We start from the raw sequence: 56,420 nt of genomic DNA, 5'->3' as shown, positions 1-56,420 counted from the left end.
GCGGGCGAACCGCGGCCGTCGCTGTCGGTGAGGGCCAGGAGCAGGGCGACCGCGATACCCGCACCGGCGAGCAGCCCGAGGACCGGCAGCAGCACCATCGCGACGCGGTTGCGGCGGCGCGGAGCCGGCCGTCGGGCGACCGAGGGCGGGGCCAGCGCGACGGCGACGGTCTCCGGGGCCGGGGCCGGCGGGCGGCCCTCGAGGATGTCGTCGATCGCGGCGGCGAACGCGTCGCCGTCCTGATGCCGGCCGGCGGGGTCCTTGACCAGCGACCGGCTGATCAGCTGCCGGACGTCGGGGGGAAGCTGGCCGGGCAGCGGCTCGGGATCCTGGCGCACCTGCTTGAGGGCGATGGTGACCGCGTTGTCGCCGTCGAAGGCCGGGTGGCCGGTCAGGCACTCGTACCCGATCAGGCCGAGCGCGTAGACGTCACTGGCCGGGGTGGCGAGCCGCCCCTCGGCCTGCTCGGGGGAGAGGTACTGGGGTGTGCCGATGACCTGCCCGGTCTGGGTGAGCGCGACGCTCCGGGCCGAGTGGGCGATGCCGAAGTCGGTGATCTTCACGCTGCCGTCGGGGCGGACCAGGATGTTCCCGGGCTTGACGTCGCGGTGCACCATACCGGCCCGGTGGGCCTCACCCAGGCCGAAGGCGGTCTGGCGCAGGAGCGAGAGCGTGGTCGCCGTGTCCAGCGGGCCCTCGCGAGCCACCAGCGCCGACAGCGGCTCGCCCTCGACGAGCTCCATCACGAGGTAGGCCAGCGTCTCGCCGGTGCCGTCCTGGGCGATCTCTTCGCCGTAGTCGAAGACCGCGGCGATGTTGGGGTGGCTGAGCGAGGCCGCGTGCTGCGCCTCCGCGCGGAACCGGGCCAGGAAGCTCGGGTCGCCGGTGTACTCGCTGCGCAGGACCTTCACCGCGACCGATCGGTGGAGGGCGATGTCGGTGGCCCGCCAGACCTGACCCATGCCGCCCGCAGCGATCAGCTGGTGCAGTTCGTAGCGGTCGCCCAGGCACCGTCGTCCTGGTTCGACCAACGGAGGTCACTCCTCGCCCTGTCCGGCCCTGCTGGATGAAGGCCGCCACGATGCTGCCCGGGGTCCGAACGGTGTCGTCCCCCGGGTCACTCTCTGTCCATTTTCGGACCCGACTACACATGTTGAACGAGCGCCGCGGGCGAACCGATCAGTACGTCGGTGCGGTGCTGGTCACACCGTGTCGTCGGCGGCGTGCCGACAGCGGTGCGTGTCCGCCCCACCACGCCTGCTCAGTGCTGGAAGAGCGTCCGACCCCACCAGTCGTCGCGGTCCCGCAGGCCGGGCGGGCAGGCGAAGACGCCCGACGACGTATGCCGGATGTACTCGTTCATGGCGTCGAGCCGCAGGTTGCGCTGCACCTGGACGAAGCCGGTCCCCGGGTCGCGCTGGTAGGCGATGAAGAACAGGCCCGCGTCGAGCCGGCCCAGGCCGTCGGAGCCGTCGACGAAGCTGTAGCCACGGCGCAGGATCGCCGTCTTGGAGTGCGTCGGGTTCGCCAGGAACACGTGCGAGGTCGGGGGGACGACGGGTGCGCCGTCGGTCTGCTTCTCGAAGTCGACGGGGTCGAACTCCGCGCGCTGACCCATGGGGGCGCCGGCGCCCTTGGTGCGGCCGATCGTCTGCTCCTGCTCGGCGAGGGTGGAGGTGTCCCACGGCTCGATGAGCATCCGGATCCGCCGGGTGACCAGGTAGGACCCGCCGGCCAGCCAGTCCGCGCCGTCGTCCCCGTCGCCGACCCAGACGAAGCGGTCCAGCGCCTGGTCGTTCTCGGCCTTGAGGTTGTTCGTGCCGTCCTTGAAGCCGAAGAGATTCCGGGGCGTCGTCTGGCCGGTGCTGGTGGAGGAGGTGCGACCGAAGCCCAGCTGCGACCAGCGGACGCTGACCACACCGGCGCCCAGCCGGACGAGGTTCCGGACGGCGTGCACCGCGACCTGCGGGTCGTTGGCGCAGGCCTGGATGCAGAGGTCGCCGCCGCTGATGGCGGGGTCGATCTGGTCGCCGGGGAACGACGGCAGCTCGACCAACGGTGCGGGACGGCGGGCGGCCAGGCCGAACCGGTCGGCGCCGTCGGCGCCCGTGAACAGCGTGGGCCCGAACCCGATGGTCAGCGTCAGCCCGGACGCGGGGAGCCCGATCGCCTCCCCCGTGTCGTCCGGAGGTGCGTACTGCCCGCCGTCCACGGCACCGACGGGGCCGGCGTCCCGCCCGGCCGTCATGCGCCGGGCGGCGGCGGTCCACGCCTGGAGCATCTCCACCAGGTCCGCGCGGCGGTCGGTGGTGACGTCGAAGGCGACGAAGTGCAGCCGGTCCTGGGCCGGGGTGACGATCCCTGCCTGGTGTCGGCCGGTGAAGGGGACGGCGTCGTCCGGGCCGGGGCCCGATGCCTCGTCCCCGGCGGTCGCGTGCCCGATGACCCCGCCGGTCGCGCCCGCCGCGAGCACGCCGGCCGTCCCGGCACCCACGAGCCCGAACAGTCGCCGGCGGGACAGCCCGCCGGGCCGCTGCGCCTCCTGCTCGCTCATCGGATCCGGCTCATCGACCCGCGACGACCGCCGCGACCTTGCTGACCGATTCGGTCAGTGCGGTGATGCTGTCGCTGAGGCCGCGCAGGTCGGTCTGGTCCAGCTGGTCGTAGAACAGCCAGCCGTCGCCGGAACGGTGCGTCTCGAGCTCGGCCTCGGTCGCGGCGAACCGCTCGTCGATCTCCGTGACGAGCTCGGGGTCGTTCTCCTCCAGGTAGGGCCGGAGCGCCTGGACGGCGGCCTGCGAACCCTCGAGGTTCCCGGCGAAGTCCCACAGGTCGGTGTGCGAGTAGCGGTCCTCCTCGCCGGTGATCTTGCCGGTCGCGATCTCGTCCAGGAGCGCCTTGGCCCCGTTGGCGAGCTGGAGCGGGTCGAGGGTGACCTCGTTCGACCGGGAGACGATCTCCTCGACGTTCGAGAGGAGGTCGTCGGCGTAGAAGCCCATGTCGCTGACGTCGCCGGTCTCCCAGAGCGCCTTCTCGATGCGGTGGAAACCGGTGAAGTCCTGGCCTTCCTCCTGGTCGCCCTCGCGGCCGTCGATCAGCGGGTCGAGGTCGCCGAAGCTCTCGGCGACCGGCTCGATGCGCTCCCAGTAGGTGCGGGCGACGGGGAAGAGCGCCTTGGCGCCCTCGATGTCGCCGGCCTCGACGGCGGCGACGAACGCGGTCGTCTGCTCCAGCAGCGCGCCGGTCTGGCTCTGCACGTAGCGCTGGTAGTCGGTGCCGGCCTGCGCCAGGGACTCGTCCTCGGAGAGCTCGGCCGCCTCCCCGGTGACGGTCAGCGCCTGGCGGATCCCGTCACCGACCATGCCGGGCTTGCAGACCGCCTCGTAGTCGCCGGCCGGGAGCTCGGCCAGCAGCTCGCGACTGAGGCCGGGGGCGATGTTCTCGACCTCCGCCATGACCCGGTCGCCCTCGGCGTAGACGTGGAACTCGGTGACCTTGCTGCCGGTGTTGGCCACCTCGAACCGGTGCGTGCCGGCGGGCAGCTCGGTGGCACCGACGTCACAGGCGTCGTCGGTGGCCGCGACGGTGACGGTGTCGGCGTCGCCGCCGCTCTCGTCGCTCGATGCGCAGGCGGCGGTGGTCAGCCCGGCGAGCGCGACCGTGATGAGCAGGAGGGGACGGCGGTCACGCAGGGACATACTGGGAGTTCTCCGACTTCGGGGGGGCGCCCGCGACCGAACCGGTCCGGGGCGGAGTGGCGGGCCGACGGGACGGCCAGAGGAAGACGGTCAGCACCGGGACGAGATAGGCCAGGTAGGCGATCGTCTCCAGCACGGTCGGTGCGCCGGTGATGTTGAACATCCCGGAGATGGCCGCGCCGTACCAGCTGCTGGGATCCAGGACGCCGGTGATGTCGAACGCGATGTCGTTCAGGCCGGGCAGGACGCCGGCCTCCTGGAAGTCGTGGATGCCGTACTTGAAGATCCCGGCCGCCACGAAGACCAGCAGGACACCGCTGACCGTGAAGAACTTCGACAGGTTGACCCGGATCGCACCCGCGTAGAGGCCGAAACCGATCAGCACGGAGGTTGCGATCCCGGCCGAGATGGCCAGCAGCGGGGTCACGGTGGAGGTGGCGCCCTGGGCGGCGGCGTAGAAGAGCAGCGTCGTCTCCAGGCCTTCCCGGATGACCGCGACGAAGGCGATGCCGGCGATGGCGAGGGCGCCCACCCCGATCGCGGACTCGAGCTTGCCGTGCAGCTCGCCCTTCAACCGGCGCGCCGTCCGGCGCATCCAGAAGATCATCCAGGTCACGAGCACGACGGCGACCACGGAGGTGATCGCCTCGAACAGCTCGCGCGACTGCGTGTCGGCGAGCAGCGTCGTCTCGGTGTAGGTCAGCAGGGCGCCGAAGAGCACCGACAGCGAGACGGCGGCCGCGACCCCGGCCCACAGCGGGACGAGCTCACGGCGCCGGCCGGACTTCACCAGGTAGGCGATGAGGATGCTGACGACCAGCACGACCTCGAGGCCCTCACGCAGCCCGATGAGGAAGCTCGCGAGAAATGCCTGACCCATGGAGACCCGATCTGCGGTGACGGAGACGCCCCCGGTCGGACGACGTAGGGGAGGCTTACCTTAACCCCGCGATCCGGCGCGGCGACAGGCTCCCCGCGACCGTCCGTGCCGGAGGTTGCACCGTGGTTGCAGCGGCCAACTGCCACGACCCCGCCGCAGTTGCGGTCCCGGTCCCTCACCTGTGACGGTGGCCACATCCACCGTGCTCACCGCCGAGACCGTAGGAGGCCGCCATGGCCGACGCCCCCGCCCTGACCGAACTGCTCGCCGACGCCCCCAGCAACTGGGGGAAGTGGGGCGACGACGACGAGGTCGGCGCCCTCAACTATCTGGGCCCGGAGCAGGTGCTGGCCGCGGTCCGACTGGTGAGCGAGGGCAAGGTGTTCACGCTGCAGCGGCTCATCGGCGACCCGAAGGGCGATCCCGTCTGGCCGGGACGCACGCCCGCGGAGCGCATCCAGGTGCTCGACGAGTCCGACTGGGACGAGGGCGGGAAGGGCCCGGCCTATCCCGGTGGTCTGCACTACGCCGACGACAAGATCGACGCCTACCTGCAGGGCTCGACGCAGTACGACGCCCTGGGCCACCTCTGGTACGACGGCAAGATCTGGAACGGCTACGACGCGCGCACCACGATCGGCGGCCTGCAGAAGGCGAGCGTCGAGCCGATCGCCCAGCGCGGCGTCGTCGGCCGGGCCGTGCTGCTCGACATGGCCCGCTTCCGCGGGAAGAACACGCTCGACAAGGGCGAGACGTTCACGCACGAGGACCTGCTCGCCTGTGCGCAGGCCCAGGGCGTCGAGATCCAGAAGCGGGACATCCTCGTCGTCCGGACGAACTTCCTGACGCTGTTCCACGAGCAGGGCGAGGCCTTCTACGAGGGCTTCAACGAGCCCGGCCTGGTCTACAGCCCCGAACTCGTGCAGTGGTTCCAGGACATGGAGATCCCCAACCTGGTCACCGACACCATCGCCAACGAGGTGACCACCGACCCCAACAACGGCGTCGCTCTCGTGCTGCACAGCGCCCTGATGCGCAACCTCGGGGTCGCCCTGACCGAGATCGCCGACCTGGAGGCACTGGCAGCCGACTGCGCCGACGACGGCCGGTACGCGTTCCTCTACGTCGCCGCGCCGCTGAAGGTCGCCAAGGCGGCGGGGACGCCGGTCAACCCGGTCGTCATCAAGTAGGGACCGCCATGAGCACCTATACCGACCGGCCGTGGCTGGCTCTCTACGGCGACCAGCCGGTCGACTACGACATCGAGTTCGACAACGCGCTGGACATGTTCCGCGCCGGGGTGGAGCGGGATCCCGACGGCACCGCCCTGACCTACTTCGACGGGAACATCTCGCGGCGGGAGCTCGACGAGCTCAGTGACGGGCTGGCCGCGGGGCTCCTCGCGAACGGCTTCTCCCCCGGCGACCGGCTCGCCGTCTACCTCCAGAACGTGCCCCAGTTCGTCATCGCGATGGTGGCGACCTGGAAGGCCGGCGGCGTCATGGTCTCGATCAACCCCATGAGCCGGAAGCGCGAGCTGTCGTACCTGCTCAAGGACTCCGGCGCCACGGTGCTGGTCTCCCTGGAGGCGCTGTACGACGAGGTCGCACGGGAGGTCGTGCCGGACACCGACGTCCGCCTGGTCCTCACCACCAGCGAGCTGGAGTTCCAGACCCGCAACGACGAGCGGCTCTTCGCCGGGACCACCCGGCAGCGCCACGAGGGGACGACGGACCTCAGCGAGTTCATCGGCGAGCACCGCGGGCAGGTGCCGCCGCCGGTCGAGCTGGCGTCGGGCGACGTCGCGTTCCTGACCTACACGTCGGGGACGACGGGGGTGCCCAAGGGCGCGATGAACACCCACCGGAACGTGGTCTTCACCGCGCAGGTCTACCGGGACTGGACGCACGCGGGACGGGACGGCGCGATCTTCGGCGTCGCCCCGCTGTTCCACATCACCGGGCTCATCGGGCACGTCGCGGTGAGCCTGCTCGTCCCGGCGCCACTGGTCCTCGCCTACCGGTTCGAGCCGCAGGTCGTCCTCGACGCACTCCTCGAGCACCGGCCGACGTTCACCATCGGGGCGATCACGGCGCTCAACGCCATGCTCGGCGCGCCGGGGTTCACCAAGGACCACTTCTCCTCCTTCACCTCCGTCTACTCCGGGGGCGCGGCGATCTCCCCGACCGCCGAGAAGGCGTTCCTGGAGGCCACGGGCATCCAGGTGCACAACGCCTACGGCCTGACCGAGACCACCTCGCCGATGACGGCGACGCCGTTCGGCTCCCCGTCACCGGTCGACCCCACGTCAGGGGCGCTCTCGGTCGGGGTGCCGGCCCCGAACACCGTCGTCCACATCCAGGACGACGACGGGCAGGACCTGCCCCTGGGCGAGGTCGGCGAGATCGTCGCCGACGGGCCGCAGGTGGTGGCCGGCTACTGGGGCAAGCCGGAGGAGACGGCCGCCAACCTGCCCGGCGGGGCGCTCAGGAGCGGCGACGTCGGCTTCATGAACCCCGAGGGCTGGGTGTTCATCGTCGACCGCAAGAAGGACATGATCAACGCCTCGGGATACAAGGTCTGGCCGCGGGAGGTCGAGGACGTCCTGGCGGAGCACCCGGCGGTGCGCGAGTCCGCCGTCGTCGGCGTCCCGGACGAGAAGCGCGGCGAGACCGTGAAGGCGTTCGTCAGCCTCAAGGCCGGCGCGGACGCCACGGCCGAGGAACTCATCGCGCACTGCAAGGAGCGCATGGCCGCCTACAAGTACCCGAGGCAGATCGAGCTCATCGACGAGCTGCCGAAGACGGTCACCGGCAAGATCCTCCGCCGGGAGCTCCGCGACCAGCCCCCCGGCGGCTGAGCGCGGCCGGTCTGCGAAGGTGGCGGCCGAGGCGGGGGTTCCCCGGAACCGTGCGAGAGGCGGGACGACGATGTCCGAGACCGTGACCAGGGACGACGCGGGCGGGGTCGCCACGCTGACGCTGCAGCGACCGGGGCTCTCGCACGCCCTGCGGACCGAGCTGCTGGCCGAGGTCCAGGCCGTGGCGGCCGACGAGTCGGTGCGGGCGGTGCTGATCACCGGCACCGGACGGGCGTTCTGTGTGGGGCAGGACCTCGCCGAGCACCTGGAGTCGCTGCGCGGGAACGCGGCCACCTCGCTGAACGTCGTCGTCGAGGAGTACAACCCGCTGATCCTGGCGCTGTCCGCGGTGCGGGTGCCGGTCGTCGTCGGCATCAACGGGGCCTGTGCCGGTGCGGGGCTGGGCATCGCGCTCGCCGGCGACCTGCGGGTCGCGGCGGCGGGCACCAAGTTCACGACCGCCTTCACCGGCGTCGGGCTCTCCAGCGACTCGGCCCTGGCGTCCCGGCTGGTGCACTGCGTGGGTGGGTCGCGGGCGGCCCAGCTGCTTCTGACGCCCGACCCGTTCACCGCCGAGACGGCGCAGCTGTGGGGGCTGGTGCACCGCGTCGTCCCGGCCGATCAGGTGCTCGGCGAGGCGCAGGCGCTCGCCGCCCGGCTGGCCGCCGGGCCGACCGCTGCGTACCGGGCGGTCAAGACCGTGCTGGCGACCGCGGCCACGGACTCGCTCGAGGACACGCTCGCGCTCGAGGCGAGACTGCAGTCCGAGCTCGGGAAGACCGCCGACCACCTCGAGGCGGTCGAGGCGTTCCTGGAGAAGCGGGCGCCGGAGTTCACCGGCCGGTAGGCCGGGAGGTGTGCACCTGCCGTCGGGGCGAGCTTCCCCACCCGGCGACAGGGCGTCAGTGGGCTCCCGTCAGCGGGAGAGGACGGCGCAGGCCGGGCAGACGTCGCGGGCGGCCACCGGCCACCGCTGCTCGGTCGAGACCCGGGCCAGGGCGCCGCAGAGGGTGAGCTCGCACGCCCCGTCGACCTCGGCGGGCGGGCGGTGCATCTCGACCGCGTGCCACATCTCGGCGGTGGGCCCGTGGGCGCGGCTGCGCGCCGCTGCATACACAGTCGTCTGCACGATCATGAGGAGACGGTCGGCAGAACGACGGCCGTGCGTGACGGGTCAGCCGGGTCCCCTCCCCCCGATGGGGGAGAAAGGCGACGGCACGCGCGTTCGGACCAGCCGGGGCAGGATGCAGTTCATGGAGCTGACCAAACAGGGCCATGCCTGCATCGTGATCAGCGACGGGGACCAGCGGATCGTGGTCGATCCCGGGGCGTTCACCGACCCGTCGGCGCTCGAGGGCGCCACCGCCGTCCTGATCACCCATGAGCATCCCGACCACTTCGAGCCGCAGCGGCTCCGGGCGGCCCTGGACGCCGATCCCGCGCTCGAGCTGTGGACGAACACGTCGGTGGCAGTACTGCTGGAGGGGCTCGGCGGCCGGGTGCACGTCGTGGGGCACGGGGACGCGGTCACGGTGGCCGGCATCGACGTGCACGTCCACGGGGAGTTGCATGCCGAGATCCACCCCGAGATCCCGCGGATCGCGAACGTCGGGTTCCTCGTCGGCGGCCAGGTGTTCCACCCCGGCGATGCGCTGACGGTGCCGGACGAGCCGGTCGCGACGCTGCTCCTGCCGGTGCACGCGCCGTGGTCCAAGACCGCGGAGCTCATCGACTACGTGCGCGCGGTGCACGCCGACCAGGCGTTCGCCGTGCACGACGGCGCGCTCAACGACATCGGTCTGGGAATGGTGGGCGGGCTGCTCGGCGAGCGGGGCCCGGGTACGCCCACGCCCTACAGCCGGCTGGCCCCGGGGGACTCGGTCGAGCTCTGAGGCCCGACCGGTCCCCCGGGGGTTGGATCAGCGGACGGCGCCGCGCGACTTGCCGGAGAAGCTCTCGGCAACACCGATCAGCAGCACAGCGGCGACCACGGCGATGATGAACCCGAGGATGTTCAACTCGAAGATGTTCGTCTTGTCGTTGAAGAAGCCGCCGATGACGCCGCCGATGATGGCGCCGACGACACCGAGCAGCAGCGTGGCCAGGATGCTCAGCCGCTGCCGGCCGGGCTTGATGAGCCGAGCCAGCGCGCCGATGATCAGGCCGACCACGATCAGGCCGAGGATCTGGACGATCACAGTGGTTCTCCTTCGTTCGTCCGGCGTGGCTCCCGTCCCGGCACTCGCCGGGTGCGCACGCCGGTGCACAACGAGGTCCAGTACCCCTCGACCTGCGTTCTGATGCGCCGTTCCCCCGATCGGGGTTCGTTCAGGCGCCGTTCGGCACCTGCGCGACGTGGGCGGGCACCTTCTCGAGCTCGGCGTCGACGGTCCGCTGCACGAGCCGGCGCAGGGCCCCGCGCTGCAGCCGGCGGACGACCCGGCCGCCCCCGGTGGGCTCGTGCGTGATGGTCATGGTGACCCGCGTGCCGTCGGCCTCGGTGTCGGTCAGCTCGATGCGCGTCGTCCACGTCTCTGGCGTGAGCACGAGGCGGGTGGTGACCAGCCGGGTCGGCTCCCAGTCGACGATCTCGCCCTGGGGGGCACCGGGTGCGGGCGGCCCGCCGTCGAGCCGGCCCGGTGCGCAGACGAACGTCGTCCCGACGCCGGGAGCACCTGCCGCCTCCCCCATGACGTAGGAGACGTCGCAGACGGCGCAGTAGGGCTCCAGCACCGCCAGCGCGCGCCAGACCTCGGCCCGCGACTGCGGGACCTCGCAGACGCCGCTGCAGGTGGTGGCGGCCGACATCAGCGGTTGCCCACCGAGACCTCGAACTCGACCTGGCTGACGTCCGGCCGCAGCCGGCTGAAGCTGTGCACCAGCGGGTGCCCCGCGCTGTCCCGGACCGTCGTGCGGACGACGAGCAGCGGCGAGCCGGCCACGACGCGCAGCAGGTCCGCCTCCTCGGGGGACGCCGTACCGACGTCGACGACGATCCGGGCGTGCGCGAGGTCCGCGTCGTACTCGCGCCGCAGGAAGTCGTAGAGCGATCCCTGGCTGAAGTCCTCCTCCACGGCGCGCGGGTACATCTGCGCGGGCAGGAAGCTGTGCGCGACGTGGTTGGGCTCGCCGTCGACGCTGCGGAGCCGCTCGAGCTCCACCACGTCGGCGGTGCCGTCCAGGGACAGCTCGCCGGCCACGACGGCCGGGGCGGGGACGACGCGCTGGGTCAGCACCTTCGTGCCCACCTGGGCGCCCTGCTCGCTCATCACCGAGCTGAACCCGGCGATGCGGTGCACGAAACTCTCGCGGTACTCGTGCCGGATGGCCGGGCGGGTGACGTAGGTCCCGCGGCCCTGCTCCCGGACCAGGTGCCCGTCGGCGACCAGGCCGTCGACCGCGCGGCGCAGGGTGATCCGGCTGACCCCGTACTCCGCGCAGAGCACCGGCTCGGGCGGGAGGAGGGTCTGCTCCGGCAGGGCGGTGACGCGGCGCCGGAGATGCTCCCGGACCGACAGGTACTTCGGACCGGACACGGGGCTCACCACGAACCCAAAGGTACGGGACCGCAAGACGTCTGGTCGTCATGTCGTATGAGACGTTCACTTCCGTTCATCCACGGTCTCCCGCCGACACGCCGACGGCCGGAAACATCAGGACGTCATGACGTATGGTCGCCTCTCCGACCACCCTGGGAGACGCGCGTGCGCATCGGGATCCTCACCGGCGGGGGCGACTGCCCCGGCCTGAACGCCGTCATCCGGTCCGTCGTCCGGACGGCCGCGAGCCACTACGGCAGCGAGGTGATCGGCTTCCGCGACGGCTGGCGCGGTCTGCTGGAGGACCGCACCACGCCCCTCGACATCGCCGCCGTCGACGGCCTGCTCACCCGCGGGGGGACGACGCTCGGCTCGGCCCGGGTCGCCCCCGAACTGCTGGATGCGGGCCTGCCGCAGATGAAGGGCGTGCTGGCCGCCCACGGCATCGACGTCCTGATCCCGATCGGCGGAGAAGGCACCCTGACCGCGGCGCACCTGCTGTCGCGGGCGGGCGTCCCGGTCGTCGGCATCCCCAAGACGATCGACAACGACATCGGCGAGACCGACCTGACCTTCGGCTTCGACACCGCGGTCAGTATCGCCACCGAGATGATCGACCGGCTGCACACCACCGCCGAGTCGCACCAGCGCGTGCTGCTCGTCGAGGTCATGGGCCGGCACGCGGGCTGGATCGCGCTGCACGCCGGGCTCGCCTCCGGGGCCCACCTCACCCTCGTGCCGGAGGAGCCCTTCGACGTCGACGAGGTCTGCCGGCTGGTCAGCGCCCGCTTCGACCGCGGCGACTCCCACGTGATCGGCGTGGTCGCCGAGGGAGCCACCCCGCTGCCGGGCACGATGGCATTGCGCGACGGCGGGGTCGACGAATACGGGCACCGCCGGTTCACGGGCGTGGCGCAGCAGCTCGGGGAGGAACTGGAACGGCGGACGGGCAAGGAGGTCCGCACCACCGTGCTCGGGCACGTGCAGCGCGGTGGCACGCCGACGTCGTTCGACCGCGTCCTCGCCACCCGCTTCGGCCTGCACGCGACGATCGCGGCTCACGAAGGCGCGTACGGGCAGATGGTCGCGCTGCGCGGCACCGAGATCGAGCTCGTCCCGCTGGAGAAGGCGGTGGCCACGCTGAAGACGGTCAGTCCCGCGCGGCTGGCGGAGACCGGCGCTTTCACCGGCTGAGCGCCTGGAGCAGGCTGTCGTCGGTGCGCGGTGCCCCCGGTGTGCCGGCCTGAATTCCGGAACGGGAGCGTGAAGCGAGTGGAGCGGGGTACGCCCGGGCTGGTCCGGGCCACCACGAACCAGTGATCATCGGTGCGGCGGCTGGTCAGGGCGGATGAAGCGACGGAGGATCAAGGGGTGAGTGAACCGCAGGACTGGCGCGCGCGGCGGTGGGAGGACACGCATCAGCGGATCTACGAGACCGCGTTGCGGCTCTTCCAGGAGCAGGGCTTCGAGCAGGTCGCCGTCGGGGTGATCGCGAGCGGCGCCGGGGTGTCGGTGCCGACCTTCTACGCGCACTACCAGTCCAAGGAACACATCGTGATGCAGCTGCCCACTGCGCACGACTTCGCCGCTCTCCTGGCCGGACAGCCGACCGAGTTCTCGCTGCACGAGCGGATCCGACGCGCCGTACCGCTGTGGCTGGGGCAGTGGACCCCCGAGTTCCGGGAGGACGCCCTCGCGCGCTGGCGCATCGTCGCCGCAACCCCGGCGCTCCGCACGCGGGCGGCAGAGTTCGAGCGCACCTCCGGCGGCGTGGTCGCCGACGCGCTCCCCACGGCGCCGGGCGAAGTTCTGCGGGCGGCGGACGCGATCGTGGTCAACGCCTACATGTCCGCGTACACCGCTGCGATGCTCGCCTGGGCCGACTGCAACGGCGAGCACAAGCTCGAGGAGCTCATGGAGGAGTCCTTCGACGCGCTGCAGCAACGCTGAGCCGGGATCTCAGCCCCGCGGGGCCCGCAGCTCCACGACGGTGACCTCGGGCCGGGCGCCCACCCGCATCGGCGGGCCCCAGTAACCGGCCCCGGACGTCACGTACAGCTGGGTGTCCCCGTGCCGGCTGTAGCCCTCGACCGAGGGCTGGTCCAGGCGGATCGCGTAGTCGAACGGCCACAGCTGCCCGCCGTGGGTGTGGCCGGACAGCTGCAGGTCCACCCCGGCCGCGCGCGCCTGCTCCACCATCACCGGCTGGTGCGCGAGGAGGACGACGGGGGTCGCGTCGTCGCGGCCGTCCAGCGCCGCGTCCAGGTCGGCGCCCTGACCGGGGATCCCGGAGTTGGCCGCCGTCCGGTCGTCGATCCCGGCCAGGTCGACCGACGCCGTCCCCCGCCGGATCGGCACCCGCTCGTTGTGCAGCACGTCCACACCGAGAGTGGGCAGGTGCCGCAGCCAGGCCCGGGTGTCGACGAAGTACTCGTGGTTGCCGGTCACGAAGAAGACGCCCTGCTCGCTGACCAGGTCCGCGAGCGGGGCGACGTCCTCCCGCAGCTCCTCCACGCTGCCGTCGACCAGGTCACCGACGATCGCGACGACGTCCGGACGCTGCTCGTTGACGATCTCCACGAGCCGCTCGAACCGCCGTCCGCCGTACGTGGCCGACAGGTGGGCGTCGGAGAACGTGACGATCCGCAGACCGTCGAGCGCGGGGGCAAGGCGGGGCAGCGTGATCGGCACCCGACGGACGACGGGGGCGGAGTTGGCGAAGTAGGCGCCCGTCCCGGCCGTACCGACGGCGACCGCCCCCGCGGTGACGGCGAGGGTGCGGGCGAGGAAGAGGCGTCTGTTCAATCTGTGGTCCTTCCGGACCACATCGCGGCCAGGAGCCGTCCCCCTGTCGGGATGAGCCAGCTCGTCATCCCTGCGCGGGACCCTCCGGGCTACGACATCGCCGTCCTCCCGGACGGCACCGCGGCCAGGAGCCGTTCCCCCGTCGGGTTGAGCCAGCTCGTCGAGCCTGCGCGGAGCCCTCCGGGCCCCACTCGGCTCGACCAAACGTGCGAGCAGGCGGACGGGTTCGAGGGCAAGGAGAGCGAGGAAGGCGTAGAAGGCGAGGCCGAGCCAGGTGTAGGCGACCCAGTCCAGGGGAGCGGCCGCGTCGAGGGGGAGTGTGCGGCGCAGGCCGACCGCGAGCGCCGGCAACAGGCCGAGCAGGACCACCAGGGCGGTCAGCCCACGCCGTGCCCGCCCGGGGCGCGTCGCGCTGCGGACCAGCCGCCACCACAGGTAACCGTGGAGCAGGAACATCGCGAGCAGGATGACCGTCGCGAAGCCGAGCAGTCCGATCAGCGTCACTCGGCGGCTTTCAGCACGGCGCCGACCTTCTTCGCCAACGCCCAGAACTCCTGCTCCGCGCGTTCACCGCGGTTCTGCTCGAGGCCGTGCAGCCGGCCGTAGGTGAACGTGTTCTCCCCCGCGGCGAACGCCACGATCCCCAACCGGCGGCACTGCTCCCGTGTCACCACGGTGTCCTGCAGCTCGCCGAGCACCGTCTGCACCTTCTTGGCCGCCCGCGCGAGGGCCTTCACGTGGGCCAGCTCCCCGCGGCCGACCTCGGCGGCGTACCGCGCCCGCTTGGCCGCCTTGCGCACACCGTGAAGCGCCTCGGCCCGGTCGTGGCCGGTCGCCCGCCGGGCCGTGGCCAGGTGCCGCCGCAGGCGCCGCACGGACCGCCGTGTGGTGTCCCGCAGCACCGGCTTGAGCGCCTCATCCGCCCGGGCGGTGAACGGCGGGGCGTCGAGCAGCGCATGCAGGTCGTCGAGCAGCCGCAGGTAGCGCGCCTCGGACAGCGTGAGCAGCGCCCGGTCCAGCCCGGCCCGCACCTCCCGGAGCTCGGTCTGCTGCAGCCGGGCGGCCACCGGCCCGAGCAGGAGCTCGTCCGGCTCGGCCGCCACCACGGCCCGCAGGTGCTCCAGCGCCACCTCGCTGTCCCGGGCGTCGGCCAGCTGCCCGCCCAGCCACGACAGCTCCGCGCGCACCGGCTCCGTCACGGACCGCTCGAGCACGTCGTGGAAGGCGGCCAGGGTGCTGCGCAGGCGTCGCGCGGCGACCCGCACCTGGTGGACGGCGTCGGGCTGCTCGGTCCGCAGCAGGACGTCGGCCGCCTGCAGGCCCGCGACCTGCTCGGTCAGCCCCGCGAGCAGGAACTCGCCCGCCGTCGGCCGTTCCCCGTCCCGGACGGGGATGCCCGTCGGCAGCGCGGCCAGCCGTCCCGCCAGCACCCGCCCGACCTTCGACGCCGAGGGCGAGGGTCGCGCACCGACCGCGACCAGGCGTTCCCCCACCGCCGCTGCCAGCGCCTCGGCCGACTCGCCGTGGTCCGCGCCGAGCTCCACCTCGACCTCGCGCCAGGCGTGCACCTCCGCCGCGCCGTCCGGTCCGGCGAGGAGGGTCGCGGTCACGGTGTCGTCGGCGATCTCGGCGAGCAGCGCCCCGTCGGCAGCACGCAGGGCCGTGACCAGCCGTCGGGTCCGCAGCGTCGTCACCGGGCGCGGCCGGGCCCCGCGGAGGATGCCGACCACCGGCTCCTGGAGGGCGCGGGGCGGATTCTTCGTCGCCCGGCCCAGGGGTGCGTGCAGTTCCCGGCGGGCGTTCCCCGCCGGCAGCTTGAGGTGCCACCCGGCGTCCGGCCCACCCGTCCTGCGGCGCAGCGTGACCCGCGCGCGGAGCAGCCGGAGGTCGTCGGTGTCGAGGTAGACGGCCTCGAGCAGGTGTTCCACCGGCTCGTCCACGGTGGCGACGCCGGGCAACCCGTTCAGCGGAGGGACGGCGAAGCCCGCCTCGACCTCGTACTTGGTCTCGACCTCGAGGTGCCCGCTGGTCACTGCGGCCTCCTCCGTACGACGTCCACCGTTGGCTCGTGCCCAACCTATCCGCGTGGAGGACGACCGACGATGCCGCCGACCGGCGCGCGCATGCCGGGCCTGGCTACGGTGATCGCGATGGTCGTGTCCGGGATGCGCCGCCGCCGGCGGTTGGCGACCGCTGCGGCCCTGCCCTGGGCGGTGTGGACCGCACTGCGGATGACCGGCGCGGAGCGTGGCTTCCCGTTCGTGCCCGCGATGACGTTCACGCCGTACGCGGCCGCCGCGGCGGTACTGCCCCTCGTGCTGGCGGTCCGTTCGGGCTCCCGGACCGCGGCGCTGCTGTCCGCCGGGTCGGGCACGGTCCTCGCGACCGCGGTGCTGTCCCACCGCCGGACCCCCGGGCCGGCTGCACTCCCCGGCTGCGCCCGGCTCCGTGTCGCCACGGTCAGCCTGCGCAAAGGGCTCGTGCCGCCGGCGCCCGTCGTCGACCTGGTGCGACGGCTCGACGTCGACGTCCTCTCGGTGCAGGAGCTGACCCCGCGGGCCGAGGCCGGGCTCTGCGCCGCCGGCCTCGGAGAGCTGCTGCCGTGGTCACACGTCATCCCGGCGCGGCCAGGAACGGTGGTCTCCGGCTCGGGCGCGGTCTGGAGCCGGCTCCCCATCGGGAAGCGGGGCGCGGTGCCCGGCTCCTTCGAGCAGCCGACGGTCCGGCTCGCCGTCGAAGGCGCGAAGGACGTCGAGCTGACCGCGGTGCACTCCATGCCACCGGCAACGTCCCCACGCGCCGTGCGCGAGTGGACCCGGGACCTCGCCGATCTGCCGGCGCCGGACCCGGAGGTCCTCCGGGTGCTGGCCGGTGACTTCAACGCGACGCTCGACCACGGTGCCCTGCGCGCCGTGCTGCGGACGGGGTGGGCGGACGCCGCGCAGCGGGCCGGCCGTGGGCTCGCCTGGACCTGGCGGCCGCTCCGGCTGCCGTGGCCCCGGCTCGCGCTCGACCACGTGCTCATCGATCCGCGGATCGCGGTCGCCGGCGTGGACCTCGTGCACCTGCCCGGCAGCGACCATCGGGTGCTCGTCGTGGACCTGGCGCTGCCCCCGGGCTGACCGCGATGTTCATCGGCCGTGATCACTGGGCACGCTCCAGGGAGAACGGGCGCCCACGAGGCGCGCCCAGCCGAGGGGAGCACGGTCATGTTGAGCGAGCGAGAGGTCTCCGCAGCGGTCGGGGGCACGGCCTACGGCTCGGACGGCGACAAGCTGGGCACGGTCGAGGCGTTCTTCGTCGACGACCGCACCGGTCAGCCGTCCTGGGTGGCGGTCAGCACTGGTCTGTTCGGCACCCGCCACTCCATCGTGCCCGCCGTGGACGCCACGTTCGACGACGGAGCCCTGCGCGTGCCGGTCACGTCGGACGCCGTCAAGAGCGCTCCGTCGATGGCCGGGGAGCACCTCGACCCGAGCGACGAGGAGGCCCTGCGCCGCCACTACGGCCTCGGCGGTACCCAGCCCGTCGCCACAGCTCCCGTGGAGACGGCGGCTCCTGTTGAGACGGCAGCTCCCGTGGACGCGGCGCCGCGGCATGCGGCTCCGGTCGCGACGACGGACACCGACGAGCCGGTGGAGACCGACACCACCCGGCCGGTCGCCTCCGACGGGTCGATGACCCGGAGCGAGGAGCAACTGCGGGTCGCCACCGAGCGCGTCGCGACCACCCGGGCCCGGCTGGTCAAGTACGTGGTGACCGAGGAGGTGCAGATCACCGTGCCGATCCGTCGCGAGGAGATCCGCATCGAAGAGGTGCCCCTGGACTTCGTGGACGACGAGGACTCGGGCGAGGAGATGCTGGTGCCTGCGACCACGGCGCCGTCCGGCGGGCTTCCCGACGAGATCATCCTGCACACCGAGCGGCCGGTCGTGACGGTGGAGGTCGTGCCGGTCGAGCGGGTCCGGCTGCGGACGGAGCTCGTCCAGGGTCAGGAGACCGTCACCGAGCAGGTGCAGCGGGAGCAGATCGTGGTCGACGAGCACGCAGTGCCCGGCGGTCGCCCGGCCTAGCCCCGACGGTCGGGCAGGAACCTCAGGCGGTCGCGGGTCGCCGTCACCTCGGCGGCGTCCACGTCGGCCAGGACGATGGTCTCGACGCCGGCCGCGGTCGCGAGCAGCTCCCCCATCGGGTTGACGATCCGGCTGTCGCCGACGTGCTCGGTGCCGTCGCCCGCCGTGCCGACCCGGTTGCAGCCGACGACGTAGGCCTGGTTCTCGATCGCGCGCGCCTGCAGCAGCGTCTGCCAGTGCGCGCGCCGCGGGCTCGGCCAGTTCGCCGGCACCAGGTAGACGTCCGTCTCGGGCGCGGCCTTCCAGAACACGTCGGCGAACCTCAGGTCGTAGCAGATGAACGGCGTGATCCTCAAGCCCCCGACCTGCACCGTCACCGGCTTCTCGCCCGCACGGAAGCGCTCGTGCTCGCCGGCGTGGGTGAACGGGTGCAGCTTGCGGTAGCGGTGGGTGGTGCCCTCGGGCCCGGCCAGGACGAAGGAGTTGTAGGGCAGTTCCTCCCCGGCCGCGACCTCCGGGCACGTGCCGGCGACCCACACCCCGTGCTCGGCGGCCTGGTCGGCGAGGAACTGCGACGACGGGCCGCCCTCCGGCTCACCGATGCCCGCCGTCATCGAGAACCCGGTGGAGAACGTCTCGGTCAGCAGCACCAGCTCGGCGCCCGCGCCGACGGCCCGCCCGACCTGCAGGGCCAGGCGCTCGAAGTTGGCCTCGCGGTCCTCCCAGACGATGTCGTGCTGCACCGCAGCGATCTTCACGTGAGCCTCCTCAACCGCTCCACGGCTTCCGCAAGCACCTCGTCGCGCTTGCAGAAGGCGAACCGCACGAGGTGCCGGCCCAGGTGTGCGTGCGCCGGGTCGTAGAAGACCACGGTGGGAACGGCGACCACCCCCGCACGCTCCGGCAGGGACCGGCAGAACGCGAGGCCGTCGCCGTCGGGCTGGACCGACCGGACGTCGACCGTCGCGAAGTAGGTGGCCTCCGGGCTGATCACCGGCAGGCCGGCCTCGGTCAGCCCCTGGACCAGGACGTCGCGGCGGTACTCGAGGTCGCGCGCCGCGTGCGCGAAGTAGTCGTCCGGCAGCGCCAGGCCGGCGGCGATCGCGGGCTGGAACGGGCCGCCGTTGACGTAGGTGAGGAACTGCTTGGCCGTGCGGACGGCAGACACCAGCGGCGCCGGACCGCAGATCCAGCCGATCTTCCAGCCGGTCACGTTGAAGGTCTTGCCCGCGCTGCTGACCACCAGGGTGCGCTCCCGCATGCCGGGGAGAGCGGCGATCGACCGGTGGACCGAGCCGCTGAAGACCAGGTGCTCGTAGACCTCGTCGGTGAGCACGAGCAGGTCGTGCGCGATGGCCAGGTCGGCCAGGAACCGCAGCTCCTCGTCGGTGAAGACCTTGCCGGTCGGGTTGTGCGGGGTGTTGAGCAGCAGGACCGTCGTCCGCCCGGTGATCGCCGCCCGGACCGCCGCCGGGTCGAACGACCACGGGCCGGCGTCGTCCGGGGGTGGGCGCAGCGGCACCGGACGGGCCACCCCGCCGGCCATCGCTATCCCGGCGGCGTAGCAGTCGTACATCGGCTCGAACAGCACGACCTCGTCGCCGGTGTCGAGCAGGGCGAGCAGTGCGCCGCTGAGCGCCTCGGTGGCACCGGCGGTCACCAGCACCTCGTCGCCTGGGTCGTAGCCCAGGCCGCGGAACCGTTGCACGTGCGTGGCGATCGCCTCGCGGAGTTCCGGGCGTCCCGGACCGGGCGGGTACTGGTCGGCGGCGGTGCCGATCGCTGCCCGGGCAACGTCGAGCACCTCCGGCGGTCCCGGGTAGTCGGGGAATCCCTGCCCGAGGTTGACCGACCCGGTGGCCACGGCCAGCGCGCTCATCTCCGCGAAGACCGTCGTCCCGAAGCCCTGCAGCCGGGAGGTCAGGTACGGCGCCCGCGTCATTCCGGGGCAGCCAGGGCGAAGCGGATGGTGCGTGCTGCGACGTCGGCCTCCTCGAGGCGCACCCGCACCCGGGTGCCCGGCCGCAGGGCCTCGCCGGTGCAGCGGCCGCGGATGGCCAGCCCGTCGAGCACCACCGTGCCGCGGCCGTCCTCGGCGTCCACCACGATGGCGGAGAACGTCTGCCCGATCCGGTCGCGGAGCAGCCAGGCTTCGGTGGCATCGACGACGGCGCGCTCGACCTCGCGGGTGCGCCGGTCGGAGGCGGCCATGAGGGCGGGGAGGTCCGGCAGGGCGGCGCGCAGGTCCGGGGCCGGCTGCGCTCCTGCGGCGAGCGCCAGGCAGACCTCCGTCCCGAACCGGTCGACGAGCCGCCGCAGGGGTGCGGTGACGTGGGAGTAGGGCGCCCCGACGCCGGCGTGGCCTGGCTGCTCGGGCGGAGCGCCGTCGAACGGGGTGTACGCGGCGCCCCGCAGCAGGGTCACCGCCTCCTCGAGGAAGGCGGCGTGCCCGGGCCGGGCCGGGTCGAGGGCCGCGATCACCTCGCCGGGGCCGGCGTCGGCGGGCCAGTCGACGCCGAGCGCCGGCGCCAGGAGCCGCAGCCGGGCGACGTCCTCGGGCCGGGCGGGGGGCAGCGTGCGCAGCACTCCGACGCCGCCGTCGAGCATGAGCGCGGCAGCGCAGCGTCCGGTGAGCAGCGAGATCTGCGCGTTCCACCCCTCCACGGGCAGGTCGCCGCGCAGGACGAGCGTCCAGCCGCCGGACGGCGTCGCCTCGACCTCCTGGTCAGGGGTGCCGAGCTCGATGGCGCCCCGCTCGGCCGCCCTGCGCTGCAGCAGCGAGCCGATGACCGGCAGCAGCGCGAGCGGCTCGGGCAGCGTCCCGGCGTCGGCCTGTGCCTGGACGGCGGGGTAGTCCAACTGGGCGCGGCTGCGCACACGGGCGCGGCGGAGGTCGACCCGGACCGGTTCGCCGTCGGCGTCGAGGTCGATGGTCCACAGCACCGCGGGACGGAGCTGGTCGGGCAGGAGGCTGGCGGCTCCCTCGCTGAGGAGCGGGGGATGCAGCGGCGTCCGCTTGTCCGGGCTGTAGAGGGTCTGCCCGCGTCGCCGGGCCTCACCGTCGATCGCGCTGCCGAGCCGCACGAAGGACCCGACGTCCGCGATGGCGTACGAGACGCGGTACCCGTCGCCACGGGCGGCCAGGTGCACGGCCTGGTCGAGGTCCCGGCTGCCGGGCGGGTCCAGCGTCACCAGCGGGACGTCGGTGGCGTCCAGCTCGGGTAGCTGCGGTCCCCGGGCGCGGCGCTCGGCCTCGGCCAGCACCGCCGGCGGGAACTCTTCGGGGACGTCGAACTCGGCGCGGATCGTGGCGAAGTCAGGGGCCGGGCCGGCCGCCGCGGGCCAGCGGGGGACCCGGATGGGGGCGAGCGGCGCACCTGACACGCCCGCCAGCCTGGCAGACGGGGCCGACGTCCGCGGTTCCACGTGGAACCGCAGGGTGGTCGGCCGCGCCCCCTCCGGGTCGCTCGGTTCCGCAGGTCAGCCGATCCGGACGTCCTCCATGCCCTCCACCGCCACGACGTCGCCGCGGTGCAACTGACGTCCGCGGCGCTCCTCCGGCTCGCCGTTGACCGTGACCGCGCCGGAGAAGAGGACGTCCTTCACCTGCGCCCCGGTGGGGACGGCGTCGACGAGCTTGAGCAGCTGACCGAGGCGGATGGTGTCCTCGCCCGGGCGGATCTGGATGGTGCGCACGACGACCAGTGTCCGTCAGGCCGGCTCGAGGACGTCGCCGGTGCGCACCGATCCCGGCCGGTGGACCAGCGCGGCCACCGCGAGGTCGCCGCCGCGTTCGCGGTGGATGGTCTTCAGCACGGAGGTGTCGCGGGCGATGCCACCGGGCTGCGGGCGGGTGACCATGACGCAGCGGGGGATGGGATCGCCGACGTCGAGGACGGCGGTTCCCAGTCGCACCTGCGAACCGATCAGCCCGCCCTCCCCCGCGCCCTCGAGGACGACGTTGGCGCGGAACCGCCGGCGGTCCCAGGTGCCGAGAGTGCCGGTCGTGACGAGGGAGAGGCGCGCTCCGGCGTTGTCGTGGAACGCGCCCGGTGCGCCCTGCCAGTCGTGCCAACGGGTCGAGGTCTCCGCCAGGTCGTCGTCCGGACTCTCGTACCGCGGCCGGCCGGGAGCGCTCCCCGCGGGGCGCAGGCTCACGCGCCGGCCCACCCAGCCGGAGATCTCCTCGTCGTCCGTAGTTACCGTGCCGTCGGGCAGGACCACCTCGACGGTTCCGTCCGGGCGGAGCCGCGCGGCACCGAAGAGCAGGTCGGGAGCGCGGCGGGCAGTCAGCCCGAAACCGGTTTCCAGGTCGAAGAGCGCCCACTGTCGGTCGCCGGCGATGCCCTCCGGCCCGAGCTCCGCCGAGTGCAGCCGCTCGCCCTGCAGCGACTTCACCGGGTAGCGCCAGAGCTCCATCACACTCAGGTGGTCCGGCATCAGGCCGCCGTCCAGGCGAGCGTCCACGAGCCAGACCAGTCGGCCCCGGGCTCGAGCACGAGCAGATCGGCGCCGTCGGCGAGCGCGTTGGGCGGGCAGGTCATCGGCTCGACGGCGAGGCTGCGGCGCCGCCGGCCCTCCGGCAACCCGTCACCGGTGTAGATCTGCAGCCAGGGCCATTGTTGGTCGACGGCGAGCACCAGTTCTCCGATCGGGCCGCGCAGCCGCAATCGGGCCCAGCCGTCGTCGTCGCGTTCCAGGTCGGTGAGCGGGGTGTCGAAGGCGCGGTGGCCGATCCGCCCGACGTCCCCGTGGAAGCGCTGCCGGACCCCGGTGGGCAGGCCGTCCTCGGTCCCCAGCTCCGTACGCGCGGGCGCGGTGAGTTCGGCGCCGCCGATGCCGCCGTCCTCGTTCGCGCCGACGTGCAGGTAGGGGTGCATTCCCACGCCGACCGGCGCGGCCGTCGTCCCCTCGTTGCGCACCCGGACCGTGACCGCGAGCAGGGCCGGGCTGAGGGCGTAGTCGACGGCGACGGCGAGTCGGAAGGGGTAGCCCGGGTGCGGCTCGACGGTGGTTCCGACGGTGACCTCGGCCGGGGTACGGGCGAGCACCGACCACGACTGCCAGGCGACCAGTCCGTGCATCGCGTGCGGCTGCTCGGGCGAGTGCAGGTCGAGCTGCAGCTCCCGGCCGTTCCATGCCCAGCGCCCGTCGCGGATCCGGTTCGGCCAGGGGACGAGCACGGCACCCGGCCAGCCCTCGGTGACCGCTCCGGCGGGATAGCCGTCGATCACGTCCCAGTCGTTGACGACCAGCCGACGCAGGCCTCCACCCCGGAGGTCGACAGCGAGGCGGGCGTCGCCGGCGGCGAGCACGACCTCGGTCGGGTCGGTGTCCGGCCAAGGGTGCTGAGCCACGGATCCCTCCGAACTGGAATGAACGGTCACCTCACCACAACCCGTCAGACACCGAGCGGATCCTGGCGCGCCGGCAGCCGGGAAATCCGGACCAGCCCGGCCGCGAGCCGCGCCAGGTCGTCGGGACCGACCAGCTCCGCGAGGCGAGCGGTGTCGTCGGGCAGACCGACGCGGCGAGCACCTGCACGGGCGCGATCGTCCAGGTACGGGCGAACCCACGGCCAGACCGCCTGCACCTCGCGCAGGAAGACGGCAGCGCCGGTCGGGCCGATGCCCTTGACCTCCTGCACGAGGGTGGCGGCCCGGTCGACGTCGCCGTCCGCCTCCTCGCCCAGCCGACGCAGGTCGCCCCCGTACCGGGTGAGGACGAGCTCGGCCAGTTCGCGCAGCTGGGTCGCTGTGCGCTCGTCGTACCGGCGATATCCGGCGCGGCCGAGGGCGGCGACCACGCTGTGCCGCGTGGCGTGCCGTAGAGCCACTGCCGTGGCCCAGCCGGCTTTGTCGAGCTCGCCCGCCGCGGCGACCGCGATGCCTGCGCCGATCCGGGCGGACAGCAGCTCGGCGAGGACGAGAAGCCGGAACAACGGCGCCGGGGTGTTCTCGAGCGCGATGCCGGCTTCTTCGGCGAACGTGGCGCCGTGCCGGCTGATGACGAGGGCGGCGGTGTCCTGGGCAGAGCGATCCATGGCTCGTGTCTACCCCTCGGGCGCCCCGCCCGGATCGCCCACCTGTGGATGGGATGCGTCTGTCCACAGGCCCTCTGAACTGGGGTTTCTGTCGCCCGCACCGTCTACTCTTCGCACATACGTTCGGGCAGACGACGAGGTGCGGAGGTGGTCTGAGGTGTCGTCGTGGGGGTCGGTGCTGCAGCAGCTCGCCGAGCTCGATCCGGCCGACTTCGATCCGCTGGACCTCGCCGATGAGCAGTTGCGCGAGTTCGTGCCGCTCGCCCAGCTCGGGATCAACCGGCTGACCGCCGCGCAGACCCGCGCAGTGGCAGCCGCGGAGGCGCGGCAGGTCCACCGCGCCGACGGCATGGTCGCGATGAAGTCGTGGCTCACCGGGCACTGCCGGATCTCCGGGCGGGCGGCGGCCGACCTGGTGCGGGACGGGCGCCGGCTGGTCGAGCTGCCTGAGCTGGCGGCGGCCTACGCCGAGGGTGCGGTGACGCCCGCTCATGTCGCGGTCGTGACGGCGGCGGTCACCCCGGCGCGGCTGGCGGTAGCGGACGCCCACGGCATCGACCTGGGCACCACCGACGCGGTGCTCACCGAAGCGGCGCGGGCCCTGGGGCCGGAGGACACCGCGAAGGCGGCCCGCCGGTGGGTGGCCGGGATCGACCCGGACGGGGCACTGGACGAGGCGGCCGGGCTGCCGAGGCTGTTCCGGATGGCGGTCAGCGCCGGGGGGCGGGTGTACCTGTCCGGACACCTGGACCCGGTGGGTGGAGAGACCGTGCACACGGCGCTCGAAGCGCTGATGAACGGCGACCGGCCCGCCCACGACCAGCGGACGTACGGCGAGCGGATGGGGCACGCCCTGGTCGAACTCGCCCGCCAGGCACTTCGGGCCGGTGGGCTACCGACGGTGCGCGGTGCCGCAGCGCAGGTTCGCGTGACCATCGACTGGATGGCGCTGTGCGCCGAGCGAGGTGCGCGCGGGGTGGCCGGCGGCGAGCTGGCCTTCGCCGGGCCGATCACACCGGAGACCGCGCGCCGCCTCGCCTGCGACGCCGCCGTGGTGCGGATGCTCACCGATCCTGCAGGCCTGCCGATCGATGTCGGCCGCGAGCAGCGCACCGCCACCGCAGCGATCCGCCGGGCCGTCGAGCTGCGCGACGGGCACTGCGTGTTAAGCGGCTGCGCCGTCCCCGCCGCCTGGTGCGACGTCCACCACGTCATCCACTGGGCCCACGGCGGGCCGACCAGCTGCGAGAACGGCGCCCTCCTCTGCGAACGCCATCACACGGCCGTCCACGAAGGCGGTTTCGGCATCGCCCGCGACCCGGGCACCACCTTCTGGCACACCTACCGACCCGACGGCAGCGAGATCCGCATCCGCGGATCGAGCCCCTAGGCATCGGCAGGCGCCGGCCGGCCGGATGCCGTGTCCGGCAGGTGCAACTGGATCGGGGCGCCTGCCATCCTGGAAGGCTGGAGTCCGTGGGCGTCGACCGATCGGTTCTGTTCCGGCTGGCCACGAGCGAGCGGTTCGAACGCGCGGTCCGAAGGCTGCCTGCGACCGAGGCGCGGGCATGGCGCGCAGCACACCGCTACGTAGCCGGCCGGACCCGCGGCGAGGCACTGGCCGCGACCTCCGCCACGCTCGCCCGTGGACACGGGGCCAGCGTGGACTTCTTCGGCGAGCAGATCGACGATCCCGCGGTCGCGGACGGGACGGTGGCGGACTACCTGGCACTGACCGCCGACCTGCCGACCCCGCCCGCCGACGTCTGGCTCTCGGTGGACCTCAGTCATCTGGTGCTGGACACCGATCCCGGCGGGACTGCGGACCGGCTGGCCACGCTCGCCGCGGCGCTGCCTGCCGGTCGGCGGATACAGGTGGGAGCCGAGGACGCCGCTCGCACCGACGCCGTCCTCACGTGCGTCGTCGCCGTCGCCGGCCGCGGACGCGCCGAACGGCTGGGCGCGACGCTGCAGGCGAATCTGGTGCGCTCACCCGCCGACGTGGACACCCTGCTCGACGCCGGGGTGCACGTACGCCTGGTCAAGGGGGCGTACCTCGAGGCGACCGGTGCGCTGCCGCACGGTGAACCGACGGACGTCGCCTATCTGGTGCTCGCCGCGCGCCTCGCCGCCGCCGGCGGCCCGTGGTCCGCTGCGACGCACGACCGACGCCTGCAGGAGGCCCTTCAGCTCCAGCACGGCCCGACCCCCGTGGAGCAGTTGCTCGGCGTCCGACCCGAGGTGCTCGACGACCTCGCGTCGCGAGGGATTCCGACGCGCGTCTACCTGCCCTACGGGCCCAACTGGTTCCGCTACTGGATGCGTCGGGTCGCCGAGTCGCGGGGCGCCTGACGGACCGTCGGTACGACGTTCAGCGCGGGTCGAGGCTCTGCTCGAAGAAGAGGGAGTCCTCGGCATCGGGTGCGCCGACATAGGCACCGAACGCGTCGATCGGCGAGTACCCGGCCCGGGAGTACAGCGCGACCGCCTCGGGCTGCCGCGGTCCGGTCTCCAGCCGCAGCGTCGTCCAGCCGCGGTCGCGGGCTGCGTCCTCGAGGCCGGCGAGCACCGCCGTCCCGACCCCGCGGCCCCGGGCGGGCGGCGCCACGTACATGCGCTTCACCTCAGCGACCCCGTCCCCGAGCTGCCGCAGCGCCCCGCAGCCGAGCGCCGTGCCGTCGCCGTCGCGCGCCACGAGCACGACGCTGATGTCCGCGGCCGACGGCGGCGTCCCCGGCTCACCCTTGCCGTCGTAGCGCGCACGGACCTCGGCCTGCTGCTCCGCCGCGAGCCGCTGGACGTCGGCGTCGTCCCACTCGGCCGGCACGACCTTCACAGCGTGATCCCGTGCAGCAGCAGCGCCGCCAGCTCGCGATACGCGGCCGCGTCGTCCAGCCCCGTTGCCCGGGCGGTGTCGCCGCGCCCGATGCGGAACATCAGCGTCGTGACGGTGTCGGCCACCAGAGCGGGATGCACGTCCCGGAAGCGGCCCTCGGCGACCCCGTCGCTGATCAGCTGACGCACCCGCTCAGCGGCCAGACCGGTGTTCCGCTCGTAGATCTCGCGCCCGGGTCCGAAGGCGTCCAGGTCCCGATGGAAAGCCGGCCCGGCGGGCGCCAGCGCCGCGGCAACCGCGGTGAGGTAGGCGGTCACCCGGAGGCCGGGGTCCTGCACGGTGACCGTCGATGCCTCGACGGCCTCGGTCGCCTTGCGGAAGAAGTGCTTGATGACCCGCTGCGCCAACTGCTCCTTGCTCCCGGCCAGCGCGTAGAGCGTGCTCTTGGAGCAGTGCAGGCGGACGGCGAGGTCCTCGAGCGTGAACCGGGCGAACCCCTCGGCCAGGAAGAGCTCCTCGAGGTGATCGAGCAGCTCCGCCTGCCGGCGGGTCAGGCCGGTCGCGGCGAACGGCGCCGTGGTCGTCATCGGCCTCCTTCCGGCAGGTCATCGTGCGCCTGGACCGCGAACAGTACTGCGATACCGTCTTCAGTACTGTTTCCGTCCGAAGGAGAGCCGTGCCGGTCGACCGCGAACTGCCCACCCGCGAGGCCTACGACCTCCTGGCGCTCACCCGCGAACTGGCGGACGCGGAGCTGGCACCGCATGCGGCGCAGTTCGAGCGGGAGGAACGCTTTCCGCGCGAGGCCTTCCGCGCTCTCGGGGACGCCGGACTGCTGGGCCTCCCGTTCGGGGAGGACGTCGGCGGCGGCGGCCAGCCCTACGAGGTCTACCTCCAGGTCGTCGAGGAGCTCGCGGCCCGCTGGGCCAGCGTGGCGCTCGGCGTCAGCGTGCACACGCTGTCGTGCAACCCGATCGACCGCTTCGGCACCGAGGCCCAGCGCCGCGACCTGCTCCCGGACATGGTCGGCGGACAGCTCCTCGGCGCCTACTGCCTCTCGGAGGCCCACGCCGGCTCCGACCCCGCGGCCATGCGGGCCAGCGCCAGGACCAGTGACGGCGGCTGGCTGGCCGGCGGTGAGAAGGCCTGGGTCACCCACGGTGGCCAGGCGGACTTCTACTCGACCTTCCTGCGCACCCCGGACGACGGCGAGCGCGGCATCTCCTGCTTCCACCTGACGCCCGACCTCACCGGCTTCAGCGCCGCCCGGCCCGAGGAGAAGATGGGCATGACCGGCTCGACGACGGCCGCCATGCGCCTGGACGACGTCCCCGTCCCGGCCGATCGGCTCGTCGGCGAGCGCGGTCGGGGCCTGTCGATCGCGCTGGCCGCACTCGACTCCGGTCGCCTCGGGGTCAGCGCCGTGGCGGTCGGCCTCGCGCAGTCCGCCCTCGACGTCGCCGTCCGCTACGCCGGTGAGCGCGAGGCCTTCGGGCGCCCGATCGTCGAGCACCAGGGCGTCGCCTTCCTCCTCGCCGACATGGCCGCCGCGGTGGAGTCGGCCCGGGCGATGTATCTGGTCGCGGCCCGTCGCAAGGACGCCGGCAAGCCCTTCTCCCGCCAGGCCAGCATCGCCAAGCTCGTGGCCACCGACGCCGCGATGAAGGTGACCACCGACGCCGTCCAGGTGCTCGGCGGAGCCGGCTACACCCGCGAGTTCCCGGTCGAGCGGTACATGCGCGAGGCGAAGGTCATGCAGATCTTCGAGGGGACCAACCAGATCCAGCGCATGGTCATCGGCAAGGACCTCGCCCGCGAAGCGGCCCGCACCGCAGGCTGAGGCGCGAAGCCCGGCCTCCCGTTCGTCGGTGGCCGGGTGCAGAGTGCCCGCATGGCTTCCTTCGCCGAGGTGGAGTCCGCGGAGCCGGCATTCGCCGCACGGGTGCGCGCCGCGTTCGACGCCCACGCGCACAAGTTCCTCGCCACCCTGCGCGCCGACGGGTCGCCCCGCATCAGCGGGATCGAGATGCACTTCGTGGCCGACGAGCCGTGGCTGGCCGGCATGCCGGGGTCGGTGAAGTTCACCGATCTCCGGCGGGATCCCCGCTTCGCGCTGCACAGCGGCAGCTCCGAACCCGACGCCTTCGAGGCCGACGCCAAGCTCAGCGGACGCGCCCGCCAGATCACCGACCAGGACGAACGCCTCCGGTATGCGGCCGCAGCCGGGGTGGCGCCGGAGCACATGGGCTTCGAGCTCTTCAGCGTCGACCTCGAACAGGTGGTCCTGGTCGCCCTGAACGACGAGAAGACGGCGCTGCTGGTCACGTCGTGGCGTCCTGGGCGCGGGCTCACGACGACCGCGCGCGACTGACTCGGCGGCCGGTCGCCGCCCCCTGCACGGTTCCACGTGGAACTGGTGACGTCCGTCAGTGGACCAGCGCCCCCCATCCGGACCAGACTGGATCTCCCGCACCAGGAGGCCCGCGATGCCCGAGCCCCACCTGCGCGCCGCCGACGCCGACCGCGCCGCCGTCGCCACCGTCCTCGGCCGGCACATGGCCGACGGGCGCCTGACCGTCGACGAGTACGACGAGCGACTGGCCCGCGCCTACGCGGCACGCACCTACGGAGAGCTGGCGGAGCTGACGGCGGACCTGCCGAACACCGCCCGCCCCACCGCAGCCACATCCGCACCGGCGCAGCCGCCGGCACCGTTCCGGGGTCCTGCAGGAGCCTGTGGACCGATGGCCGGGCCGTGGGCGTGGGGAGGCCACCCGCACGCCGCCTGGCGGTCGTGGCTGAGCACCGCCGTGATCGTCGTCGCGATCTGGGCCATCTCATCGATCGCCGCGAGCTCGTTCCTCTACTTCTGGCCGATCTGGGTCATCGGTCCGTGGGGCGCCGTGCTGCTGGCCCAGACGCTGACCGGGGGCCGCGACGACCGGCACCGGCAGCGGCGCGGGTAGTACCGCCCGCCCGGAGCGAGCGCGGAAAGAGCGAAGGACCCCGGCACCTGGCGGTACCGGGGTCCTTCGTCATGGGGTGGGCAAGGGGGGAGTTGAACCCCCACGTCCTTTCGGACACACGGACCTGAACCGTGCGCGTCTGCCATTCCGCCACTTGCCCTGGCGAGCGACGACATTAGCAGCCGAGGCCCGTAGCCCGGCCGGGGGGTCGGTCGTTTCCCGGTCGGTGACGGGCCATCGGACCCCTGATGCAAGTGTCGTGCGGGGCGTCGCGAGTTCCTGGCCGGTAGTGGGTGCACGGCCCGGCTACGATCACCGGTGGCACAGCGGGACGACCGGCCGAATGCAGAGGAGCGACTGTGGGTGTGCTGCAGCGCTTCGAGCGACGCCTCGAGGGCATGGTCGGTCTGGCGTTCGCCCGCATCTTCAAGGGCAAGGTGCACCCGGCGGAGATCGCCAAGGCGCTCCAGCGTGAGGCCGACGAGCAGCGTTCGGTGCTCGGCGAGGGTCGCGTCCTGGCGCCCAACGTCTACATCGTCACCCTGGGCCGCACCGACTTCGAGCACCTCGGCCAGTGGTCCGACCAGCTCGCCGACGAACTGGCCGACATGGTCGCCGAGCACATCGACGACGAGGGCTACCAGGTCTTCGACAAGGTCACCGTCCGGCTCGAGCGCGACCCCGACCTGCCGACCGGCGTCTTCGAGGTCAGCTCGCAGGTGGCCGACCCCGCGCGCCCGGCGTCCCGTGAGGACGTCGCCGTCGCCGCTCCCCCGGTCAACGGCCACCCACCGCTGCCGCCCCTCCCGCCGCTTCGTGGCCGCGTCGCCACCGACACCGGCAAGCAGGGCCCCTCGTTCACCGGCCGCGCCGGCTCGCGTCCCGGCGTCACGCACGTCCTGGTCGTGGACGGGCCCGGCACCCGCCACGAGCTGACCACCGGGCGCAACGTCATCGGCCGCGGCACCGAGGCCGACATCCGCCTGCCCGACACCGGGGTCAGCCGCAAGCACGTCGACGTCGTCCTCGACGGCGGCACCGCGACGGTCGAGGACCTCGGTTCGACCAACGGCACGCTCGTCAACGGCCGACGGGTCAGTCGCCAGGCGCTCGTCGACGGCGACGTGATCCGGATCGGGCACTCGGTACTGGTCTACCGGCAGGACGGCCAGTGAGGACGCTTGCGAGGAACCGCAGGCACCCAGCACCGAAGGTCGCCGAGCGCCCGGGTCGGGCCGCGCCGTGACCGCCGAGATCGTCCTGCAGATCTTCCGCTTCGGCTTCCTGCTGCTGCTGTGGCTGTTCATCTTCGCCGCGTTCCGCGTGGTCCGGGCCGACCTGTTCGGCGGCCGCGCCGGGCGCGTGGCCGCCGTACCCCCGCGCGCTGCCGCAGCGGTGGGCCGCAAGCGGGGCCAGAAGGGCCCGCGCACCCTCGTGGTGACGGCCGGCCCCCTCACCGGCACCAAGATCACTCTCGGGGAGCAACCCATCCTGATCGGCCGCGCCGACGACTCCACGCTGGTGCTGACGGACGACTTCGCCAGCTCCCGCCACGCCCGCCTGACCAACCGGGGGGGCCAGTGGTACGTCGAGGACCTGGGGTCCACCAACGGCACCTATCTTGATCAGCAGCGGGTCCAGGGACCGCTCCTGATCAACCCCGGCCAGCCGATCCGTATCGGCCAGACCGCACTGGAGCTGCGTACGTGAGCGAGCTTGCGAGCGAGCCATCAGGCACAGCAGCCTTCGCGAATGCAGTCGACGAGCGCCAGCGAGGAGACGGCGTGAGCGAGCTTGCGAGCTCACCGATGAGCACCGCACCCTGGGGCACGCGCCCTCCGAGCGCCTGCGAGGAGGACGCATGACGCTGGTCCTCCGGTATGCCGCCCGCTCCGACCGCGGCCTGATCCGCGGCAACAACCAGGACTCGGTCTACGCCGGGCCCCGGCTGCTGGCGGTCGCCGACGGCATGGGCGGCCACGCGGCCGGCGACGTCGCCAGCAAGGTCGTCATCGCCGCACTCGAGCACCTGGACGACGACGCCCCCTCCGGCGACCTCCTCCAGTCGCTGCGCGAGGCCGTCTTCGAGGGCAGCGAGCACCTGCGCGAGGTGATCCGGGAATCCCCGCAGCTCGAGGGCATGGGGACGACGCTCACCGCGATCCTGTTCGCGGGCGGCCGCCTGGGCCTCTGCCATGTCGGCGACTCCCGCGCCTACCTGGTGCGCGACGGCCAGACGTCGCAGATCACCCACGACGACACGTTCGTCCAGACGCTGATCGACGACGGCCGGATCACGGCCGAGGAGGCCAACAGCCATCCGCAGCGCTCGCTGCTGCTGCGCGCCCTCAACGGCCAGGAGGTCGAGCCGGACCTCTCGATGCGCGAGGCCCGCGCCGGCGACCGCTACCTGCTCTGCTCCGACGGGCTCTCCGGCGTCGTCAGCGAGGAGACCCTCGCCGAGGCGCTCAAGGACCCCGACCCGGAGGCCACCGCCGACCGGCTGATCGAGCTGGCGCTGCGCAGCGGCGGCCCCGACAACGTCACGGTTATCGTCGCCGATGTCATCGAGGACACCGGTGGTCAGGGCCGCGTGGACCCCGTCGTCGACGGCGCCGCGGGCGGCTACGTCGGCCAGCGGCAGGTCGACGGCAGCTCCGCGGCCGGACGCGCGGCTCTCGCCGATCCGCCCGCCCCACCCCCGCCGACCCCGACACCGCCGACGGGCGGTGGCCCCTCCGCCCGCCGCCGCCCGCTGCGAACCCTCCTCGTGGCGGTCGCCCTCCTCGTCGTGCTCGTCGCCGGGGCGGTGGGCACGTACATCTGGGCACTCGGGCACTGGTTCGTCGGTGTGGACGGCAGCGGCGACAGCGAGCAGGTGGCGATCTTCCGCGGTCTCGACGTCTCCGTCATCGGGTTCGACTTCTTCGAGCTCGACGAGGACACCGGTCTCGCCGTCGCCGACCTGACCCCCGCGGCCCGCAGCCGGGTGCGTGGCGGCATCACCGCGAACGACGCCGACGACGCCGACCGGATCCTGGAGGCCCTCCGCGAGCAGCGGCTGCCCCCCTGCCGGTCGACCCCCTCCGCCCCGTCGGGGAGCGGCACCGGGACCACGACGACGTCCCCGGCCGTCCCCGCTGCGCCCACGACGGCCGTCCCGCCCCCGGTGGGCACGAGCGCCTCGACGTCGACGACCGGGACGGCGACCTCGTCGGCCGAGCCGGGGGAGAACTGCCGGAGCGCCGACTGATGTCCGCCTCCCCGACCACCGATCCGCGCGGCTCCGTCGCCGCGACCGCGGTGCCGACCCGGCGCGGCACCGAGGCCCTCCTGCTCGGCTTCGCCGTCCTCATCACCGTCGTCGCCCAGAGCATCGTCGACCTCACGATCACCGGGTCGCTGCGCCCGGAGATGGCCGCCTTCAGCGCGTGGATCACCGCGCTGTGGGTCGTCGCGCACCTCGTCGTCCGCAAGTGGGCCGCCTACGCCGACCCCCTGCTGCTGCCGGCGGTGGCCCTGCTGGTCGGCCTCGGGCTGACCGTCATCCACCGGCTGGACCTGGCCGCGGAACAGGTCGACAGCAACGTCACCCGCGAGGACGCCCCCGTCCAGCTGGTCTGGGCGACCCTGGGCGTGGCGCTGTTCGTCGCCGTCCTGGTGTTCGTGCGGGATCACCGGTCGCTCTCCCGCTACGCCTACACCCTGGCGCTCGTCGGCATGGCCCTGCTGGCGCTGCCGGCCGTCCTTCCATCGGCGATCTCCGAGGTCAACGGCGCCAAGATCTGGATCCGGCTGGCCGGCTTCTCGATCCAGCCCGGCGAGTTCGCCAAGATCTGCCTCGTCGTCTTCTTCGCCGCCTACCTGGTGGACAAGCGCGACGTCCTGGCGCTGGCCAGCCGCAAGGTGGCCGGGCTGGAGCTCCCCCGCGGCCGTGACCTCGGCCCGGTGCTGCTCGCCTGGGTGCTGTCGATCCTCGTCCTGGTCTTCGAGCGCGACCTGGGCAGCTCGCTGCTGCTGTTCGGCATCTTCGTGGTGATGCTCTACGTCGCCACCGAGAGGTCGAGCTGGCTGCTCATCGGCGTCGGGCTGTTCGCTGCGGGCGCCTTCTTCGCCTACCAGGTCTTCGGCCACGTCCGAGCCCGCGTCGACGTCTGGCTCGACCCGTTCGCCTACCAGGACGGCGCCGGTTACCAGCTGGTCCAGTCGCTGTTCGGTCTCGGCACGGGCGGCCTGTTCGGCGCCGGTCTCGGTGGCGGCCGCCCCGACCAGGTGCCGGTGGCCAAGAGCGACTTCATCGCCTCGGCCGTCGGCGAGGAGCTCGGCCTGTTCGGCCTCGTCGCGGTGATCGTCGTCTACCTGATCCTGGTCGAGCGGGGCCTGCGGACGTCGCTGATCGTGCGGGACGCGTTCGGCAAGCTGCTGGCCGCCGGTCTGGCCTTCGCGGTCGCCTGGCAGGTCTTCGTCGTCCTCGGCGGCGTCACGGGCCTGCTGCCCCTCACCGGCCTGACGACGCCGTTCCTGGCCTACGGCGGTTCCTCGCTGGTGGCCAACTTCGTGCTCGTGGCGCTGCTCGTCCGGATCAGCGACGCCGCCCGCCGCCCCGCGACCCCGCACGCCGCCCCGCCGCCGCGACTGGGCGAGGCGCCCACCGAGGTGGTGCAGCAGTGAACGCGCCCCTGCGCAAGGTCGCGATCAGCGTGCTCGTGCTGTTCACGCTGCTGATCATCAACGTCAACTACATCCAGGTCGTCCGGTCCGACGAGCTCCGCACGAATCAGAGCAACACCCGCCAGCTCGCGGAGGAGTACGACCGCGAACGCGGCTCGATCGTCGTCGCCGGCAACGAGGTGGCGCTCTCCACCGCCACCGACGACCGCCTCACCTACTTGCGCCAGTACCCCGCGGGCGAGCTGTACGCCGCGGTCACGGGCTACTACTCGGTGATCTACAACAGCACCGGCATCGAGCGCGCCGAGAACGACCTGCTCGCCGGCTCCGACCCACGGCTCACCCTGCGCCGGTTGGCGGACCTCTTCACCGGACGCGACCCGGCCGGGGGCAACGTCGAGCTGACGCTGGACCCGGCCGTCCAGCAGGCGGCCATGACCGGCCTCGAGGGCGTCACCGGCGCCGTGGTGGCGCTCGACCCGTCCACCGGGGCGATCCTGGGCCTGGCGAGCACTCCTTCGTACGACCCGAACCAGCTGTCCAGCCACGACCCGGCGGCCATCCGCGCCTACCGCGAACAGCTCACCGACGACCAGCTCACCAACCAGGCCATCAGCCAGCGGTACTCACCCGGCTCGATCTTCAAGGTGATCGTGTCGGCGGCCGCGCTGTCCAGCGGCGACTTCACGCCGCAGACCACCGTCCCGGCGCCGGACCTGCTCACCCTGCCCGGCACCTCCACCACGATGGAGAACTTCGGGGGCGAGAGCTGCAACGGCGGCGCCGACCAGGCGCTGATCGACGCGCTCACCATCTCCTGCAACACCGCCTTCGCCCAGCTCGGCATCGACCTCGGCGAGGAGCGCATCCGCGACATGGCGGCGGCCTTCGGCATCGACGACGAGGGCTTCAAGATGCCGCTGACCGTGGCGCCGAGCAAGCTCGGTGACATCGAGAACGACGCCCAGCTCGGGATCAGTTCCATCGGTCAGCAGGACGTGCAGGTGACGCCGATGCAGGCCGCGATGATCGCTGCCGCGGTGGCCAACGACGGCACGCTGATGAAGCCCTACCTGGTCTCGCAGGTGCAGGCGCCCGACCTCACCGTCATCGACAAGACCGACCCGGAGGAGATGGGCCAGCCGGTCTCCGCGGAGGTCGCCGGCCAGCTGACCGAGATGATGACCAGCGTCGTGGACAACGGGACCGGCCGCCGGGCCCGCATCGACGGCGTCCAGGTCGCGGGCAAGACGGGGACGGCGGAGAACTCCGCCGACGACCACAGCTGGTTCATCGGATTCGCCCCCGCCGACGACCCGAAGATCGCCGTGGCCGTCTTCGTGCGGAACGGTGGCCGCACCGGCGGCGACGTGTCCGCCCCGATCGCCCGCACGGTGATCCAGGCCTACCTCGACGGTCAGGGGGGCTGATGGCACTGGCGACCGGCAGCCTGCTCGCAGGCCGCTACGAGATCACCGCCCCGATCGCGACGGGCGGCATGGGTGAGGTGTGGAAGGCCCGCGACCGGGTGCTCGACCGGATCGTGGCGGCCAAGGTGCTCAAGAGCGAGTACACCGGCGACCCGAACTTCCTCGCCCGCTTCCGCAACGAGGCCCGCCATACCGCCGGGCTGACCCATCCGAACATCGCCTCGGTCTACGACTACGGCGAGACCGTCGACGACACCGGCACCCAGCAGCTCGCGTTCCTCGTCATGGAGTTCGTCGAGGGCCAGCCGCTCGTGGAGATCCTGCACGACGAGGGTGCGCTGCCGGTCGACTGGACGCTGCACGTGCTCAGCCAGTCCGCCGACGGACTCTCCGCGGCTCACCGCGCCGGGGTCGTGCACCGCGACATCAAGCCCGGCAACCTCATGGTCCGGCCGGACGGCGTGGTGAAGCTGACCGACTTCGGCATCGCGCAGGCGCGCGACGCCACCCCGCTCACCCGCACCGGCATGGTCGTGGGCACGGCGCAGTACCTCTCCCCGGAGCAGGCGCAGGGCATGGAGGTCACCGCGGCCTCCGACGTCTACTCCCTCGGCGTCGTCGCCTACGAGTGCCTGTGCGGAGCCCGCCCGTTCGACGGTGCCTCGCAGGTGGCCATCGCGCTCGCCCACATCAACCGGCCTCCCCCGCCGCTACCCAGCCACGTCCCGCCCGCGGTGCGGCTGCTGGTGGAGCGCGCCCTGGCCAAGGACCCCGCCGACCGCTTCCCCGACGGCGGCGCCTTCGCCGAGGCCATCCGACGCGTCGCCGCGGGTGGCACCCTCGCCCCTGCCGTACCCGTCCCGGGGCCGCGGACCACCCCGACGAAGGTGGTCGCCGGCGGCGCCGTGGCCGGGGGAGCCCTGGCCGCCGGCGCGCTCACCGGAGCGAGCCTGGCCGAGTCCCGCACGCAGGTCATCCCCGCCACCGGACCGACGGCGGCGGCGTCCGCCGGTCCCCTGACGGGCCCGGCCGGCCCGATGCCACCCCTGCAGGCACCGCCCGAGGACGACGACTGGGACTCCGGGTACGACGACGAGCCCCGCAAGAGCCGCGCCAAGTGGGCCTGGCTGAGCGCCGCGGTCGTGCTGCTGCTCCTGCTCGCGGGCGGCACCTGGTTCCTGCTCAACGACGGCGACGGCGGCGGCAACGGTGCCTCGGCCGGCACGAGCGCCTCCTCGACCAGCGCCGCACCGACCGGCATCCAGCTCTCGGCGTCCTTCATCGGCCGGCCGGCCGACGAGGTGCAGGCGACCCTCGAGGCCGCCGGCGTGCTCGTCCGCCAGGAAGAGGCCGACGACGAGACACTCGCGAGCTCCGGCCAGGCGCTGGACGCGGGCGACGTCGCGGCCCTCGACCCGTCGGAAGGGCTCGCCGCCCCCGGCAGCGAGGTCGTCCTGTTCGTGGCCGCGGACGCCTTCACCCCCGAGGACGGGGGCGGCGAGGAGTCGGAGGCTCCGACGACCGCGGCGACCACCACCACGCGGGCCGCCCCGACGACGACCGCAGCGACCACGACCGCCCCGCCCCCCACGACAACGACGGCCACGACGACGACCGTCCAGCCAGGCACGGAGGAGCCCCCGCCGGAGGAGGAGCTACCGCCAGATCCCGCCGGGGCTCCTGCGGCGGATGGGGCTGGGTGAGCGTGCTCCCCACGATCTCCCCGGAACGGCAGGACCGAGCGGATACGCTCGCGGCCGGCTCCCCGCCCGCTGAGCGCCCCCTCCCGGGCGCCGGCGCGCTCGTCGAGGCCCCCGCCGGGACGACGCCCCGCACCGCCCGAGAGGACCTTCGATGACCACGCCGCAGGTGCTCGGTGAGCGCTACGAGATCGGCGGGGTCCTCGGTCGCGGCGGCATGGCCGAGGTGCACCGCGGCCGCGACCTCCGCCTGGGCCGCGAGGTGGCCGTCAAGGTGCTGCGCAGCGACCTGGCCCGCGACCCGTCCTTCCAGGTCCGCTTCCGGCGCGAGGCCCAGGCCGCGGCGTCGCTGAACCACCCCGCCATCGTCGCGGTCTACGACACCGGTGAGGACCGCACACCCATCGGCGCCACCCCGTACATCGTCATGGAGTACGTCGAGGGCGAGACGCTGCGCGACGTCATCCGGCGCGAGGGCCACCTGTCGCCCGAGCGCGCGATGGAACTGGCGGCCGACATCTGCGGTGCCCTCGACTTCAGCCACCGGAACGGCATCGTGCACCGGGACGTGAAGCCCGGGAACGTGATGATCACGCCGCAGGGCACCGTCAAGGTGATGGACTTCGGCATCGCGCGGGCGGTCTCCGACTCCGCTGCCACGATGACGTCCACCGCGGCGGTGATAGGGACCGCCCAGTACCTCTCCCCCGAGCAGGCGCGCGGCGAGAGCGTGGACGCCCGCTCCGACGTCTACTCGATGGGCTGTCTGCTCTACGAGCTCGTGACCGGGGCTCCCCCGTTCAGCGGCGACTCCCCCGTCGCCGTCGCCTACCAGCACGTCCGCGAGGATCCGCGCCTCCCCTCGTCCATCAACCCCCAGGTGCCGGCCGAACTGGACGCGATCCTGCTCAAGGCGATGAGCAAGAACCCGGCCAACCGGTACCAGTCGGCCGCCGAGATGCGCAACGACCTGCTGCGGGCGCTGGCCGGGCAGCGGGTCGAGGCCACCCCCGTGATGGGCGACGCCGAGAAGACCACGATCCTGTCCGCCACTCCCGGTGGCTACGGCGGGGGCTACAGCGACGAGGACCGCTGGGACGACGAGGACGAGCAGGCCCGCCGGCGCAAGCGCAAGATCATCGCGATCGTCGCCGTCCTCGCCGTCCTGCTGCTGGGCGGCGCCATCGCGGCCGCCATCGCGCTGAGCGGGGACGACGCGCCACCGGCGACCAGCCAGGTCCAGGTGCCGCCGCTGGTCAACGTGGAGCGCACCGCCGCCGAGAAGGCGATCACCGACGCCGGCCTGACGGTCGGCACGGTCGACGTCGCGGCCAGCGCCACCGTGCCTGAGGGCTCCGTCGTCAGCAGCGACCCCTCCAGCGGCGCCAGCGTCGACAAGGGCAGCGCGGTGAACCTCGTCGTGAGCGGTGGGCCGAACACGGTCGAGGTGCCGTCGGTGATCGGCCTGACCGAGGACCGGGCCCGGGACACCCTCGACCGCGCGGGATTCACCAGTGTCAACTCCCGCCAGGTCGACTCCATCGAGGACGAGGGCACGGTCGTCGCCGTCGATCCGGGCGAGGGCGAGCAGGCGGCTCTCGGCTCGCCGATCACGCTCCAGGTCTCCACCGGGACGATCAAGGTGCCCGATGTGACGGGGAAGAGCGAAGCGGAGGCGCGCAGCATCCTGACCACCGCCGGCTTCGCGGACGGGCAGATCACCAGCGAGAACGTCGAGAGCGATGCCGTGCCCCAGGGGGCCGTCGTCGGCACCGATCCGCGGGCGGGCAGTGCCGTCGGCGCCGGTGAGGACATCACGCTGCAGATCGCCGCTCCCGCCGAGACGATCACGGTCCCGGCCACCACAGGGCAGTCGGAGGCCGCCGCCCGGACGACCCTGCAGAACGCGGGCTTCACCAACATCAGTCGCGTGGACACCGAGGGGACGCCGGGCCAGACCGCCGGCACCGTCGTCGGCACCGATCCGCCGGCCGGCTCCAAGGCAGCCCCCGGCGACGAGATCGTCCTGCTGGTCGTCGGCGGCTGAACCAGCACGACACGAAGGCCCCCACCCGAACCGGGTGGGGGCCTTCGCCGTTGGGCTGGGCCGGACCTAGGCGCTGGCGGCCGAGAGCCGCCGGGCGGCGGCCGTTGCGACCGCCACGGCGTCCGGGTCGGGTGCGAGGCCACAGGAGGTCAGCCAGGTGGCGAGCAACTGGTGCCCGCCCTCGGTGAGCACCGACTCGGGGTGGAACTGGACGCCTTCGATGGGCAGCTCACGGTGCCGCAGCGCCATGACGATCCCGGACGCGGTGTGCCCGGTGACCTCGAGCTCGTCGGGCACGGTGCCGGGATCCACGGCGAGCGAGTGGTACCGCGTCGCGGTGAACGGCGACGGGAGACCGGCCAGCACGCCCTGGCCGTCGTGCTCGACCTGACTGGTCTTCCCGTGCAGCAGCTCCGGCGCGCGCACCACCACGGCGCCGAAGGCCTCGGCGATCGCCTGGTGGCCCAGGCAGACCCCGAGCACCGGGGTGCCCTGCTCGGCCGCCGCGCGGACCATCGGTACGGTCACGCCGGCGCCGGACGGTGTGCCGGGGCCGGGGGAGAGCAGCACCCCGGCGACATCGAGGTCGGCGAGCTCGTCGATGTCGACGGCGTCGTTGCGCCGGACGACGCAGCGGACGCCGAGCTGACCGAGGTACTGGACCAGGTTGTAGACGAAGCTGTCGAAGTTGTCGACGACGAGAACCGGGCGTGCGTCGGTCATCGTGGCGTCACTCCCTCCGACGGTCAGGCGCTGGTGCAGCTCCGGCGCTCAGGGCGCAGCGGCGTACTGCAGGTCCAGTGGGCCATCGTAGGCGGGCACCGTGACCTCGGGTCGCTCGCGCACGGAGAAGGTCAGCCCGAAGTCCTCGACCGCCTGCTGGAAGACCGCCACCTGGGGCGACACCCCCAGCTGCGCGCGGATCGCGGCGGCGTCCCCGATCGCGGTGATGACGAACGGCGGAGAGTACGTGCGGCCCTGCAGCAGCAGCGTGTTGCCCACGCACCGGACGGCGCTGGTGGCGATCAGCCGCTGGTCCATCACGGCCACACCGTCCGACGCCGCGGCCCACACGGCGTTCACCACTGCCTGGACGTCGGACTGGTGGATGACGAGGTCGTCGGCGCGGGCGTTGCCCGGCAGGCTGCCGTCCGGGCGGGCCGGGGCGTCGTCCAGGGTGATGACCACCCCCGGGCCGGTGAGGGGCACCAGCGCGGCCGACAGGGCTCCGGCGTCGCCCGAGCTCTGGGCAGCGGCCACCGCGCCGTCGCGGGTCGCCGCCTGCTCGGTGAGCCGCTCCACCTGCTGCTGGAGGTCCGACAGCTGACCGGCCTGCCGAGCGATTGCGGACTCCCGCTGGGCGATCAGCTCCGACAGCTCGGTGACCTCGCCGGCGCGGAGGTCGGTGCCCTGGGCGGTCCGGCCGGACGTCGCGAACAGCAGACCCGCCGCGAGCGCGACCACGGGTACCAGCGCAGTCCAGGCGGAGGGACGACGGCCGCGCAGCAGCGTGCGGACCACGCGGCACCTCCTCGCACGTCCCGGGGGCACCCGAGACCCCAACCTGTCCCCGCCCGGACCCCGATCCGCCCGTGGCTGCACCGGGGTCGACGTTCCAGAGCTTAGGCTGAGGGGCAGATACGGCCGGAGTGACAGCCCGGCCCCCCGGAGGGAGTTGCACGGTGCCCAAGTCCAAGGTGCGCAAGAAGTCGGTCTACACGCCGCCCGAGGGTGTGCTGCAGAACCGCGGCGCCCAGGCCCGCGTCGCCCAGCCGAGCCCGCGCTGGTACGCCCCGCTGATGGTGGCGCTGATGGTGATCGGGCTGCTCTGGATCGTCGTGTACTACGTCGCCGGCGACCGCATCCCGTTCATGGTGTCGATCGGCGCCTGGAACTTCGCGATCGGTTTCGGCGCCATGGTGGCCGGACTGGTGATGTCCATGCGCTGGCGATGAGAAAGGACCCTCCTGCCCCCCGCTCCTCGCGCGCTCGAAGTGGGCCCCTACAGGAGGGCCTACTACCGCAGGCCCTCGCCCCTTCCCGGGGCGGGGGCCTTCGTCGTCGGTGGAGACGATGCTGTGCACAGACGAGCGCTTCGTCCACAGGTCGACATGACGCTCCACCCCCAGGGTTGTCCACCGAGTGTGGAGAGACGGAACGGACCCGGACCGCACTGACCTGCGGTTTCGGTCGTCATGAGACGCATGTGACGGGACGACCACGCCAGTAACTACACCCGTGTGAGTCTGTCCCCAGCTGTGTACCCAGCTGTGGATGTGTCGACATGCGGTCCGCCGGACGGGGGCCGGGTCGACCTGGCTCCGACGGCCGTTTACCCGCCTGACCTGGGTGTACATGCGCGCCGGTCACTCCGGGAGAGCGCCTCGGGACGGAGCGGTCGGTCACGTTCCGGATGAGGTCGGCAGACGGGCCTGGGAAGGTGGGGCGGTGCAGTGGTCACCCCGCCCCGGCGAGACGGCAGCGCTCCTTGTGGTCGCGCTCGGGCTCGGGCTCGCCCTGGTCGTCCTCGACACCCCCGGGCGGGTGCTCGTCGGCACCGGCGCCCTGCTGCTGCTCGCCCTGGCCGCCCGCGACGTCCTCGCACGGCCGCGCCTGACGGCCGGCCCGGACGGCGTCGACGTCCGGACGCTGGCGCGCGGCCGCCACCTGCCCTGGTCGGGACTCCGCGTCCGGGTGCGGGAGAGCCGCCGCCTCGGTATGCGCAGCCGGACGCTCGAGCTGGACACGGCGACCGGTCCCGACGACGACGGGGTCCTCGTGGTGCTCGGCCGGCGCGACCTGGGCGCGGATCCGGACCACGTGGCCCGCGCGCTGCGCGCGCTCGACCCCACCGCCTCCTAGGCGCCGAGAACCACCATCGTCGAGACGGTCAGCGTCACGACCAGGAGCAGGACGCCGAACACCCCCAGGACCGCCCACTGCAGCTGGGGACGGCGCCGGGTGGCGACCAGGATCCCGGCGGTCAGCGCGCCGGCGACGAGGCCGCCCAGATGTCCCAGGAGAGAGACGCCGGGCAGGAAGCTGATGAACACGTTGATCGCCAGCAGCGTGACCAGCCCGCGGATGTCCTGCCGGCGGGCCAGCATCAGCACACCCAGGGCACCGAGCAGGCCGTAGATCGCCGTGGAGGCGCCCGCGACCGGGACGCGCGGATCGCCGAAGAGCTGGATCGCCGCCGCGCCACCCAGGGCCGACAGGAGGTAGAGCGCGAGGAACCGCAACCGGCCGAGCTGTCGCTCGAGCTCGGAGCCGAAGACCAGCACCGCGAGCATGTTCAGCACGAGATGCACCGGGCCGATGTGCAGGAAGGCCGCGGTGAACACCCGCCACCACTCACCGAACAGGCTGATGCCGTAGGGCCACTGCGACAGCGCGTCGAACACCGGGGACTGCGAGTTGTCCAGCGGCGAATGACCCGACGCGGCCGCCGACACCGCGGTGACGAGGAACATCGCGACGTTCACCGCGATCAGGCTGAGGGTGACCACACCCCACCGGCGCGCCGCCGCCTGCAGGCCGTTGCCGCGCCGGGGGGCACGGACGGACGACTGTCCCTCCCGGACGCATTCCGGGCACTGGAACCCGACCGACGCCGGGATCATGCACTCCGGGCAGATCGGTCGGCTGCACCGTGTGCAGGCGATACCGGTCGGCCGGTCCGGGTGGCGGTAGCAGCACAAGGACCCCGTCCTCCCCACCCCTCGCTCGCTCGGGGTGGGCCCCGGGACGGGGCCATCGTCGGAATTCGGCGTCAGCTGCGCTGCACCTCGACGGACTCGATGACGACGTCGTCCACCGGCTTGTCGTTGCGTCCGGTCGGGACCTTGCCGATCGCGTCGACGACGTCGCGGCTGGCCTGGTCGGCCACCTCGCCGAAGATCGTGTGCTTGCGGTTGAGGTGCGGCGTCGGGCCGACGGTGATGAAGAACTGCGAGCCGTTGGTGCCCGGGCCGGCGTTGGCCATGGCCAGCAGGTAGGGGCGGTCGAAGGCCAGCTCGGGGTGGAACTCGTCGCCGAACTGGTAGCCGGGGCCGCCGATGCCCATGCCCAGCGGGTCCCCGCCCTGGATCATGAAGCCGCCGATGATGCGGTGGAAGATCGTGCCGTCGTAGAGCTTGTCGGTCGTCTTCTGCCGCGTCTGGGGGTGCGTCCACTCGCGGCGGCCCTCGGCCAGATCCGCGAAGTTGGCGACCGTCTTCGGCGCGTGGTCCGGGAAGAGGTCGACGGTGATGTCGCCGTGGTTGGTGTGCAGCACCGCGCGGCGTGCGGGGGAGGTCGATTCAGTCACCCCTCCACTCTGCCACCGATCAGCGGGGCACGATCGACCCGGTCCTCGGCCGCTGCCGCTGCCGATAGGTTGCGGCCGACGGCCAGGAGGTCCGCATGACCATGGACGAGACCCTCGACGACACCGGCTTCCTGCGGCCGGCGCCGCCGTCGGCCGGGGCGGAGCGGCTCTACGCGCACGACCGCGAGGCGTTCGGCTACGTCATGAACCTCTCGCAGGCCTGGGCGCACCAGCCCGACCTGCACGACGACCTCTTCGCCCTGGTGGGCCGCTCCGCCGACGCCGCCGGGCTGACGTTCCGCCAGCGGGGCGTGCTGATCTCGGCGCTCGCCTCGACCTTGGGCGACCCGCACTGCTCCCTGGCCTGGGGCACCCGGCTGGCGGGGGCGGCCGGCGCGGACGTCGCGGGCGAGGTGCTGCGGGGGGACGACACCGGCCTGGAGCCTGCCGAGCGGGCACTCGCGGCCTGGGCGCGGCAGCTGGCCCGGGACCCGAACCGCACGACGGCCGCCGACGTCGATGCACTGCGGACCGCGGGCTACGACGACGGCCAGATCGTCGCGATCACGGCCTTCGTCGCGCTGCGGATCGCCTTCTCGACGGTCAACGACGCCCTGGGGGCCCGACCGGACCGGGAGCTGGCCGGGGCCGCGCCCGACGCGGTCCGCTCGGCCGTGACCTTCGGGCGGCCGACCGCGGGTGCGTGACGCGCGGGGCGTCCTGCGGTGTGGAGACGAGGGGAATCGAACCCCTAACCCCCGCCTTGCAAAGGCGGTGCTCTGCCAATTGAGCTACGTCCCCGAGGGGTGGGTCTGTGGCGGGCTCAGCGGGTCGTGGGCGTGCTGACCGCCTGAGGACCGCGGGTGGCCTCGTGCCAGAGGTCCGCCTCGGCCTTGCCACCGGCGCGCTTGCGCACCGCCGCCAGGGCTCCGGCCGCGACTGCGGCCAGCACCAGCTTCTTCAGCACGTGGAGTACCTCCTCGAGCGATCGGTGCGCCACCGGAATGGCGACCAGCGTGGTGCACGGGTGGGCCTGGGAGGACTTGAACCTCCGGCCTCATCCTTATCAGGGATGCGCTCTAACCAACTGAGCTACAGGCCCGTGAACCTCGAACAGCCTACCTGGGGACGAACGGCGGCTGTGACGGGGGCCAGGGGAGCGAACGACGCGACCTGGCCGTGGGTTCGCGCCGAGTGGGGCCCGGAGGGTCCCGGGAGGCGTGGCATGACGCGTTCGTCGCAGCCGGGGTACGGCAATTGGCCGCGGTGCGATCCGGAGGATCGCAATGTCATAGCTTTCCGAGCGCCGCGCGGGGTGACCCTCTTCTCAGTCGCGCTCGGAAAGCGTGAGCTCCAGGCCGCCGACGAGATCGGAGCAGAGGTTGTAGATGAACGTCCCGACGGTGCACAGCGCGGTCATCAGCACGATGTTGATCGCCCCGATCACCGCCGCGCCGCCGAAGACCACACCGGGCGTGACGACGTCGCTGCCACCGCTGTCGGTGCCCGAGGCCGACCCCAGCTGACCGAACAGGTCGTTGAGGGTGTCGAAGACGCCGAGCGCGCTGAGGACGCCGTAGAGCACGCCCACCGCGACCATCCAGATGAAGAACAGCGCGATCGACAGGACCAGCGAGATCTTCAGTGCCGACCAGGTGTCGATGTGCCGCAACTGCAGGCGCGCGCGGCGCGGGCCCCGGCTCTTCGTGCCTCGTCCGCGCGAACCCCTCCCCGCGCCGGCCATCTCACCAGTCGACGTGACGCCGGCCGGTGAGGAGCCCTGGACGGGGGTCGCCCCCGTGTAGGCGGGGACCGCGGGACCGGAGCCGGTCGACGGAGGTACGGCAGGTGCACCCGACGGCGTGCCGGCCGGGGGGACGGCGGCCGAGGCGCCGGTGACCGGCCCCTGCGCCCGCGCCGTGGTCGCACCGGGGATGGTCTGCGTCGCCGACACCGGCTTCGCGTCGGCCGCGGACGGCTCCGCCGGCGCACCGGCGTCCCCGCCGGGGAACCCGGTGCGCACCGAACTCGGCGTCCGGTCGCTCATGCCAGTCTCCCGTTCCACAGCGGCGCGGGCCGCGTCGTCGTTGGCCGTCACATTAGGCGTCGGGCTCGTCATTGTCCGTCGTACGGGCGATCGCCACGATCGACACGTCCTCCGGCAAGTTCATGAGCTTGACACCCATGGTCGCGCGATCCTTGTTGTGCCGCACGCCGTTGACCGGGGTGCGGATCACGCCCCCGCTCGAGGTGATCGCGTAGAGCTCGTCCCCGAGGGTGACGGCCAGGGCGCCGACCAGCGCACCCTTGCGCGCCTTCGGGTCCGCGGTGAGCACGCCCTTGCCGCCGCGCCCCTGGTTCGGGTAGTTCTCGATGCCGGTCCGCTTGGCGAAACCGCGCTCGGTGGCCACGAGGACGTCGACGCCCTCCTGCACGACCATCATCGAGAGCAGCCGGTCGTCGTCGGACAGCGAGATGCCACGGACGCCCTCGGTGGCCCGGCCCATCGGCCGCAGCGCGGTGTCGTCGGCGGTGAACCGGATCGACATCGCCTTGCGGGTGACGAGGAGCAGGTCCTGGTCGGCCTCGATCAGGACGGCGCCGACGAGCTCGTCCCCGTCGCGCAGGTTCACCGCGATGACGCCGCCCTGACGCGGGGAGTCGAAGTCGGTCAGCCGGGTCTTCTTGACCTGCCCGCGCGCCGTGGCCAGGGCCAGGTACGGAGCCACCGTGTAGTCCTTGATCTGCATGACCTGGGCGATCTTCTCGTCCGGCTGGAACGCGAGGATGTTCGCCACGTGCTGACCGCGGGCCGTGCGGTTGGCCTCGGGGAGCTCGTAGGCCTTGGACCGGTAGACCCGGCCCTTGTTCGTGAAGAAGAGGATCCAGTCGTGGGTGGAGCCCACGAAGAAGTGGTCGACGATGTCGTCCTGCTTCAGCTGGGCACCCATCACGCCCTTGCCGCCGCGGCGCTGCGACCGGTAGAGGTCGCTCTTCGTCCGCTTCGCGTAGCCGGTGCGCGTGATGGTGACGACGACCTCCTCCTCCGCGATGAGGTCCTCCATGGAGACGTCGCCCTCGTTCGCGACGAACTTGGTGCGGCGCTCGTCGCCGTACTTCTCCACGATCTCGGCGAGCTCGTCGTGGATGATCTGCCGCTGCCGCTCGGGGGAGGCGAGGATCGCCTCCAGGTCGGCGATGCGCGCCTCGATCTCGGCGAGCTCGTCGAGGATCCGCTGGCGCTCCAGGGCTGCCAGCCGGCGCAGCTGCATGTCCAGGATCGCGGTGGCCTGGATCTCGTCGATGTCGAGGAGTTCCATCAGGCCGCCGCGCGCGGCGTCGGCCGACTCGCTGTTGCGGATGAGGGTGATGACCTCGTCGAGGTGGTCCAGCGCCTTGGCGTAGCCGCGCAGGATGTGTGCGCGCTCCTCGGCCTTGCGCAGCCGGTAGCGCGTCCGCCGCTGGATGACCTCGATCTGGTGGTGCACGTAGAGCTTGACCAGCTCGTCGAGCCGCAGCGTCCGCGGGACGCCATCGACGATCGAGAGCATGTTGCAGCCGAAGGTGGTCTGCAGCTGGGTGTGCTTGTAGAGGTTGTTCAGCACGACCTTGGCGACGGCGTCACGGCGCAGCGTGATGACCAGGCGGCGGCCGACGCGGTCGCTGGACTCGTCGGCGATCTCGCTGATGCCCTGCAGGCGCCCGTCCTTGACCGCGTCGGCGATCGCCTCGGCCAGGTTGTCGGGGTTGACCTGGTACGGCAGCTCGGTGCAGACCAGCTGCACCCGGCCCCGGGAGTCCTCCTCGACGGTGACGGCGGCGCGCATGCGCACCGAGCCACGGCCGGTCCGGTAGGCGTCCTCGATGCCCTCGCGGCCGACGATCAGGCCGTGGGTCGGGAAGTCGGGGCCCTTCACCCGCTCCATGCAGGCGGCGAGGGCTTCCTCGGGCTCGGCGTCGGGGTGGTCGAGCACCCAGAACACGGCCGCGGCCACCTCGCGGAGGTTGTGCGGGGGCATGTTGGTCGCCATGCCGACCGCGATGCCGGCCGAGCCGTTGATCAGCAGGTTCGGGATGCGGCCCGGCAGGACCAGCGGCTCCTGGTTCTTGCCGTCGTAGTTGGGCTGGAAGTCGACGGTGTCCTCGTCGATGTTGGCCAGCATCTCCATGGCCAGCGGCGTGAGGCGCGCCTCGGTGTACCGCATGGCCGCGGCCGGGTCGTTGCCCGGCGAGCCGAAGTTGCCCTGGCCGTCGACGAGCGGGTAGCGCATCGACCACGGCTGGGCGAGCCGGACGAGGGCGTCGTAGATGGAGGTGTCGCCGTGGGGGTGGTAGTTACCCATGACTTCACCGACGACGCGGGCGCACTTGACGTAGCTGCGGTCGGGCCGGAAGCCCTGGTCGTACATGGCGAAGAGCACGCGGCGGTGCACGGGCTTCAGGCCGTCGCGGACCTCGGGGAGCGCGCGCCCGACGATGACCGACATCGCGTAGTCGATGTAGCTGCGCTGCATCTCCTGCTGGAGGTCGACCGGCTCGACGCGGTCGCGGGGAGGGGTCTCGGTCACGGTTCAGATCTCCGGTTCGAAGCAGAGGGAGTGGACGTCGGTCTCGGACCACCGATCGGCCCCCTCGCAGGGTCCCGCGCCGAGCGGAGCGAGGCGTGGGGGCCGAGGGGGTCCTTCATCAGACATCGAGGAAGCGGACGTCCTTGGCGTTGCGGGTGATGAAGCTGCGGCGGGCCTCGACGTCCTCACCCATGAGGATGCTGAACAGCTCGTCGGCCGTGGCGGCGTCCTCGAGGGTCACCTGGAGCAGCACCCGCGTCTCCGGGTTCATCGTGGTCTCCCACAGCTCGGTGGCGTTCATCTCGCCGAGCCCCTTGAAGCGCTGGATGGCGTCGTCCTTGATCTTGCGACCGGCCTCGGCGCCGAGACGGAGCGCGCCTTCCTTCTCCTTGTCGGTGTAGACGTACTCGTCACCGACCTTGCCGCCCCACTTGATCTTGTACAGCGGCGGCTGCGCGAGGTACACGTGCCCGGCCTCGACCAGCGGCCGCATGAAGCGGAACAGCAGCGTGAGCAGCAGCGTGCGGATGTGCTGGCCGTCGACGTCGGCGTCCGCCATCAGGATGATCTTGTGATAGCGGAGCTTCGTCAGGTCGAACTCGTCGTGGATGCCCGTGCCGAAGGCCGTGATCATCGACTGGACCTCGTTGTTCTTGAGGACCCGGTCGATGCGCGCCTTCTCGACGTTGATGATCTTGCCGCGGATGGGCAGGATCGCCTGGAACATCGAGTCGCGGCCGGACTTGGCCGAACCGCCGGCCGAGTCGCCCTCCACGATGTAGACCTCGGAGTTGCGCGGGTCGGTGGAGCGGCAGTCGGCGAGCTTGCCCGGCAGTGAGTTGTTGCTCAGCAGGTTCTTGCGGGCGAGCTTGCGCGCGTCCTGGGCCGCGCGCCGGGCCCGGGCGGCGGACGACGCCTTGGTGATGATCGTCTTCGCCTCGGCCGGGTTCGCCTCGAACCAGTGGGTGATCTGCTCGTTGCAGACCCGCTGGACGAAGCCCTTGACCTCGGTGTTGCCGAGCTTGGTCTTCGTCTGGCCCTCGAACTGCGGGTCGCCGAGCTTCACCGAGACGATCGCGGCGAGACCCTCGCGGATGTCCTCACCCGTGAGCTTCTCGTCCTTCTCCTTGAGGATCTTCTTGTCCACCGCGTACCGGTTGACGATCGACGTCAGCGCCGCACGGAAGCCCTCCTCGTGGGTACCGCCCTCGTGGGTGTTGATGACGTTGGCGAACGTGTAGACCGACTCGGAGTAGGCGTCGGACCACTGCATCGCGACGTCGAGGCTCATCGCCATGTCGTTCTTGCCCACGCCGTCGGCGGAGAAGCTGACGATGGACTTGTGGATCGGCGACTTCTTGGCGTTGATGTGCCGGACGTAGTCCTCGAGGCCGCCGTCGTACCGGTAGGTGATCTCGGTGGCCTCGAAGGCCGCTGCCTCCGCACCCGCCTCGGGGGCGGCCTCGGCGAGGGTGATCTCGTCGGCCAGGCCGGTCTGGGCCTTGCCCTGACCCGGGCGCTCGTCGCGCAGGACGATGGTCAGGCCCTTGTTCAGGAAGGCCATCTCCTGCAGGCGCCGGTTGATGGTGTCGAACGAGTAGTTCGTCGTCTCGAAGATGTCCCCGTCGGCCCAGAACGTGACCACCGAGCCGCGCTTCTTCGTCGGGCCGACCTCCTCGAGCGGGCCGGGCTTGGCCAGGTCGTAGCGCTGGAACCACTCGGCGCCGTCACGCCAGACGTTCACCTCGAGCCGCTTCGACAGGGCGTTGACGACGGTCACGCCGACGCCGTGCAGACCGCCGGAGACGCCGTAGCTCTTGCCGTCGAACTTCCCGCCCGCGTGCAGGACGGTCATGATCACCTCGAGGGTGGGCCGCTTCTCGACCGGGTGCATGTCCACCGGGAAACCACGGCCGTTGTCCTCGACCCGGACGCCACCGTCGGCGAGCAGGGTGACGTGGACGGTGTCGGCGTGCCCGGCCAGCGCCTCGTCGACGGAGTTGTCGACGACCTCCCACACCATGTGGTGCAGGCCGCGCTCACCGGTGGAGCCGATGTACATGCCCGGGCGCTTGCGGACCGCCTCGAGGCCCTCGAGAACGGTGATGGAACTGCCGGAGTAGGCGTTCTCGGTCTTCGGCGGAGCGACCACGTGGGGCCTTTCGTTCGCGCAACCGGCGGCATGCGACCCCGATGACGGCAGGGGCAGAATGAGCGCAGAACGGCGCTGAGCCGGTTGCTGGCGGTTTCTGTCCTCCACGATACCGGGTCACCGACGCCGAATGCCGTCGTCCACGCCCTGACGTCGTGTCTGGGCCACTTCCGGCACGCCTGCCACCACCGATGCTGCCCCGGGGCTTGACACGCCGTCCTCGGGCGGCTGACCGCCGTCGTCAGTTGCGGGGTCCCTGCGGGCCGTCCCCGCTGAGGTGGCTCGGGTCGAAACGCGGCACCTCGGCCCCGGTCCGCTTGTTGACGAGAACGGTCACTCCCCAGAGGACGACGCCGATCGCCAGCAGGATTCCGGCGATCTTGTACTGCTCGGCCGGGCGGCCGGCCCAGGGCGTCGCGAGGTAGGCGCAGGCGAGCGCCCCGACGACCGGCAGCACCGTGGGTGTGCGGAAGTGGTCGGCGTCCACCGGGTCCTTGCGCAGGACCAGGACCGCCACGTTGACGACGGTGAACACCATCAGCAGCAGCAGCGCCGTGGTCCCGCCGAGCGCCGGGACGGCGCCGACGAAGGTGATCAGGCCGAAGGCCAGCGCCGTGGTGAAGAGGATCGCCGTCGTGGGCGTGCGCCGCCCCGGGTGGACCTTCCCGAGGAACGGCGGCAGCACCCGCTCCTTGCTCAGGCCGTAGACCAGCCGGCTGGCCATCAGCATGTTGATCAGCGCGGAGTTGGCGACGGCGAACATCGTGATCACGCCGAAGACGCCGATCGGGAAGCCCGGCGCCCCCGCCTCGACCACCTGCAGCAGCGGGGTGTCGCCCTGGCTCAGGTCGTCGGCAGGCACCAGCGCGATGGCCGAGATCGAGACGAGCACGTAGATCACGCCGGTGGCGACCAGACCGCCGAGGAGCACCTTGGGGAAGATCTGCCGCGGTTCCTTGCACTCCTCGGCCATGTTCACCGAGTCCTCGAAGCCCACCATCGCGAAGAACGCCAGCCCGGTGGCGGCGATGACGCCGCCGACCAGCGACCGCTCGCCGGTGTCGAACTCGGTCACCCGTGAGAAGTCGCCCTCCCCGATGCCGAGCGCCCAGACGCCGACACCGATGACGATCAGCAGGCCGGTCAGCTCCACACAGGTGAGGACGACGTTGGCCTTGACGCTCTCGCCCACCCCGCGGTGGTTGACCAGCGCCACCAGGGTCATGAAGCCCAGCCCGATGAGGGTGATGCCGATGCCGTCCTCGAAGCCGAGCCCGAACACGCTGGCCGCGTTCGCGCTGAACGCCCGCGCGGCGGTGGACGCCGAGGTGATCCCCGAGCTCATCACCGCGAACGCGACGATGAACGTCAGGAAGTGGATGCCGAAGGCCTTGTGGGTGTAGAGCGCCGCACCGGCCGCCTGCGGGTACTTGGTCACCAGCTCCAGGTAGCTGAACGCGGTGATCAACGCGACGAGGAAGGCGACCAGGAAGGGCAGCCAGACGACGCCGCCGACCTCCGCGGCCACCTGGCCGGTGAGCGCGTAGATGCCCGTGCCCAGGATGTCGCCGACGATGAACAGCAGGAGCAGTCCGGGACCCATCACCCGCCGCAGGGCGGGCTGACCGTCGGAGGTTCGCTCGTCGGCGGTGGCGGCGTCGGCCATCGGGTCCTCCTGCGGACGGATGCGCGGACGACTCCCGTCGGCCGGTGCGGATGATCGTCCTGGGTGGGCCCCCCGCTCGCGATTCGAGCGCTCCGAGCGGTCCCCGCCGAACGCGCCGACACTCGGTCGCATGGCCCCCGATGCATCGAAGCTCTGCCTCGTCACCGGCGCGACCGGCTACATCGGCGGGCGGCTGGTGCCCGAACTGCTCGCGGCAGGGCACCGCGTCCGGGTGATGACCCGCTCACCCGACCGGCTGCGTGACCACCCATGGGCCGGGCAGGTCGAGATCGTCCGCGCCGATGCCGCCGACGCCGACCAGGTCGCCACGGCCTGCGCGGGGGCCGACGTCGTCTACTACCTGGTGCACGCGCTCGGCAGCGGCCCGGAGTTCGAGGAGACCGACCGGCGGACGGCGGAGGTCATGGCGCGGGCCGTCGGCAAGGCGGGGATCGGCCGGCTGGTCTACCTCGGGGCGCTGGTCCCGGAGGAGGAGGAGCTCTCCCCGCACCTGCGCTCGCGGACGGAGGTCGCCGACATCCTGCTCGGCTCGGGCGTGCCCACCGTGGTGCTGCGGGCGGCGGTCGTGCTCGGCTCGGGCTCGGCCTCGTTCGAGATGCTGCGCTACCTCACCGAGCGGCTACCGGTCATGGTCACCCCGCGCTGGGTGCACAGCCGGATCCAGCCCATCGCCGTCCGGGACGTGCTGCGCTACCTCGTCGGCTGCGCGACCCTGCCGGGTTCGGTGCACCGGGCCTTCGACATCGGCGGCCCCGACCAGATGAACTACGCCGAGATGATGCAGCGATACGCGGCGGTGGCGGAGCTCCCCCGCCGCCGGATCCTGCCGGTGCCGTTGTTCTCGCCGTCGCTGTCCAGCCACTGGGTCGGCCTGATCACCCCCGTGCCGGCGGGGATCGCCCGCCCGCTGGTGGAGTCGCTGCGCAACACCGTGGTGTGCCGGGAGCACGACATCGCCGAGTACGTCCCGGATCCGCCCGAGGGCCTGCTCGGCTTCGACGAGGCGGTGCGGCTCGCGGTGCAGCGCGTCCGCGACTCCGCCGTCACCACGCGGTGGGCGTCGGCATCGGTGCCCGGGGCGCCGTCCGATCCGCTGCCGACCGACCCGGACTGGGCCGGCGGCACCCTCTACGTCGACGAGCGCACCCGAACCACGACCGCGTCCGCGGAGGAGGTGTGGCGGGTGGTCGAGGGGATCGGCGGTGAGAACGGCTGGTACTCGTTCCCACTGGCCTGGCGGGTGCGGGGCTGGATGGACCGGTGGGTCGGCGGCGTCGGTCTGCGCCGCGGCCGGCGGGACCCGAACCGCCTGTTCGTCGGCGACGCGCTGGACTTCTGGCGGGTCGAGGCGCGCGAGGATGGCCGGCTCCTCCGGTTGCGCGCGGAGATGCGGGTGCCCGGTCTGGCCTGGCTCGAGTTCCACGTGGAACACGACGGCGTCGATGGCGGGACGGTGCTCCGGCAGCGCGCCACCTTCGCCCCGCACGGCCTCGCCGGCCATCTCTACTGGTGGGCGGTCGCGGCCTTCCACGGCATCGTCTTCGGCGGCATGATCCGCGGCCTCACCCGCGCCGCCGAGCAGCAGAGCTGACGAGCGGCGCCGTCCTGGCTCACCGTTCGGGGTCCTGGCTCAGCGTCGACGGTGAGCCAGGACCCCTGATGATCAGGTGACCTGATCATTCTCGACCTGACACGAGCAGCTGGGCGGTGGCCAGCTCGCGGTAGAGCGGGCTGGACTCCACCAGCTCCGCGTGGGTGCCGCGGGCGACCACGCGGCCGGCGTCGAGCACCACGATCTCGTCGCTGTTGAGCACCGTGGACAGCCGGTGCGCGACCACCAGCAGCGCGCGGTCGGCCGACGCCGCGGCGAGGGTGTCGCGCAGCAGCTGCTCGTTGCGGGCGTCGAGGCTCGCGGTCGGCTCGTCCAGCAGCAGCAGCGCCGGCCGCGCCAGCAGCGACCGCGCGATGGCCAGGCGCTGGCGCTCACCGCCCGACAGCAGCACGCCCTCGTCGCCGACCAGCACGTCGAGGCCGCGGGGTGACCGGCGGACGACGTCGGTGAGGCCCACGTCGGCGAGCACGGCCCAGAGCTCGGGGTCGGTCGCGTCTGGCCGGGTCAGCAGCAGGTTGTCGCGGACCGTCCCGGCCAGCACCGGAGCCTCCTGCTCCACGTAGCCCAGCCGGGCCCGCAGCGCCGCGCGCGGCATCTCCCGGACGTCGGTGCCCGCCCACCGGACGACGCCGCCGTCGAGGGCGTAGAAGCCCTCGACGAGCGCGAGGATCGTCGACTTCCCGGCTCCGGAGGGACCGACCAGGGCGACCCGGCTGCCCGCCGGCACCTGCAGCGACACCCCGTCGAGCACCCGCCTCCCGTCGGCGTAGGCGAACGAGACGTCCTCGAGCTCCAGCAACGGCGCCGGGGCCGAACCCGGTCGAGGTCCCGGAGCGGGCGGCCGCTGCGGGCGTTCGTCGTCCTCCGGCTCGAGCGCGAGGATCTCCTGGATCCGGGCCAGCGCGCCCAGACCGGTCTGCAGCTGCGTCCAGGCGCCGATCATCCGGCCCAGGGGCATGACCAGCAGGAACAGGTAGAGGATGAACGCGACCAGGGCCGCGACGTCGATCGAGCCGCTCGCGACCCGGTAGCCGCCCACCCCCAGGACGGCGAGGAAGGCGCCCTGCACCGCGATCGAGCCGATCGGGGAGACCATGGCCTCCAGCCGGGCGACCCGCACTCCCGCCTCGTACGACCGGCGGGCACTCACCCCTACCCCGGCCACCTCGCGGCCGGTCGCGCCGCTCGCTCGGATCGTCCGGACCGCGGACAGTGCGCGTTCCACGGCCGCGGACATCGCGCCCACCGCCTCCTGGGCCTGCCGCGACAGCCGGCGGACACCCCGCGAGACCAGGACGACCGAGACCAGCCCGACCGACACCGCGACCACCGTCAGGAGCAGCAGCCAGACATCCACCAGCGCCATGGCCACGAGCGCCCCGACGGCGATGACCACCGAGCCGGCCACCTCGACGACGCCGGAGGTGACGGTCGCGCGCAGGAGCGTGGTGTCCGCGCCGACCCGCGACATCAGGTCGCCGGTGCGCCGGCGGTCGTACTCGGCGACCGGGAGCCGCAGCAGCCGGTCGGCGAGGCGGAGCCGGGTGGTGAGGACGACGCCCTCCGCGGTGCGCTGCAACAGGTACTGCTGACCCGCGCCGAGCGCCGACGCCGCGAGCAGGACGACGACCAGCACCAGCACCGCCGCCAGCACCGACCGGCCGTCACCGACCGCGTCGATGACCCGCGCGACGAGCAGCGGCTGAGCCAGCGCGGCCGCCGCACCCACCAGGGACAGACCGGCGGCCAGCCCCAGCGACCGCCGGTGCGGGCGCAGCAAGGGCAGCAGCTGGCGCAGGCCGGCCGCCGGTGCGGTCGCCGGCCCGGAATCCTCGGTCAGCGCAGCAGCCTTCAGTAGCCGGCGGCGAGGGCGCCGACGAGCGCGGTCAGCAACCGGACATGGTGCTCGATCAGCAGCGGACGGTGCCCGTCGGGCCGGACGGCCGCCAGGTGCCCGGCGCCGATCCAGAACTCGTCGCCGTCGTCGGTGCCCAGGAGCAGGCCCTGGACGGCCGGGTCCTGCACGAGCCGGCGCACCTGCGGGGTGTCCTCCGGGGCCAGCAGCAGCCAGCGGGCGTCGAACGCCTCGTTGCCGCTGACGATCGGGACGAGCCCGCCGGTCCGGTGCCGCCAGAACCGCGCGGGGGACAGCCGCAGCCCCGGGACGGCGCCGAGCAGGGGCGCCGCGGTCACCGCGTACTCCGCGACGAGCGACTTGCCCACCGGGTAGGCGATGTCGAAGGCCACGAACTCGAGGGCGCCCGCGCGGCCGCGCAGCACGCTCGCCGGCCGCGCCTCCTTGCCCGCGCGGACCGGTGAGGACGCGATCAGGTCCCGCAGCACGGCGTCCTGGGGACCGTCGCCGTCGGAGATCGTCCAGCCGTGCTGGAGCGCCCACCCCTGGGCCCCGACGAGGTCGGTCTGGGGCCGGAAGGCGCGTTCCATCGGGTCGACGGCGCGCGGGCCCTCGCCGAAGCGGGGTCCACCCGTCCACTCCTGCCCGGCCTCCGGGACCGGCGGCGGACCGGCGGGCGGCGGGCCGGC

At 72.6% G+C, this 56,420-nt stretch carries 54 protein-coding genes and 3 tRNA genes (1 of these 57 running past the window's edge); 24 read left to right on the top strand and 33 right to left on the bottom strand.

The genetic code is table 11. The features are described 5' to 3' along the window. From E4P38_RS19435 to efeU, 4 genes are all read right to left on the bottom strand, one after another. Positions 1 to 1,031 carry the 5' portion of a protein kinase gene (locus tag E4P38_RS19435; protein WP_135133637.1) on the bottom strand. Its footprint begins 523 nt before the window's first position, so the window shows 1,031 of its 1,554 coding nt (coding positions 1-1,031); it begins with the start codon at positions 1,029 to 1,031; the stop codon falls past the left edge of the window. Positions 1,032 to 1,261: 230 nt separating this feature from the next. Continuing rightward, entirely contained in the window at positions 1,262 to 2,554 is a 1,293-nt protein-coding gene (gene efeB / locus E4P38_RS19430) for an iron uptake transporter deferrochelatase/peroxidase subunit (RefSeq protein ID WP_135133636.1), read from the bottom strand. Between the two features lie 10 nt (positions 2,555 to 2,564). Further along, on the bottom strand, positions 2,565 to 3,698 hold the full coding sequence (efeO, locus tag E4P38_RS19425) for an iron uptake system protein EfeO (RefSeq protein WP_135133635.1): 1,134 nt from the start codon (positions 3,696 to 3,698) through the stop codon (positions 2,565 to 2,567). Continuing rightward, on the bottom strand, positions 3,685 to 4,578 hold the full coding sequence (gene efeU / locus E4P38_RS19420; protein WP_135133633.1) for an iron uptake transporter permease EfeU: 894 nt from the start codon (positions 4,576 to 4,578) through the stop codon (positions 3,685 to 3,687). The genes efeO and efeU overlap by 14 nt, the downstream gene beginning before the upstream one ends. A gap of 233 nt (positions 4,579 to 4,811) precedes the next feature. Here efeU and E4P38_RS19415 point away from each other — a divergent pair, with 233 nt between their 5' ends. The 3 genes from E4P38_RS19415 to E4P38_RS19405 all read left to right on the top strand — a co-directional run bounded on the left by E4P38_RS19415 (position 4,812) and on the right by E4P38_RS19405 (position 8,285). Continuing rightward, positions 4,812 to 5,768 carry a cyclase family protein gene (locus E4P38_RS19415; protein WP_135133631.1) on the top strand — a complete coding sequence of 319 codons (957 nt, stop codon included), beginning with the start codon at positions 4,812 to 4,814 and terminating at the stop codon, positions 5,766 to 5,768. An 8-nt stretch (positions 5,769 to 5,776) separates the two neighbouring features. Then, a complete protein-coding gene (locus E4P38_RS19410) occupies positions 5,777 to 7,438 on the top strand; it encodes an AMP-binding protein (RefSeq protein WP_135133630.1) in 1,662 nt (553 codons plus the stop codon). 82 nt (positions 7,439 to 7,520) lie between these two features. Next, positions 7,521 to 8,285, top strand: a complete 765-nt coding sequence (locus E4P38_RS19405; RefSeq protein WP_245161164.1) for an enoyl-CoA hydratase-related protein — start codon at positions 7,521 to 7,523, stop codon at positions 8,283 to 8,285. A gap of 69 nt (positions 8,286 to 8,354) precedes the next feature. Here E4P38_RS19405 and E4P38_RS19400 read toward each other — a convergent pair whose 3' ends face one another. Beyond that, positions 8,355 to 8,573: a hypothetical protein gene (locus tag E4P38_RS19400; protein WP_135133627.1), complete on the bottom strand. Its 219-nt coding sequence runs from the start codon at positions 8,571 to 8,573 to the stop codon at positions 8,355 to 8,357. A 118-nt stretch (positions 8,574 to 8,691) separates the two neighbouring features. Between E4P38_RS19400 and E4P38_RS19395 the strand changes: the two genes are divergently transcribed. Continuing rightward, positions 8,692 to 9,330 (top strand): MBL fold metallo-hydrolase, encoded by a 639-nt coding sequence (locus E4P38_RS19395; protein ID WP_135133625.1) that lies wholly within the window; start codon positions 8,692 to 8,694, stop codon positions 9,328 to 9,330. 27 nt (positions 9,331 to 9,357) lie between these two features. On the opposite strand, the gene E4P38_RS19390 is transcribed toward E4P38_RS19395, so the two are convergent. The 3 genes from E4P38_RS19390 to E4P38_RS19380 form a co-directional block, all read right to left on the bottom strand. Then, entirely contained in the window at positions 9,358 to 9,636 is a 279-nt protein-coding gene (locus E4P38_RS19390) for a GlsB/YeaQ/YmgE family stress response membrane protein (RefSeq protein ID WP_245161163.1), read from the bottom strand. Positions 9,637 to 9,766: 130 nt separating this feature from the next. Next, positions 9,767 to 10,246, bottom strand: coding sequence for an SRPBCC family protein (locus E4P38_RS19385; protein WP_135133624.1), 480 nt, complete (start codon positions 10,244 to 10,246; stop codon positions 9,767 to 9,769). Continuing rightward, positions 10,246 to 10,986 carry a GntR family transcriptional regulator gene (locus tag E4P38_RS19380; protein ID WP_135133622.1) on the bottom strand — a complete coding sequence of 247 codons (741 nt, stop codon included), beginning with the start codon at positions 10,984 to 10,986 and terminating at the stop codon, positions 10,246 to 10,248. The genes E4P38_RS19385 and E4P38_RS19380 overlap by 1 nt, the downstream gene beginning before the upstream one ends. A 156-nt stretch (positions 10,987 to 11,142) precedes the next feature. On the opposite strand from E4P38_RS19380, the gene E4P38_RS19375 reads away from it, so the two are divergent. Then, positions 11,143 to 12,171 (top strand): ATP-dependent 6-phosphofructokinase, encoded by a 1,029-nt coding sequence (locus tag E4P38_RS19375; RefSeq protein ID WP_135133620.1) that lies wholly within the window; start codon positions 11,143 to 11,145, stop codon positions 12,169 to 12,171. Positions 12,172 to 12,348: 177 nt separating this feature from the next. Next, entirely contained in the window at positions 12,349 to 12,927 is a 579-nt protein-coding gene (locus E4P38_RS19370) for a TetR/AcrR family transcriptional regulator (protein WP_167760633.1), read from the top strand. 9 nt (positions 12,928 to 12,936) lie between these two features. On the opposite strand, the gene E4P38_RS19365 is transcribed toward E4P38_RS19370, so the two are convergent. Next, positions 12,937 to 14,286: a metallophosphoesterase gene (locus E4P38_RS19365; protein WP_135133617.1), complete on the bottom strand. Its 1,350-nt coding sequence runs from the start codon at positions 14,284 to 14,286 to the stop codon at positions 12,937 to 12,939. Further along, positions 14,283 to 15,815, bottom strand: coding sequence for a CYTH and CHAD domain-containing protein (locus E4P38_RS19360; RefSeq protein WP_135133616.1), 1,533 nt, complete (start codon positions 15,813 to 15,815; stop codon positions 14,283 to 14,285). The genes E4P38_RS19365 and E4P38_RS19360 overlap by 4 nt, the downstream gene beginning before the upstream one ends. Positions 15,816 to 15,884: 69 nt before the next feature. On the opposite strand from E4P38_RS19360, the gene E4P38_RS19355 reads away from it, so the two are divergent. Further along, positions 15,885 to 16,904, top strand: a complete 1,020-nt coding sequence (locus E4P38_RS19355; protein ID WP_245161162.1) for an endonuclease/exonuclease/phosphatase family protein — start codon at positions 15,885 to 15,887, stop codon at positions 16,902 to 16,904. A gap of 87 nt (positions 16,905 to 16,991) precedes the next feature. Continuing rightward, positions 16,992 to 17,855, top strand: coding sequence for a DUF2382 domain-containing protein (locus tag E4P38_RS19350; protein WP_135133615.1), 864 nt, complete (start codon positions 16,992 to 16,994; stop codon positions 17,853 to 17,855). Here E4P38_RS19350 and E4P38_RS19345 read toward each other — a convergent pair. From E4P38_RS19345 to E4P38_RS19315, 7 genes are all read right to left on the bottom strand, one after another. Beyond that, positions 17,852 to 18,613 (bottom strand): nitrilase-related carbon-nitrogen hydrolase, encoded by a 762-nt coding sequence (locus E4P38_RS19345; protein WP_135133614.1) that lies wholly within the window; start codon positions 18,611 to 18,613, stop codon positions 17,852 to 17,854. The two genes, E4P38_RS19350 and E4P38_RS19345, sit on opposite strands and share 4 nt — an antisense overlap. After that, a complete protein-coding gene (locus E4P38_RS19340) occupies positions 18,610 to 19,797 on the bottom strand; it encodes a pyridoxal phosphate-dependent aminotransferase (protein ID WP_135133612.1) in 1,188 nt (395 codons plus the stop codon). The genes E4P38_RS19345 and E4P38_RS19340 overlap by 4 nt, the downstream gene beginning before the upstream one ends. Then, on the bottom strand, positions 19,794 to 21,239 hold the full coding sequence (locus tag E4P38_RS19335; RefSeq protein ID WP_245161161.1) for an RNB domain-containing ribonuclease: 1,446 nt from the start codon (positions 21,237 to 21,239) through the stop codon (positions 19,794 to 19,796). The genes E4P38_RS19340 and E4P38_RS19335 overlap by 4 nt, the downstream gene beginning before the upstream one ends. A 96-nt stretch (positions 21,240 to 21,335) precedes the next feature. Beyond that, a complete protein-coding gene (locus E4P38_RS19330) occupies positions 21,336 to 21,551 on the bottom strand; it encodes an RNA-binding S4 domain-containing protein (protein WP_209309204.1) in 216 nt (71 codons plus the stop codon). A gap of 15 nt (positions 21,552 to 21,566) precedes the next feature. Continuing rightward, positions 21,567 to 22,322, bottom strand: a complete 756-nt coding sequence (locus tag E4P38_RS19325; protein ID WP_245161160.1) for an MOSC N-terminal beta barrel domain-containing protein — start codon at positions 22,320 to 22,322, stop codon at positions 21,567 to 21,569. After that, positions 22,295 to 23,212, bottom strand: coding sequence for an aldose epimerase (locus E4P38_RS19320; RefSeq protein WP_135133610.1), 918 nt, complete (start codon positions 23,210 to 23,212; stop codon positions 22,295 to 22,297). The genes E4P38_RS19325 and E4P38_RS19320 overlap by 28 nt, the downstream gene beginning before the upstream one ends. 44 nt (positions 23,213 to 23,256) lie before the next feature. Next, complete coding sequence (locus E4P38_RS19315) at positions 23,257 to 23,898, bottom strand: endonuclease (RefSeq protein WP_135133609.1); 642 nt, start codon at positions 23,896 to 23,898, stop codon at positions 23,257 to 23,259. 157 nt (positions 23,899 to 24,055) lie between these two features. Here E4P38_RS19315 and E4P38_RS19310 point away from each other — a divergent pair, with 157 nt between their 5' ends. Together E4P38_RS19310 and E4P38_RS19305 are read left to right on the top strand one after the other, a co-directional pair. Then, positions 24,056 to 25,288: an HNH endonuclease signature motif containing protein gene (locus E4P38_RS19310; RefSeq protein ID WP_167760632.1), complete on the top strand. Its 1,233-nt coding sequence runs from the start codon at positions 24,056 to 24,058 to the stop codon at positions 25,286 to 25,288. Positions 25,289 to 25,374: 86 nt separating this feature from the next. Then, the gene (locus E4P38_RS19305; protein WP_135133606.1) at positions 25,375 to 26,250 is read left to right on the top strand and encodes a proline dehydrogenase family protein; all 876 of its coding nucleotides are present in this window, start codon (positions 25,375 to 25,377) and stop codon (positions 26,248 to 26,250) included. Between the two features lie 19 nt (positions 26,251 to 26,269). On the opposite strand, the gene E4P38_RS19300 is transcribed toward E4P38_RS19305, so the two are convergent. Both E4P38_RS19300 and E4P38_RS19295 read right to left on the bottom strand, forming a co-directional pair. Then, complete coding sequence (locus tag E4P38_RS19300; RefSeq protein WP_135133605.1) at positions 26,270 to 26,734, bottom strand: GNAT family N-acetyltransferase; 465 nt, start codon at positions 26,732 to 26,734, stop codon at positions 26,270 to 26,272. Further along, a complete protein-coding gene (locus E4P38_RS19295) occupies positions 26,731 to 27,321 on the bottom strand; it encodes a TetR/AcrR family transcriptional regulator (protein ID WP_135133604.1) in 591 nt (196 codons plus the stop codon). Before E4P38_RS19295 ends, E4P38_RS19300 begins: the two co-directional genes overlap by 4 nt. Positions 27,322 to 27,410: 89 nt before the next feature. Between E4P38_RS19295 and E4P38_RS19290 the strand changes: the two genes are divergently transcribed. From E4P38_RS19290 to E4P38_RS19280, 3 genes are all read left to right on the top strand, one after another. After that, positions 27,411 to 28,574: an acyl-CoA dehydrogenase family protein gene (locus tag E4P38_RS19290; RefSeq protein ID WP_135133602.1), complete on the top strand. Its 1,164-nt coding sequence runs from the start codon at positions 27,411 to 27,413 to the stop codon at positions 28,572 to 28,574. A 51-nt stretch (positions 28,575 to 28,625) separates the two neighbouring features. Then, positions 28,626 to 29,105: a pyridoxamine 5'-phosphate oxidase family protein gene (locus E4P38_RS19285; RefSeq protein ID WP_135133601.1), complete on the top strand. Its 480-nt coding sequence runs from the start codon at positions 28,626 to 28,628 to the stop codon at positions 29,103 to 29,105. A 115-nt stretch (positions 29,106 to 29,220) separates the two neighbouring features. Continuing rightward, the gene (locus E4P38_RS19280) at positions 29,221 to 29,700 is read left to right on the top strand and encodes a DUF1707 domain-containing protein (RefSeq protein ID WP_135133600.1); all 480 of its coding nucleotides are present in this window, start codon (positions 29,221 to 29,223) and stop codon (positions 29,698 to 29,700) included. A 77-nt stretch (positions 29,701 to 29,777) separates the two neighbouring features. Here E4P38_RS19280 and E4P38_RS19275 read toward each other — a convergent pair. Further along, positions 29,778 to 29,860 (bottom strand) — tRNA-Leu (locus E4P38_RS19275). Between the two features lie 199 nt (positions 29,861 to 30,059). On the opposite strand from E4P38_RS19275, the gene E4P38_RS19270 reads away from it, so the two are divergent. The 7 genes from E4P38_RS19270 (at position 30,060) to pknB (ending at position 39,548) form a co-directional block, all read left to right on the top strand. After that, on the top strand, positions 30,060 to 30,875 hold the full coding sequence (locus E4P38_RS19270; RefSeq protein ID WP_135133599.1) for a DUF3662 and FHA domain-containing protein: 816 nt from the start codon (positions 30,060 to 30,062) through the stop codon (positions 30,873 to 30,875). Between the two features lie 67 nt (positions 30,876 to 30,942). Continuing rightward, positions 30,943 to 31,410 carry an FHA domain-containing protein gene (locus E4P38_RS19265; RefSeq protein ID WP_135133598.1) on the top strand — a complete coding sequence of 156 codons (468 nt, stop codon included), beginning with the start codon at positions 30,943 to 30,945 and terminating at the stop codon, positions 31,408 to 31,410. Positions 31,411 to 31,561: 151 nt separating this feature from the next. Further along, positions 31,562 to 32,953, top strand: coding sequence for a PP2C family serine/threonine-protein phosphatase (locus tag E4P38_RS19260; protein WP_135133597.1), 1,392 nt, complete (start codon positions 31,562 to 31,564; stop codon positions 32,951 to 32,953). Further along, positions 32,953 to 34,371: an FtsW/RodA/SpoVE family cell cycle protein gene (locus E4P38_RS19255; RefSeq protein WP_135133595.1), complete on the top strand. Its 1,419-nt coding sequence runs from the start codon at positions 32,953 to 32,955 to the stop codon at positions 34,369 to 34,371. The genes E4P38_RS19260 and E4P38_RS19255 overlap by 1 nt, the downstream gene beginning before the upstream one ends. Further along, the gene (locus tag E4P38_RS19250) at positions 34,368 to 35,801 is read left to right on the top strand and encodes a penicillin-binding transpeptidase domain-containing protein (RefSeq protein ID WP_135133593.1); all 1,434 of its coding nucleotides are present in this window, start codon (positions 34,368 to 34,370) and stop codon (positions 35,799 to 35,801) included. The genes E4P38_RS19255 and E4P38_RS19250 overlap by 4 nt, the downstream gene beginning before the upstream one ends. After that, entirely contained in the window at positions 35,801 to 37,504 is a 1,704-nt protein-coding gene (locus tag E4P38_RS19245; RefSeq protein ID WP_135133591.1) for a serine/threonine-protein kinase, read from the top strand. Before E4P38_RS19250 ends, E4P38_RS19245 begins: the two co-directional genes overlap by 1 nt. Before the next feature lie 151 nt (positions 37,505 to 37,655). Next, on the top strand, positions 37,656 to 39,548 hold the full coding sequence (gene pknB, locus E4P38_RS19240; RefSeq protein ID WP_135133589.1) for a Stk1 family PASTA domain-containing Ser/Thr kinase: 1,893 nt from the start codon (positions 37,656 to 37,658) through the stop codon (positions 39,546 to 39,548). Between the two features lie 66 nt (positions 39,549 to 39,614). Here pknB and E4P38_RS19235 read toward each other — a convergent pair whose 3' ends face one another. Together E4P38_RS19235 and E4P38_RS19230 are read right to left on the bottom strand one after the other, a co-directional pair. Further along, positions 39,615 to 40,271, bottom strand: coding sequence for an aminodeoxychorismate/anthranilate synthase component II (locus E4P38_RS19235; RefSeq protein ID WP_135133587.1), 657 nt, complete (start codon positions 40,269 to 40,271; stop codon positions 39,615 to 39,617). A gap of 48 nt (positions 40,272 to 40,319) precedes the next feature. Next, entirely contained in the window at positions 40,320 to 41,069 is a 750-nt protein-coding gene (locus E4P38_RS19230) for a DUF881 domain-containing protein (protein ID WP_135133585.1), read from the bottom strand. A gap of 161 nt (positions 41,070 to 41,230) precedes the next feature. Between E4P38_RS19230 and crgA the strand changes: the two genes are divergently transcribed. After that, positions 41,231 to 41,503: a cell division protein CrgA gene (gene crgA, locus E4P38_RS19225; protein WP_135133583.1), complete on the top strand. Its 273-nt coding sequence runs from the start codon at positions 41,231 to 41,233 to the stop codon at positions 41,501 to 41,503. Positions 41,504 to 41,996: 493 nt separating this feature from the next. Beyond that, on the top strand, positions 41,997 to 42,410 hold the full coding sequence (locus tag E4P38_RS19220) for a PH domain-containing protein (protein WP_135133581.1): 414 nt from the start codon (positions 41,997 to 41,999) through the stop codon (positions 42,408 to 42,410). Here the strand turns inward: E4P38_RS19220 and E4P38_RS19215 are convergent. Further along, complete coding sequence (locus tag E4P38_RS19215; RefSeq protein ID WP_245161159.1) at positions 42,407 to 43,057, bottom strand: rhomboid family intramembrane serine protease; 651 nt, start codon at positions 43,055 to 43,057, stop codon at positions 42,407 to 42,409. The genes E4P38_RS19220 and E4P38_RS19215 overlap by 4 nt on opposite strands. A gap of 263 nt (positions 43,058 to 43,320) precedes the next feature. Next, positions 43,321 to 43,857: a peptidylprolyl isomerase gene (locus E4P38_RS19210; RefSeq protein WP_135133579.1), complete on the bottom strand. Its 537-nt coding sequence runs from the start codon at positions 43,855 to 43,857 to the stop codon at positions 43,321 to 43,323. 95 nt (positions 43,858 to 43,952) lie between these two features. Between E4P38_RS19210 and E4P38_RS19205 the strand changes: the two genes are divergently transcribed. Beyond that, positions 43,953 to 44,564, top strand: a complete 612-nt coding sequence (locus tag E4P38_RS19205; protein WP_209309203.1) for a hypothetical protein — start codon at positions 43,953 to 43,955, stop codon at positions 44,562 to 44,564. A 21-nt stretch (positions 44,565 to 44,585) separates the two neighbouring features. On the opposite strand, the gene E4P38_RS19200 is transcribed toward E4P38_RS19205, so the two are convergent. The 7 genes from E4P38_RS19200 to E4P38_RS19175 all read right to left on the bottom strand — a co-directional run bounded on the left by E4P38_RS19200 (position 44,586) and on the right by E4P38_RS19175 (position 52,243). Continuing rightward, positions 44,586 to 44,658, bottom strand: a tRNA-Ala gene (locus E4P38_RS19200). A gap of 22 nt (positions 44,659 to 44,680) precedes the next feature. Next, positions 44,681 to 44,824, bottom strand: coding sequence for a DLW-39 family protein (locus E4P38_RS23035; protein WP_167760631.1), 144 nt, complete (start codon positions 44,822 to 44,824; stop codon positions 44,681 to 44,683). Between the two features lie 61 nt (positions 44,825 to 44,885). Beyond that, positions 44,886 to 44,959 (bottom strand) — tRNA-Ile (locus E4P38_RS19195). A gap of 225 nt (positions 44,960 to 45,184) precedes the next feature. Beyond that, a complete protein-coding gene (locus E4P38_RS19190) occupies positions 45,185 to 45,904 on the bottom strand; it encodes a DUF3566 domain-containing protein (protein ID WP_135133578.1) in 720 nt (239 codons plus the stop codon). 52 nt (positions 45,905 to 45,956) lie between these two features. Then, positions 45,957 to 48,425, bottom strand: a complete 2,469-nt coding sequence (gyrA, locus tag E4P38_RS19185; protein ID WP_135133576.1) for a DNA gyrase subunit A — start codon at positions 48,423 to 48,425, stop codon at positions 45,957 to 45,959. A 118-nt stretch (positions 48,426 to 48,543) separates the two neighbouring features. Then, complete coding sequence (gyrB, locus tag E4P38_RS19180; RefSeq protein ID WP_135133574.1) at positions 48,544 to 50,577, bottom strand: DNA topoisomerase (ATP-hydrolyzing) subunit B; 2,034 nt, start codon at positions 50,575 to 50,577, stop codon at positions 48,544 to 48,546. A 241-nt stretch (positions 50,578 to 50,818) separates the two neighbouring features. Continuing rightward, a complete protein-coding gene (locus E4P38_RS19175) occupies positions 50,819 to 52,243 on the bottom strand; it encodes an APC family permease (protein WP_135133573.1) in 1,425 nt (474 codons plus the stop codon). A 130-nt stretch (positions 52,244 to 52,373) separates the two neighbouring features. Here E4P38_RS19175 and E4P38_RS19170 point away from each other — a divergent pair, with 130 nt between their 5' ends. Beyond that, positions 52,374 to 53,855, top strand: coding sequence for an SDR family oxidoreductase (locus E4P38_RS19170; protein ID WP_135133572.1), 1,482 nt, complete (start codon positions 52,374 to 52,376; stop codon positions 53,853 to 53,855). Positions 53,856 to 53,940: 85 nt separating this feature from the next. Here E4P38_RS19170 and E4P38_RS19165 read toward each other — a convergent pair whose 3' ends face one another. After that, positions 53,941 to 55,656, bottom strand: coding sequence for an ABC transporter ATP-binding protein (locus E4P38_RS19165; RefSeq protein ID WP_245161158.1), 1,716 nt, complete (start codon positions 55,654 to 55,656; stop codon positions 53,941 to 53,943). Between the two features lie 71 nt (positions 55,657 to 55,727). Further along, positions 55,728 to 56,420 (bottom strand): hypothetical protein (locus tag E4P38_RS19160; RefSeq protein ID WP_209309209.1); only part of this gene is annotated, 693 nt, incomplete at its 5' end.

It is taken from the genome of Blastococcus sp. CT_GayMR16, assembly GCF_004570875.1.
GTDB lineage: Bacteria > Actinomycetota > Actinomycetes > Mycobacteriales > Geodermatophilaceae > Blastococcus_B.
The sequence above is the reverse complement of the archived record's forward strand: the minus strand, read 5'-3'. Positions and strand labels throughout refer to the sequence as shown.

Coding starts and splice junctions, on each gene's coding strand:
- E4P38_RS19415 (WP_135133631.1), top strand. CDS start 4,812: ATGGCCGACGCCCCCGCCCTGACCGAACTGCTCGCCGACGCCCCCAGC.
- E4P38_RS19315 (WP_135133609.1), bottom strand. CDS start 23,898: ATGGATCGCTCTGCCCAGGACACCGCCGCCCTCGTCATCAGCCGGCAC.
- efeB (WP_135133636.1), bottom strand. CDS start 2,554: ATGAGCGAGCAGGAGGCGCAGCGGCCCGGCGGGCTGTCCCGCCGGCGA.
- E4P38_RS19245 (WP_135133591.1), top strand. CDS start 35,801: ATGGCACTGGCGACCGGCAGCCTGCTCGCAGGCCGCTACGAGATCACC.
- E4P38_RS19175 (WP_135133573.1), bottom strand. CDS start 52,243: ATGGCCGACGCCGCCACCGCCGACGAGCGAACCTCCGACGGTCAGCCC.
- E4P38_RS19410 (WP_135133630.1), top strand. CDS start 5,777: ATGAGCACCTATACCGACCGGCCGTGGCTGGCTCTCTACGGCGACCAG.
- E4P38_RS19340 (WP_135133612.1), bottom strand. CDS start 19,797: ATGACGCGGGCGCCGTACCTGACCTCCCGGCTGCAGGGCTTCGGGACG.
- E4P38_RS19285 (WP_135133601.1), top strand. CDS start 28,626: ATGGCTTCCTTCGCCGAGGTGGAGTCCGCGGAGCCGGCATTCGCCGCA.
- E4P38_RS19385 (WP_135133624.1), bottom strand. CDS start 10,246: ATGTCGGCCGCCACCACCTGCAGCGGCGTCTGCGAGGTCCCGCAGTCG.
- E4P38_RS19350 (WP_135133615.1), top strand. CDS start 16,992: ATGTTGAGCGAGCGAGAGGTCTCCGCAGCGGTCGGGGGCACGGCCTAC.
- E4P38_RS19235 (WP_135133587.1), bottom strand. CDS start 40,271: ATGACCGACGCACGCCCGGTTCTCGTCGTCGACAACTTCGACAGCTTC.
- E4P38_RS19280 (WP_135133600.1), top strand. CDS start 29,221: ATGCCCGAGCCCCACCTGCGCGCCGCCGACGCCGACCGCGCCGCCGTC.
- efeO (WP_135133635.1), bottom strand. CDS start 3,698: ATGTCCCTGCGTGACCGCCGTCCCCTCCTGCTCATCACGGTCGCGCTC.
- E4P38_RS19205 (WP_209309203.1), top strand. CDS start 43,953: ATGACCATGGACGAGACCCTCGACGACACCGGCTTCCTGCGGCCGGCG.
- E4P38_RS19255 (WP_135133595.1), top strand. CDS start 32,953: ATGTCCGCCTCCCCGACCACCGATCCGCGCGGCTCCGTCGCCGCGACC.
- E4P38_RS19260 (WP_135133597.1), top strand. CDS start 31,562: ATGACGCTGGTCCTCCGGTATGCCGCCCGCTCCGACCGCGGCCTGATC.
- pknB (WP_135133589.1), top strand. CDS start 37,656: ATGACCACGCCGCAGGTGCTCGGTGAGCGCTACGAGATCGGCGGGGTC.
- E4P38_RS19190 (WP_135133578.1), bottom strand. CDS start 45,904: ATGAGCGACCGGACGCCGAGTTCGGTGCGCACCGGGTTCCCCGGCGGG.
- E4P38_RS19400 (WP_135133627.1), bottom strand. CDS start 8,573: ATGATCGTGCAGACGACTGTGTATGCAGCGGCGCGCAGCCGCGCCCAC.
- E4P38_RS19170 (WP_135133572.1), top strand. CDS start 52,374: ATGGCCCCCGATGCATCGAAGCTCTGCCTCGTCACCGGCGCGACCGGC.
- E4P38_RS19395 (WP_135133625.1), top strand. CDS start 8,692: ATGGAGCTGACCAAACAGGGCCATGCCTGCATCGTGATCAGCGACGGG.
- E4P38_RS19355 (WP_245161162.1), top strand. CDS start 15,885: ATGCCGCCGACCGGCGCGCGCATGCCGGGCCTGGCTACGGTGATCGCG.
- E4P38_RS19295 (WP_135133604.1), bottom strand. CDS start 27,321: ATGACGACCACGGCGCCGTTCGCCGCGACCGGCCTGACCCGCCGGCAG.
- efeU (WP_135133633.1), bottom strand. CDS start 4,578: ATGGGTCAGGCATTTCTCGCGAGCTTCCTCATCGGGCTGCGTGAGGGC.